Annotated in this window: 54 protein-coding genes (1 of these 54 running past the window's edge); 27 read left to right on the forward strand and 27 right to left on the reverse strand. The window is 69.2% G+C overall.

What is annotated here, in order from left to right; translation table 11 throughout:
• Window positions 1-42: 42 nt before the first annotated feature.
• Genes LQ566_RS14960 through sdhC form a run of 4 tightly spaced genes read right to left on the reverse strand, consistent with a single transcriptional unit; the run spans window position 43 to window position 3,510 of the window.
• A complete protein-coding gene (locus LQ566_RS14960; protein ID WP_231092575.1) occupies window positions 43-801 on the reverse strand; it encodes a succinate dehydrogenase iron-sulfur subunit in 759 nt (252 codons plus the stop codon).
• Window positions 801-2,603 carry a succinate dehydrogenase flavoprotein subunit gene (gene sdhA, locus LQ566_RS14965; RefSeq protein WP_231092576.1) on the reverse strand — a complete coding sequence of 601 codons (1,803 nt, stop codon included), beginning with the start codon at window positions 2,601-2,603 and terminating at the stop codon, window positions 801-803. The genes LQ566_RS14960 and sdhA overlap by 1 nt, the downstream gene beginning before the upstream one ends.
• A gap of 26 nt (window positions 2,604-2,629) precedes the next feature.
• On the reverse strand, window positions 2,630-3,076 hold the full coding sequence (locus LQ566_RS14970) for a succinate dehydrogenase hydrophobic membrane anchor subunit (protein WP_231092577.1): 447 nt from the start codon (window positions 3,074-3,076) through the stop codon (window positions 2,630-2,632).
• On the reverse strand, window positions 3,076-3,510 hold the full coding sequence (sdhC, locus tag LQ566_RS14975; protein ID WP_231092578.1) for a succinate dehydrogenase, cytochrome b556 subunit: 435 nt from the start codon (window positions 3,508-3,510) through the stop codon (window positions 3,076-3,078). Before sdhC ends, LQ566_RS14970 begins: the two co-directional genes overlap by 1 nt.
• A gap of 215 nt (window positions 3,511-3,725) precedes the next feature.
• Between sdhC and LQ566_RS14980 the strand changes: the two genes are divergently transcribed.
• The 8 genes from LQ566_RS14980 (at window position 3,726) to LQ566_RS15015 (ending at window position 13,566) form a co-directional block, all read left to right on the forward strand.
• Window positions 3,726-4,844: a mannose-1-phosphate guanylyltransferase gene (locus LQ566_RS14980; protein WP_231092579.1), complete on the forward strand. Its 1,119-nt coding sequence runs from the start codon at window positions 3,726-3,728 to the stop codon at window positions 4,842-4,844.
• 206 nt (window positions 4,845-5,050) lie between these two features.
• Complete coding sequence (locus tag LQ566_RS14985; protein ID WP_231092580.1) at window positions 5,051-6,184, forward strand: BMP family lipoprotein; 1,134 nt, start codon at window positions 5,051-5,053, stop codon at window positions 6,182-6,184.
• Window positions 6,185-6,325: 141 nt separating this feature from the next.
• Window positions 6,326-7,828, forward strand: coding sequence for an ABC transporter ATP-binding protein (locus LQ566_RS14990; protein ID WP_231092581.1), 1,503 nt, complete (start codon window positions 6,326-6,328; stop codon window positions 7,826-7,828).
• Complete coding sequence (locus tag LQ566_RS14995; RefSeq protein WP_231092582.1) at window positions 7,825-9,213, forward strand: ABC transporter permease; 1,389 nt, start codon at window positions 7,825-7,827, stop codon at window positions 9,211-9,213. The genes LQ566_RS14990 and LQ566_RS14995 overlap by 4 nt, the downstream gene beginning before the upstream one ends.
• A complete protein-coding gene (locus LQ566_RS15000; RefSeq protein WP_231092583.1) occupies window positions 9,210-10,508 on the forward strand; it encodes an ABC transporter permease in 1,299 nt (432 codons plus the stop codon). The genes LQ566_RS14995 and LQ566_RS15000 overlap by 4 nt, the downstream gene beginning before the upstream one ends.
• A 102-nt stretch (window positions 10,509-10,610) precedes the next feature.
• On the forward strand, window positions 10,611-11,009 hold the full coding sequence (locus tag LQ566_RS15005; RefSeq protein WP_231092584.1) for a cytidine deaminase: 399 nt from the start codon (window positions 10,611-10,613) through the stop codon (window positions 11,007-11,009).
• A complete protein-coding gene (locus LQ566_RS15010) occupies window positions 11,006-12,298 on the forward strand; it encodes a thymidine phosphorylase (RefSeq protein WP_231092585.1) in 1,293 nt (430 codons plus the stop codon). Before LQ566_RS15005 ends, LQ566_RS15010 begins: the two co-directional genes overlap by 4 nt.
• Before the next feature lie 152 nt (window positions 12,299-12,450).
• Window positions 12,451-13,566 (forward strand): adenosine deaminase, encoded by a 1,116-nt coding sequence (locus LQ566_RS15015; RefSeq protein ID WP_231092586.1) that lies wholly within the window; start codon window positions 12,451-12,453, stop codon window positions 13,564-13,566.
• A 63-nt stretch (window positions 13,567-13,629) separates the two neighbouring features.
• Here LQ566_RS15015 and LQ566_RS15020 read toward each other — a convergent pair whose 3' ends face one another.
• From LQ566_RS15020 to LQ566_RS15065, 10 genes are all read right to left on the reverse strand, one after another.
• Window positions 13,630-14,586 carry an SDR family oxidoreductase gene (locus LQ566_RS15020; protein ID WP_231092587.1) on the reverse strand — a complete coding sequence of 319 codons (957 nt, stop codon included), beginning with the start codon at window positions 14,584-14,586 and terminating at the stop codon, window positions 13,630-13,632.
• On the reverse strand, window positions 14,583-15,539 hold the full coding sequence (locus LQ566_RS15025) for a bile acid:sodium symporter family protein (RefSeq protein ID WP_231092588.1): 957 nt from the start codon (window positions 15,537-15,539) through the stop codon (window positions 14,583-14,585). Before LQ566_RS15025 ends, LQ566_RS15020 begins: the two co-directional genes overlap by 4 nt.
• A 33-nt stretch (window positions 15,540-15,572) precedes the next feature.
• Window positions 15,573-16,922, reverse strand: a complete 1,350-nt coding sequence (locus LQ566_RS15030) for a flavin-containing monooxygenase (protein WP_231092589.1) — start codon at window positions 16,920-16,922, stop codon at window positions 15,573-15,575.
• Between the two features lie 66 nt (window positions 16,923-16,988).
• Complete coding sequence (locus tag LQ566_RS15035) at window positions 16,989-17,714, reverse strand: TSUP family transporter (protein ID WP_231092590.1); 726 nt, start codon at window positions 17,712-17,714, stop codon at window positions 16,989-16,991.
• 97 nt (window positions 17,715-17,811) lie between these two features.
• A complete protein-coding gene (locus LQ566_RS15040) occupies window positions 17,812-18,975 on the reverse strand; it encodes a mannitol-1-phosphate 5-dehydrogenase (protein ID WP_231092591.1) in 1,164 nt (387 codons plus the stop codon).
• On the reverse strand, window positions 18,972-19,412 hold the full coding sequence (locus tag LQ566_RS15045) for a PTS mannitol transporter subunit IIA (RefSeq protein WP_231092592.1): 441 nt from the start codon (window positions 19,410-19,412) through the stop codon (window positions 18,972-18,974). The genes LQ566_RS15040 and LQ566_RS15045 overlap by 4 nt, the downstream gene beginning before the upstream one ends.
• Before the next feature lie 107 nt (window positions 19,413-19,519).
• Window positions 19,520-21,130 carry a PTS mannitol transporter subunit IIBC gene (locus tag LQ566_RS15050; protein ID WP_231092593.1) on the reverse strand — a complete coding sequence of 537 codons (1,611 nt, stop codon included), beginning with the start codon at window positions 21,128-21,130 and terminating at the stop codon, window positions 19,520-19,522.
• Window positions 21,127-22,794, reverse strand: coding sequence for a phosphoenolpyruvate--protein phosphotransferase (gene ptsP, locus LQ566_RS15055; protein WP_231092594.1), 1,668 nt, complete (start codon window positions 22,792-22,794; stop codon window positions 21,127-21,129). Before ptsP ends, LQ566_RS15050 begins: the two co-directional genes overlap by 4 nt.
• A gap of 3 nt (window positions 22,795-22,797) precedes the next feature.
• Window positions 22,798-23,079 carry an HPr family phosphocarrier protein gene (locus LQ566_RS15060; protein WP_231092595.1) on the reverse strand — a complete coding sequence of 94 codons (282 nt, stop codon included), beginning with the start codon at window positions 23,077-23,079 and terminating at the stop codon, window positions 22,798-22,800.
• Window positions 23,080-23,111: 32 nt separating this feature from the next.
• Window positions 23,112-23,417: a PTS sugar transporter subunit IIB gene (locus tag LQ566_RS15065; RefSeq protein WP_231092596.1), complete on the reverse strand. Its 306-nt coding sequence runs from the start codon at window positions 23,415-23,417 to the stop codon at window positions 23,112-23,114.
• A 188-nt stretch (window positions 23,418-23,605) separates the two neighbouring features.
• Between LQ566_RS15065 and LQ566_RS15070 the strand changes: the two genes are divergently transcribed.
• Window positions 23,606-25,501: a BglG family transcription antiterminator gene (locus tag LQ566_RS15070; protein ID WP_231092597.1), complete on the forward strand. Its 1,896-nt coding sequence runs from the start codon at window positions 23,606-23,608 to the stop codon at window positions 25,499-25,501.
• Between the two features lie 3 nt (window positions 25,502-25,504).
• Here the strand turns inward: LQ566_RS15070 and LQ566_RS15075 are convergent, their stop codons facing one another.
• From LQ566_RS15075 to LQ566_RS15095, 5 genes are all read right to left on the reverse strand, one after another.
• Window positions 25,505-25,771: an HPr family phosphocarrier protein gene (locus LQ566_RS15075; RefSeq protein WP_231092598.1), complete on the reverse strand. Its 267-nt coding sequence runs from the start codon at window positions 25,769-25,771 to the stop codon at window positions 25,505-25,507.
• Window positions 25,768-26,352 carry a GNAT family N-acetyltransferase gene (locus LQ566_RS15080; protein ID WP_231092599.1) on the reverse strand — a complete coding sequence of 195 codons (585 nt, stop codon included), beginning with the start codon at window positions 26,350-26,352 and terminating at the stop codon, window positions 25,768-25,770. Before LQ566_RS15080 ends, LQ566_RS15075 begins: the two co-directional genes overlap by 4 nt.
• Before the next feature lie 9 nt (window positions 26,353-26,361).
• Window positions 26,362-27,699 (reverse strand): MFS transporter, encoded by a 1,338-nt coding sequence (locus LQ566_RS15085; protein WP_231092600.1) that lies wholly within the window; start codon window positions 27,697-27,699, stop codon window positions 26,362-26,364.
• A 116-nt stretch (window positions 27,700-27,815) separates the two neighbouring features.
• Window positions 27,816-29,483, reverse strand: a complete 1,668-nt coding sequence (locus LQ566_RS15090; RefSeq protein WP_231092601.1) for a phospho-sugar mutase — start codon at window positions 29,481-29,483, stop codon at window positions 27,816-27,818.
• The gene (locus LQ566_RS15095) at window positions 29,483-30,316 is read right to left on the reverse strand and encodes a purine-nucleoside phosphorylase (RefSeq protein WP_231092602.1); all 834 of its coding nucleotides are present in this window, start codon (window positions 30,314-30,316) and stop codon (window positions 29,483-29,485) included. The genes LQ566_RS15090 and LQ566_RS15095 overlap by 1 nt, the downstream gene beginning before the upstream one ends.
• A 159-nt stretch (window positions 30,317-30,475) precedes the next feature.
• Between LQ566_RS15095 and LQ566_RS15100 the strand changes: the two genes are divergently transcribed.
• The 3 genes from LQ566_RS15100 (at window position 30,476) to LQ566_RS15110 (ending at window position 33,013) form a co-directional block, all read left to right on the forward strand.
• On the forward strand, window positions 30,476-31,927 hold the full coding sequence (locus LQ566_RS15100; RefSeq protein WP_231092603.1) for an NAD(P)H-quinone dehydrogenase: 1,452 nt from the start codon (window positions 30,476-30,478) through the stop codon (window positions 31,925-31,927).
• Window positions 31,928-32,006: 79 nt separating this feature from the next.
• A complete protein-coding gene (locus tag LQ566_RS15105; RefSeq protein ID WP_231092604.1) occupies window positions 32,007-32,444 on the forward strand; it encodes a hypothetical protein in 438 nt (145 codons plus the stop codon).
• Window positions 32,402-33,013, forward strand: coding sequence for a hypothetical protein (locus LQ566_RS15110; protein ID WP_231092605.1), 612 nt, complete (start codon window positions 32,402-32,404; stop codon window positions 33,011-33,013). The genes LQ566_RS15105 and LQ566_RS15110 overlap by 43 nt, the downstream gene beginning before the upstream one ends.
• 62 nt (window positions 33,014-33,075) lie before the next feature.
• Here LQ566_RS15110 and LQ566_RS15115 read toward each other — a convergent pair whose 3' ends face one another.
• Window positions 33,076-34,842 carry an acetyl/propionyl/methylcrotonyl-CoA carboxylase subunit alpha gene (locus LQ566_RS15115; RefSeq protein ID WP_231092606.1) on the reverse strand — a complete coding sequence of 589 codons (1,767 nt, stop codon included), beginning with the start codon at window positions 34,840-34,842 and terminating at the stop codon, window positions 33,076-33,078.
• Window positions 34,843-34,967: 125 nt separating this feature from the next.
• Window positions 34,968-35,612: a Maf family protein gene (locus tag LQ566_RS15120; protein WP_231092742.1), complete on the reverse strand. Its 645-nt coding sequence runs from the start codon at window positions 35,610-35,612 to the stop codon at window positions 34,968-34,970.
• A 50-nt stretch (window positions 35,613-35,662) separates the two neighbouring features.
• Between LQ566_RS15120 and LQ566_RS15125 the strand changes: the two genes are divergently transcribed.
• The 4 genes from LQ566_RS15125 to LQ566_RS15140 all read left to right on the forward strand — a co-directional run bounded on the left by LQ566_RS15125 (window position 35,663) and on the right by LQ566_RS15140 (window position 39,966).
• A complete protein-coding gene (locus tag LQ566_RS15125; RefSeq protein WP_231092607.1) occupies window positions 35,663-36,904 on the forward strand; it encodes a class I SAM-dependent RNA methyltransferase in 1,242 nt (413 codons plus the stop codon).
• A 62-nt stretch (window positions 36,905-36,966) separates the two neighbouring features.
• Window positions 36,967-37,632, forward strand: a complete 666-nt coding sequence (locus LQ566_RS15130; RefSeq protein WP_231092608.1) for a response regulator transcription factor — start codon at window positions 36,967-36,969, stop codon at window positions 37,630-37,632.
• The gene (locus LQ566_RS15135; protein ID WP_231092609.1) at window positions 37,622-38,893 is read left to right on the forward strand and encodes a sensor histidine kinase; all 1,272 of its coding nucleotides are present in this window, start codon (window positions 37,622-37,624) and stop codon (window positions 38,891-38,893) included. Before LQ566_RS15130 ends, LQ566_RS15135 begins: the two co-directional genes overlap by 11 nt.
• Window positions 38,890-39,966 carry a DUF8320 family protein gene (locus LQ566_RS15140; RefSeq protein WP_231092610.1) on the forward strand — a complete coding sequence of 359 codons (1,077 nt, stop codon included), beginning with the start codon at window positions 38,890-38,892 and terminating at the stop codon, window positions 39,964-39,966. Before LQ566_RS15135 ends, LQ566_RS15140 begins: the two co-directional genes overlap by 4 nt.
• A gap of 306 nt (window positions 39,967-40,272) precedes the next feature.
• Here LQ566_RS15140 and LQ566_RS15145 read toward each other — a convergent pair whose 3' ends face one another.
• Window positions 40,273-40,497 (reverse strand): acyl-CoA carboxylase epsilon subunit, encoded by a 225-nt coding sequence (locus LQ566_RS15145; protein ID WP_231092611.1) that lies wholly within the window; start codon window positions 40,495-40,497, stop codon window positions 40,273-40,275.
• On the reverse strand, window positions 40,494-42,095 hold the full coding sequence (locus LQ566_RS15150) for an acyl-CoA carboxylase subunit beta (protein ID WP_372459813.1): 1,602 nt from the start codon (window positions 42,093-42,095) through the stop codon (window positions 40,494-40,496). The genes LQ566_RS15145 and LQ566_RS15150 overlap by 4 nt, the downstream gene beginning before the upstream one ends.
• A gap of 104 nt (window positions 42,096-42,199) precedes the next feature.
• On the opposite strand from LQ566_RS15150, the gene LQ566_RS15155 reads away from it, so the two are divergent.
• The 9 genes from LQ566_RS15155 (at window position 42,200) to LQ566_RS15195 (ending at window position 51,137) form a co-directional block, all read left to right on the forward strand.
• Window positions 42,200-42,988 (forward strand): biotin--[acetyl-CoA-carboxylase] ligase, encoded by a 789-nt coding sequence (locus LQ566_RS15155; RefSeq protein WP_231092613.1) that lies wholly within the window; start codon window positions 42,200-42,202, stop codon window positions 42,986-42,988.
• Between the two features lie 64 nt (window positions 42,989-43,052).
• Entirely contained in the window at window positions 43,053-43,610 is a 558-nt protein-coding gene (locus LQ566_RS15160; RefSeq protein WP_372459814.1) for a PH domain-containing protein, read from the forward strand.
• Between the two features lie 154 nt (window positions 43,611-43,764).
• Window positions 43,765-44,889, forward strand: a complete 1,125-nt coding sequence (locus LQ566_RS15165) for a 5-(carboxyamino)imidazole ribonucleotide synthase (protein WP_231092614.1) — start codon at window positions 43,765-43,767, stop codon at window positions 44,887-44,889.
• Window positions 44,890-45,018: 129 nt separating this feature from the next.
• Window positions 45,019-45,486 carry a 5-(carboxyamino)imidazole ribonucleotide mutase gene (gene purE, locus LQ566_RS15170; protein ID WP_231092744.1) on the forward strand — a complete coding sequence of 156 codons (468 nt, stop codon included), beginning with the start codon at window positions 45,019-45,021 and terminating at the stop codon, window positions 45,484-45,486.
• Window positions 45,483-46,946, forward strand: coding sequence for an LCP family glycopolymer transferase (locus LQ566_RS15175; RefSeq protein WP_308071082.1), 1,464 nt, complete (start codon window positions 45,483-45,485; stop codon window positions 46,944-46,946). Before purE ends, LQ566_RS15175 begins: the two co-directional genes overlap by 4 nt.
• Before the next feature lie 74 nt (window positions 46,947-47,020).
• On the forward strand, window positions 47,021-48,118 hold the full coding sequence (locus tag LQ566_RS15180; protein ID WP_231092615.1) for a glycosyltransferase: 1,098 nt from the start codon (window positions 47,021-47,023) through the stop codon (window positions 48,116-48,118).
• A 40-nt stretch (window positions 48,119-48,158) separates the two neighbouring features.
• Window positions 48,159-49,208, forward strand: a complete 1,050-nt coding sequence (locus tag LQ566_RS15185) for a substrate-binding domain-containing protein (protein WP_231092616.1) — start codon at window positions 48,159-48,161, stop codon at window positions 49,206-49,208.
• 124 nt (window positions 49,209-49,332) lie between these two features.
• Window positions 49,333-50,871: a class I SAM-dependent methyltransferase gene (locus LQ566_RS15190; RefSeq protein WP_231092617.1), complete on the forward strand. Its 1,539-nt coding sequence runs from the start codon at window positions 49,333-49,335 to the stop codon at window positions 50,869-50,871.
• Window positions 50,868-51,137: a hypothetical protein gene (locus tag LQ566_RS15195; protein ID WP_231092618.1), complete on the forward strand. Its 270-nt coding sequence runs from the start codon at window positions 50,868-50,870 to the stop codon at window positions 51,135-51,137. Before LQ566_RS15190 ends, LQ566_RS15195 begins: the two co-directional genes overlap by 4 nt.
• A 13-nt stretch (window positions 51,138-51,150) precedes the next feature.
• On the opposite strand, the gene LQ566_RS15200 is transcribed toward LQ566_RS15195, so the two are convergent.
• From LQ566_RS15200 to LQ566_RS15215, 4 genes are all read right to left on the reverse strand, one after another.
• Window positions 51,151-51,846 carry an IspD/TarI family cytidylyltransferase gene (locus tag LQ566_RS15200; RefSeq protein ID WP_231092619.1) on the reverse strand — a complete coding sequence of 232 codons (696 nt, stop codon included), beginning with the start codon at window positions 51,844-51,846 and terminating at the stop codon, window positions 51,151-51,153.
• Entirely contained in the window at window positions 51,839-52,627 is a 789-nt protein-coding gene (locus LQ566_RS15205; protein WP_231092620.1) for an NAD-dependent epimerase/dehydratase family protein, read from the reverse strand. The genes LQ566_RS15200 and LQ566_RS15205 overlap by 8 nt, the downstream gene beginning before the upstream one ends.
• A 76-nt stretch (window positions 52,628-52,703) precedes the next feature.
• Window positions 52,704-53,444, reverse strand: coding sequence for an ABC transporter ATP-binding protein (locus tag LQ566_RS15210; protein ID WP_231092621.1), 741 nt, complete (start codon window positions 53,442-53,444; stop codon window positions 52,704-52,706).
• Window positions 53,428-54,294 carry an ABC transporter permease gene (locus LQ566_RS15215; protein WP_231092622.1) on the reverse strand — a complete coding sequence of 289 codons (867 nt, stop codon included), beginning with the start codon at window positions 54,292-54,294 and terminating at the stop codon, window positions 53,428-53,430. Before LQ566_RS15215 ends, LQ566_RS15210 begins: the two co-directional genes overlap by 17 nt.
• A 190-nt stretch (window positions 54,295-54,484) precedes the next feature.
• Between LQ566_RS15215 and LQ566_RS17720 the strand changes: the two genes are divergently transcribed.
• Both LQ566_RS17720 and LQ566_RS15225 read left to right on the forward strand, forming a co-directional pair.
• Window positions 54,485-56,179 carry a glycosyltransferase gene (locus LQ566_RS17720; RefSeq protein ID WP_231092623.1) on the forward strand — a complete coding sequence of 565 codons (1,695 nt, stop codon included), beginning with the start codon at window positions 54,485-54,487 and terminating at the stop codon, window positions 56,177-56,179.
• A protein-coding gene (locus LQ566_RS15225; protein WP_231092624.1) for a glycosyltransferase family 2 protein crosses the window boundary here: on the forward strand, window positions 56,173-56,762 show its 5' portion. The gene runs 319 nt beyond the window's last position; only the first 590 of its 909 coding nucleotides appear in the window; it begins with the start codon at window positions 56,173-56,175; the stop codon falls past the right edge of the window. Before LQ566_RS17720 ends, LQ566_RS15225 begins: the two co-directional genes overlap by 7 nt.

Here is a 56,762-nt window from a genome sequence, read left to right on the forward strand (position 1 = left end):
GGGGCGCCGTCATCGACGGCGCCCCTCTGGTCTGCGGTGAGTTCAGCGACGGCCGGACAGGACCGCCTGCTTGACCTCGGCGATGGCCTTGGTGACCTCGATGCCACGGGGGCACGCCTCGGTGCAGTTGAAGGTGGTGCGGCAGCGCCACACGCCTTCCTTGTCGTTGAGGATGTCCAGGCGCACGTCAGCGGCGTCATCTCGGGAGTCGAAGATGAAGCGGTGCGCGTTGACGATGGCGGCGGGGCCGAAGTACTGCCCATCCGTCCAGAAGACCGGGCAGGACGACGTGCACGCAGCGCACAGGATGCACTTGGTGGTGTCATCGAAGCGCTCGCGCTCGACGATCGACTGCGTGCGCTCCTTGCCCGGCTCGGCCGCCTTGGCCGGCTGCAGGAAGGGCTGCACCTCGCGGTAGGAGGCGAAGAACGGCTCCATGTCGACGATCAGGTCCTTCTCCAGCGGCAGACCCTTGATCGCCTCGACGTAGATCGGCTTGGAGATGTCCAGGTCCTTGATCAGCGTCTTGCAGGCGAGCCGGTTGCGGCCGTTGATGCGCATGGCGTCCGAACCGCAGATGCCGTGCGCGCACGAGCGGCGGAACGACAGCGAACCGTCGACCTCCCACTTGATCTTGTGCAGCGCGTCCAGCACGCGGTCGGTGGCGTAAAGCTCCACGTCGTAGTCCACCCAGCGCGGCTCGGCGTCCTGCTCCGGGTCGAAACGACGGATGATGAACGTGACCGTGTAGGCCTGCACACCGGAGTCGTTGGTGGGTGCCTCGGCGAGATCAGTCGACATCAGTACTTCCTCTCCATCGGCTGGTAGCGGGTGACGACGACGGGCTTCCAGTCCAGCTTGATGTGGTCGGTGGCGTCATCGGAGTGGGGGTCACCGGTGAGGTAGGCCATCGTGTGCTTCATGTAGTTCTCGTCGTCGCGCTTCGGGAAGTCGTCGCGCATGTGACCGCCACGGCTCTCCTCGCGGTTGCGGGCCGCATACACGACCACCTCGGCGAGATCGAGCAGGAAGCCCAGCTCGATCGCCTCCAGCAGGTCCGTGTTGAAGCGGCGACCCTTGTCGTCGACGTAGATGTTCTTGTAGCGCTCGCGCAGTTCCTCGATGGTACCCAGCACGCTGGTCAGCGACTCCTCGGTGCGGAACACCTGAGCCTTCATGTCCATCTCGTCCTGCAGACGCTTGCGCAGCGTGGCGATGCGCTCCGTGCCCTTGGCGTTGCGGATGCCCTCGACCATGTCGATGACGGCCTGCGCGGGGTTCTCCGGAAGCGGCACGAACTCGGCCGCGTTGGCGTACTTCACGGCGTTGCGACCGGCGCGCTTGCCGAACACGTTGATGTCCAGCAGGGAGTTGGTACCGAGGCGGTTGGAACCGTGCACTGACACGCACGCGCACTCACCGGCGGCGTAGAGTCCCGGAACCACGGTGTTGTTGTCCGCGAGGACCTCGGCGTCGTTGTTGGTGGGGATGCCGCCCATGGCGTAGTGCGCGGTGGGCATCACCGGAACCGGCTCGACCACCGGGTCCACGCCCAGATAGGTGCGCGCGAACTCGGTGATGTCGGGGAGCTTGGTCTCCAGGACCTCGGCGCCCAGGTGCGTGCAGTCCAGCAGCACGTAGTCCTTGTGGGGGCCGGCGCCGCGCCCGTCCAGGACCTCCTGGACCATCGAGCGCGCCACGATGTCGCGCGGTGCGAGGTCCTTGATGGTGGGGGCGTAGCGCTCCATGAAGCGCTCACCGGAGGCGTTGCGGAGGATGGCGCCCTCACCGCGCGCACCCTCGGTGAGGAGGATGCCCAGGCCCGCGAGGCCGGTGGGGTGGAACTGGAAGAACTCCATGTCCTCCAGCGGCAGCTTCTTGCGCCAGATGATGCCGACGCCGTCACCGGTGAGGGTGTGGGCGTTGGAGGTGGTCTTGAACATCTTCCCGAATCCGCCGGTGGCGAAGACGACCGCCTTGGAGTGGAACACGTGGATCTCGCCCGTGGCCAGCTCGTAGGCGACGACGCCCGCGATCTTCGTGTCCGCGCCCTCGCCGACCGTGATGAGGTCGAGAGCGTAGAACTCGTTGAAGAAGTTGATGCCCAGCCGCACGCAGTTCTGGAACAGCGTCTGCAGGATCATGTGACCGGTGCGGTCAGCCGCGTAGCAGGCACGGCGCACCGGCGCCTTGCCGTGATCGCGGGTGTGGCCGCCGAAGCGGCGCTGGTCGATCTTGCCCTCGGGGGTGCGGTTGAAGGGAAGACCCATGTTCTCGAGGTCGATGACCGCGTCGATGGCCTCCTTCGCGAGGATCTCCGCCGCGTCCTGGTCGACGAGGTAGTCACCGCCCTTGACGGTGTCGAAGGTGTGCCATTCCCAGCTGTCCTCTTCGACGTTGCCGAGTGCGGCTGCCATGCCGCCCTGCGCCGCTCCCGTGTGGGAGCGCGTCGGGTAGAGCTTGGAGATGACCGCGGTCTTCGCGCCGGGGCCCGCCTCGATCGCCGCGCGCATGCCGGCGCCGCCGGCACCGACGATGACGACGTCGAACTGGTGGTAGTGCACGCCGTCCTTGACGTACGAGTCTGCTGTCTCAGTAGCCACGCTGTGATGCCTCTCCGGATTCCCGCTCAACTGCACGTCACACCGGCGACCACGTCACCGGCGGTGGCGCCGATGCAGGGGTCGAAGGCGATCACGACGTAGGTGCCGAGGATGATGAGGACCGCCGCGGCGATCCAGATCAGGCTGACGAGCACCGTGCGAACGGTCTTGTGGGTCACGTAGTCGTTGGTGACGGTGGTCATGCCGTTGGCGCCGTGGATCAGAGCGAGCCAGAGCATGAGCCCGTCCCAGACCTGCCAGAAGCCGCCGGCGTACTTGCCCGCCACGAACCCGAACGTGATCTGGTGGATCCCCTCGCCCGTCAGTAGGTTGACGAACAGGTGCCCGAAGATCAGGACGATCAGCAGCACGCCGCTGATGCGCATGTAGAGCCAGCCCCACTTCTGGAGGTTGAAGCCGCCGTTGCGCTTGACGTGCGGCGTGCGCGGCATCGCGAGCATCTCCGCGGTCATCAGTGACCACCTCCCACAGAGCTGAACACGCGCACGAGGTGCGCGGGGGCGAAGCCGGCCATCACCACGACCCAGACCGCGATGACGCCCCAGAAGAGCTGGCGCTGGTACTTGGCGCCCTTCGACCAGAAGTCGACGAGGATGATGCGCAGGCCGTTGAACGCGTGGAAGGCGATCGCCGCGACCAGCACCGTCTCTCCCAGACCCATGACCGGGTTCTTGTACGTGCCGATGACGGCGTCGTACGCCTCCGGCGACACAGTCAGCAATGCCGAGTCCAGCACGTGGACCAGCAGGAAGAAGAAGATCGCGACACCGGTGATGCGGTGCAGAACCCAGGACCACATGCCTTCGTTACCCCGGTACAGGGTGCCGCGCGGCGTCTTCGATGTGGTCTCGGATACCGACGGTGTCAAGCGAGCGCTTGTGGACACGTCGTCCTCCCTGATCGATGAGAAGCGCAGGCGTGAACGGCACGCGGGCGCATCCACATCCTATGCCCGCCGTGCAGAAGGGTCGAGAAAGGACACCCTTACTCTGGGGGTACCGTCGCTCCGCCCGGGCGTGCCGCCGCCGCGGACGCCGGTGAACTCGCTCGCCTGTGCGAGCCGCCAGGAACGGGCAGAGCGGTGCCGGTACGGTGAGGGGCATGACTGTGCCCTTGGACGACTTCTACGCTGTGATCCCGGCGGGAGGCATCGGCAGCCGCCTGTGGCCGCTGTCCCGCGCCGACGCGCCGAAGTTCCTGCACGATCTGACGGGTTCCGGACATTCCCTGCTGCGCGACACCTGGGACCGTCTGCTGCCCCTGGCCGGACCCGAGCGCATCGCCGTGGTCACCGGGCGGGCGCATCGAGCGGCAGTGGAGGAGCACCTCCCCGACCTGGCGGACATGAACGTCTTCCTGGAGTCCGAGCCCCGGGAGTCATCGGCTGCCATCGGCCTCGCCGCCGCGATCCTGCATCGGCGCAACCCCGACGTGATCATCGGATCCTTCGCCGCCGATCACGTGATCCGCGGGGAGCGGGTGTTCGAGTGGGCGGTGCAGCAGGCGGTCGCCGTCGCGCGCGCGGGCTACATCTGCACGATCGGCATCACCCCGACCGAGCCGTCCGTCGGCTTCGGCTACATCAAACGCGCCGACGACGAGCTCGCGGTGGAGGGCGCTCCCGAGGCGGCGCTGGTCGAGCGCTTCGTCGAGAAGCCGGACCTCGCCACGGCCAAGCAGTATCTGGAGGAGCGCACCTACCTCTGGAACGCGGGGATGTTCATCTCCCGCGCCGATGTGCTTCTCGAGGAGCTGCGCCGGACGAAGCCCGCGTTGCACGCGGGTCTCATCGAGCTGGCGGAGGCATGGGATGACAAGGAGCTGCGCGGTCCGGCGGTCGATCGGATCTGGCCGCGGCTGGAGAAGATCGCCATCGACTACTCGGTCGCCGAGCCCGCCGCCGATGCGGGTCGTCTCGCCGTCATCCCGGGGCACTTCGACTGGGACGACGTCGGCGACTTCGCCAGCCTCGCAAAGCTGCAGAACCGCGGCCGCCCGAGTGATCTGGCCATCATCGGCGCAGAGGCCCGCGTGCTCGCCGACGCCTCCAGCGGCATCGTGGTCAGCCAGACCAAACGCGTGATCTCCCTCATCGGCGTGCGCGACATCGTGGTGGTCGACACTCCGGACGCGCTGCTGGTCACCACCAGCGAGCACGCCCAGCGCGTGAAGGGTGTCGTAGACGCGCTGAAGCTCACGGGCCGCGGCGACGTTCTGTAGTCGCGCACGCTTCCGCGTGATCATCTGCGCAGGTCAGCGCGCAGAATCGCGGGCGAAAATCCGGCTTCGTGCTCATATGAGCACGACGTTGAGGATCTGTTGCATCTCGATAACCATTGGATCTGCACCCGTCGAAGCGCGCATGTTTCCGGGTAGTTTTCGATTGCTCCCGTGAAGTCCGCGGGGCCTATCCCGTGGAGGCCTGAGTGACCATCTCAACCACCAAGAAGATCGTGGGCGTCGCAGCAGCAGCCGGCCTGCTCTTCGCGCTCGCCGGCTGTGGTGCCGCACCCGAAGACACCACGTCGACGTCGGGCGCAGGCGCCACCGGCGGTGCCGAGAAGCCCGCTGACAGCAACTTCAAGCCCTGCATCGTCTCCGACGACGGCGGATGGAACGACAAGTCGTTCAACCAGTCCGCCAAGGAGGGCCTCGACAAGATCGCCGCCGAGCTCGGCGTCAAGACGGTCGAGCTGCAGTCCGACGGCGACAGCGACTACGCGCCCAACCTGGAGCAGCTGGTCAGCCAGAACTGCACCTACATCGTGACCGTCGGCTTCAAGCTGGCCGCCGCCACGGTGGACTCGGCCAAGGCCAACCCCGACATCAACTACGCGATCATCGACGATTCCGCCGATGTCGACCAGGACGGCAAGACCGACGCGCCGAACATTAAGCCGCTGCTGTTCGACACCGTGCAGGCTGCCTACCTCGGCGGTTACGCCGCTGCCGCGTGGTCTGACGCCAGCGGCGTCAACAAGGTCGGCACCTTCGGTGGCATCCCGATCCCGCCGGTCACCATCTTCATGGACGGCTTCGTCGACGGTGTGAAGAAGTTCAACGAGGACAACAGCAAGAACGTCGAGGCCATCGGCTGGGACGTCGCTGCGCAGAACGGTCAGATGACGGGTGGCTTCGCAGCCAACGACACCGCCAAGCAGACCGCTCAGTCGCTGCTGGACCAGGGTGCTGACGTGCTGCTGCCCGTCGGTGGCCCGATCTACCAGTCGGCTGCTGCCGCCATGGCAGAGGGCGACGTCATGCTCGGCGTCGACTCCGACGTGGCCGTGTCCGACCCCTCGGTCGCCGACAAGGTGCTCGTCTCGATCATGAAGCGCATCGACGAGGCCGTGTACACCTCGGTCAAGGAAGCCGCTGCTGGCAACGTGGACGTGACCCCCTACCTGGGCACGCTCGCCAACGACGGTGTCGGCCTCTCCAGCTTCCACGACTTCGAGTCGAAGCTGCCCGCCGGTCTCACCGACAAGCTGGATGCCCTGAAGAAGGACATCATCGACGGCAAGATCACGGTCACCTCGGTCTCCTCGCCGAAGGCCTGACCCACTCCCGGATGCGGCCGGGCGGAATCCTCCGCCCGGCCGCATCTGCTGTCATCACCCCGGATCGAGCACCAGCGGCGCGCACATCGCGGCCTGTTGACGCTCTGTCCTCTGAACACGTGTCCTCGATAAGGTGCACCCATGAAGCTTGAGCTCCGCGGAATCACGAAGCGGTTCGGCAACCTCGTCGCCAACGACCACATCTCCCTGACTGTCCAGCCCGGTGAGATCCACGCGCTGCTCGGGGAGAACGGCGCCGGAAAGTCCACCCTGATGAACGTCCTGTACGGCCTCTACCAGGCCGACGAGGGCGAGATCCTGCTGGATGACGTCGTCCAGAACTTCGCCGGCCCCGGCGACGCGATGTCCGCCGGCATCGGCATGGTGCACCAGCACTTCATGCTGATCCCGGTCTTCACCGTGGCCGAGAACGTGATGCTCGGCCACGAGCAGACCCATGGTCCCGGCATCCTCGACATCGACGCCGCCCGCGAGCACGTGCGCACCGTGGCGGCGCGCTTCGGGTTCGAGATCGACCCCGACGCGATCGTGGAGGACCTTCCGGTCGGCGTCCAGCAGCGCGTCGAGATCATCAAGGCTCTGGCACGCGATGCCCGCGTGCTGGTGTTCGATGAGCCCACCGCCGTGCTCACCCCGCAGGAGACCGATGAGCTGATGGCCATCATGCGTCAGCTGCGCGAAGAGGGCACCGCCATCGTCTTCATCACCCACAAGCTGCGCGAGGTGCGTGAGGTGGCCGATCGGATCACCATCATCCGTCTCGGACGCGTCGTGGGGGAGGCTTCGCCCACCGCGAGCAACACCGAGCTGGCGTCCCTCATGGTGGGCCGGGCGGTCGAGCTCACGGTGCACAAGAATGCACCCGACATCCGCCCGGGCGGCCTGGTCGTCAGCGACCTGAGCGTGCAGCTGCCGTCGGGTCAGCTCGCCGTGGATCACATCAGCTTCGAGGTGCGCCCCGGTGAGGTGCTCGCCATCGCCGGTGTGCAGGGCAACGGTCAGACGGAGCTGGTCGAAGCGCTCGTCGGCATGCAGAACCGGGTCACCGGCTCCGCCCGGCTGGGGGATGTCGAGCTGGTGGGCAAGAACGTGCGAGCGGTGCTCGACGCCGGTGTCGGCTTCGTGCCCGAGGACCGCAACGAGGATGGCCTGGTCGGCTCGTTCTCGGTGGCGGAGAACCTCATCCTCGATCGTTCCTCCGATGCGCAATTCGCGGTCGCGGGCACGATCCGCCGCGGTGCGCTTGACACCTTCGCGCGTGACCGCATCGCGGAGTACGACATCCGGACGCAGGGCCCGCAGACCCCGGCGGCTGCGCTCTCGGGCGGCAACCAGCAGAAGGTGGTGATCGCCCGCGAGCTGAGCCGCGACCTGACGCTCTTCATCGCGTCCCAGCCCACGCGCGGCGTCGATGTCGGCTCGATCGAGTTCATCCACAAGCGCGTCGTCGAGACGCGCGATTCGGGCGTGCCCGTCATCGTCGTCTCCACGGAGCTCGACGAGGTCACCGCGCTCGCCGACAAGATCGCGGTGATGTACCGCGGACAGATCATGGGCATCGTCCCCGCGGACACCCCGCGCGACGTGCTCGGCCTCCTGATGGCGGGAGAGAAGGCAGCATGAACGAGAAGAACAGCGGATCGGACGACCCGCTCGCGGCAGCAGGACCAACGGCTGCTGCCGAGGCGGTCGCGGCCGAGAAGACCATCACCACCGAGGTGGCCAGCACCGCCGGAGCGCTCGCCGCCCAGGGCGAGCCGAGTCGCAACATCCAGAACATCCCGGTTCCCCGCGGCAACGCGGTGATGCGGGAGATCCTCCGCGGCAGTGTCGTCACGACGCTGTTCGCGATCCTCGCGGCCTTCATCATCGGCGGCATCCTCATCGCCGCCACCGACCCCGCCGTGCAGAAGGCGTCCGGCTACTTCTTCAGCCGCCCGATGGACACCATCTCCGCCATCTGGCACGCGGTGTCCAACGGCTACTGGGCCCTCTTCCGCGGCTCCATCTTCGATCCCGAAGCGGCGAACTTCGTGCGGATGATCCGCCCGCTGACGAACACGCTCGGCTTCGCGGTGCCGCTCATCCTCGCCGGTCTCGGTGTCGGCCTCGCCTTCCGTGTGGGCCTGTTCAACATCGGTGCTCAGGGGCAGATGCTCATCGCGGGCGTGTTCGCCGGCTTCCTGTCGTTCCAGATGTCGATGCCGATGTGGCTGCACATCCCGTTCACCATCCTGGTCGCCGCCCTCGGTGGCGCGGCATGGGCCGGAATCGCGGGCTTCCTCAAGGCGCGCACGGGTGCGCACGAGGTGATCCTCACGATCATGCTGAACTGGATCGCCCTCAACCTCGTCGGCTTCCTGGTGCGCACTCCCGGGCTGCAGAAGCCCGGATCGAACCAGTCGCAGTCGGTTGCGACGCCCGAAACCGCACAGCTGCCGGCACTGGCCGGCCCGCAGTTCCCGGGACTGAATCTCGGCCTCATCGTGGTGATCATCCTCACGGTGGTGGTCTGGTGGCTGATGGAGCGCTCCAGCCTCGGCTTCCGCATGCGCGCCGTGGGCGAGAACCCCCACGCAGCCCGTGCCGCGGGCATCAGCGTCGACCGGATGTACATCTACGCGATGATGTTCGCCGGAGCCCTCGCCGGCATCGCCGGTGCGTACCAGGTGACCGCCGTCACCACCTCCGGCTTCGACAACCGCTTCGATGCGGGCGTCGGCTTCGACGCGATCACCGTGGCGCTGCTCGGACGCAGCCGCGCCGGCGGCGTGTTCGCGGCCGGTCTGCTCTTCGGCGCTCTCAAGGCCGGATCCTTCGCGATGAGTGGCCAGGGCATCCCGTCCGAGATCGTCGTGGTGGTCCAGTCGATCATCGTTCTCTTCATCGCGGCACCCCCGCTGGTGCGGACGATCTTCTTCCTCCCCAAGAGCGACGCGGAGATCGCGGCGAAGCTCAAGGCCAAGGCAGCCAAGAAGGCGGCCAAGACGAAGGCGGTGGCGGCATGACCGTGACTGACATCCAGACTCCCGCCCCGGCGGCGACGGCGGACATCAAACCGCCGCTGAAGCTGAAGGTGCCGGTGTCGCTGACCGTCGCGTTCGCGCTGCTCGGCCTGCTGCTGCTGCTCGCGCCCCGCCACGGGGACGCCATCTTCAACCTGGACCCGAACTCGTCCCAGAAGATTCCGGTCGTGCTCGGGGATCTGCCTGTGCCCGCCGACGTGACCATCGCGTTCTGCATGGTGGTGCTCGCTCTCCTCACTGCCTGGACCTGGTTCGCCACGGCGACCCGGCGCAAGGCGGGGGCCTGGGCACCGGTGATCTTCGGCGCGCTGGCCGTGTTCGTCTTCGTGACGTGGGCCGCGGCCGGCGCCAGCGGCAAGGTCCCGGTCGTGGGCCTGCTCTCGGGCGCGCTCTCGCTCGCCGTGCCGCTCGTGTTCGGCGCGCTCGGCGGCATCATCGGCGAGCGCGTGGGTGTTGTCAACGTGGCGATCGAGGCGCAGTTCCTCCTCGGCGCGTTCATGGCGGCGATCACGTCGTCCATCACGCACAACCCGTACGTCGGACTGATCGGCGCGATGATCGGCGGCATGCTGGTCGCCTTCGTCCTCGCCGCGTTCGCGATCAAGTACCTGGTGGAGCAGGTGATCATCGGTGTCGTGCTCAACGGCCTCGTGCTCGGTCTCACGAGCTTCCTGTACCAGATCGTGCTGGTGCCGAACGCTCCCGCTCTGAACACCCCCGCGCAGTTCGGCAACCTGAAGATCCCACTGCTCGGAGACATCCCGGTGATCGGCCCGGTGCTGTTCAACCAGCCGTTCATCGTGTACCTGATGTACATCGTGGTGCCGCTGGTGGCATTCAGCCTGTACCGCACCCGCTGGGGTCTGCGCGTTCGTGCCGTGGGCGAGTACCCGCGCGCCGCCGACACCGTGGGTATCAACGTGAACCGTGTGCGCTTCACCAACGTCGTGCTCGCCGGCGCGATCGCCGGTGTGGGCGGTGCGTACTTCACGCTCGCCTCGGTGCCGCTGTTCACGCAGAACATGACCAACGGCCTCGGCTTCATCGCCCTCGCCGCGGTCATCTTCGGCCGCTGGGACCCGATGCGCGCGACCTTTGCCGCGCTGCTGTTCGGCTTCGCGCAGAACCTGCAGAACACCTTCAGCGCCCTGCAGTCGCCGGTGCCGAAGGAGTTCCTGCTCATGCTGCCGTACGTCGTCACCCTGATCGCCGTGGCCGGCTTCGTCGGCCGCATCAAGGGTCCGGCGGCGTCGGGCAAGCCCTACATCAAGGGCTGACACATTTCATAGCGCGCGAATGGGCCCAATTCGACCCGGATTGGGCCCATTCGCGCACAACGGAGATCGTCGACGCGGCCACGAGCCGCAGGAGAGGAAGACATGGACATCGCCTGGGACGAGCTGCGAACGGCGGCCGTGGAAGCCATGCAGAAGGCCTACGTGCCGTACTCGAGATTCAAGGTGGGCGCTGCTGCACTCGTCACCGACGGACGCATCGTGTCGGGCTGCAACGTGGAGAACGCCTCGTACGGTGTGACCCTCTGCGCTGAATGCGGCCTGGTGTCGGCGCTGCACATGTCCGGGGGCGGCCAGCTGGTGGCCTTCGTCTGTGTGGACGGTGAGGGGCGCACGCTGATGCCGTGCGGTCGCTGCCGGCAGCTGCTGTTCGAGCACGCGGTGCCGGGCATGCTGCTGGAGACCGTCTCCGGCATCCGCACCATCGACGAGGTCCTGCCGGACGCGTTCGGTCCCCGCAACCTCGAGGAGGCGGCACGATGACCCTGGAGCCGTTCGCCGCCGTCGACGTCATCGCCGCCAAGCGCGATCGTCACCCCGTCGCCGAGGACGCCCTCCGATGGATGATTGACGCCTACACGCGCGGCTACGTGTCGGATGCGCAGATGTCGGCGTTCGCGATGGCGATCTTCCTCAACGGCATGAGCCGCGACGAGATCCGCGTGATGACCGAGGCCATGATCGCCTCCGGGGAGCGGATGAGCTTCGACGGGCTCGGCAAGACGACGGTGGACAAGCACTCCACCGGCGGCGTCGGAGACAAGATCACGCTTCCGCTCGCGCCGCTGGTCGCCGCATTCGGCGTCGCGGTGCCGCAGCTGTCCGGTCGCGGTCTCGGGCACACCGGTGGGACGCTCGACAAGCTCGAATCGATCCCGGGGTGGCGTGCGGCGCTGTCGAACGAGGAGATCTTCGCGCAGCTGCGAGGCGATGCCGGAGCGGTCATCTGCGCCGCCGGCACCGGGCTCGCCCCCGCCGACAAGAAGCTGTACGCCCTGCGTGATGTCACCGGCACCGTTCAGGCCATTCCGCTGATCGCCTCGTCGATCATGTCGAAGAAGATCGCCGAGGGCACCAGCGCGCTGGTGCTGGACGTGAAGTTCGGCTCGGGTGCCTTCATGCAGGACATCGACCGTGCCCGCGAACTGGCCGAGACCATGGTCGCGCTGGGAACGGACTCCGGCGTCTCGACCACGGCCCTGCTCACCGACATGAACGTGCCGCTCGGACTCGCGATCGGTAACGCGAACGAGGTGCGCGAATCGGTGGAGGTGCTCGCCGGCGGCGGCCCGGCCGATGTCGTGGAGCTCACCCTCGCGCTGGCACGCGAGATGCTGGCACTGGCCGGGCAGCCCGATGCGGATGTCGAGGCGGCTCTCGCCGATGGGCGCGCGATGGACCACTGGCGCAGCATGATCATCGCGCAGGGCGGCGATCCGGATGCTGCGCTTCCCGTGGCCCGCGAGACGCACACCGTGACCGCGCCGCGTGACGGATTCGTCACGCGGCTGGAGGCCCTTCCCTTCGGCGTGGGGGCATGGCGACTGGGCGCTGGTCGTGCTCGCGCCGAGGACGCCGTCGTTCATGCGGCCGGCATCGATCTGCACGTGAAGCCCGGCGACGCCGTGCGTGCGGGAGATCCGGTCTTCACCCTCTCTGCGGAGGACGAGGCCCGCTTCGCCGGTGCTCTCGCCTCGGTGGAGGGCGCGTGGGAGATCGGCGACACCGCCCCCGAGCGCACGCCGATCGTGCGCGAGCGCATCACCGCGTGAATTCCTGCTGCCGTGGACTCGACCGAGTCGGGTCCACGGCAGCGCTTCGTCCGCTCGGCGGCGCGCCCGCGATGACACACGCGCTCGTATCCCGCGGCCTCACCGCGTAGTCTGCGAGTGCCTCTCTTTCGCCACGTCCCTCCGGAGGAAACATGTCCATCGACGCCCACGGCGATGTCCGCATCGACGGTGTCTCGCTGCGCAGCCTGCCCAAGGTCTCGCTCCACGATCACCTGGATGGCGCCGTCCGCCCCGAGACGGTGGTGGAACTGGCGGCGGAGGCCGGTATCGAACTGCCGGCCGCCGACGCCGACGGTCTCGTGGCGTGGATGCTGCAGCGCACGCAATCCGGATCTCTGGAGGAGTACCTCACGGCGTTCGAGCCGGTGCTGGCCGTGCTGCAGACCCGGGAGGCGCTGACCCGGGTGGCGCGGGAGTACGTGGAGGACCTTGTTGCGGACGGCGTGGTGTACGGCGAGGTCCGCTGGGCACCGGAACTGCACATCGCGGGCGGCCTGTCGATGGCGGAAGCCGTGGACGCGGTACAGGACGGCTTGGAGCAGGGCGAGGACGACGCCGACGACAACGACGCGGAGATCCGCGTTTCCCAGATCCTGTCGGCGATCCGTGGGGGCGCGTACGTGCGTGAGGTCGCCGAGCTGGCTGTCGCGTCGCGCGACGCCGGCGTGGTCGCATTCGACATCGCGGGTGCCGAAGACGGCAACCCGGCATCGGAGTACGCCGATGTCTTCACCTATCTGGCGAACGAGTTCCTCCCGGTGACGGTGCACGCGGGCGAGGGCGCCGGAGTGGACTCGATCCGTTCGGCGCTGATCGACGGGCGTGCCCTCCGTCTCGGGCACGGCACGCGCATCGCCGAGGACCTCAGCATCGTGGGCCGCGCCGACGACGAGGTGCGCGTGCAGTTCGGCGACGTCGCTCGCTGGGTGCGCGACCGGGAGATCCCGCTCGAGCTGTCGCCGTCCTCCAACCTGCAGACCGGCGCCATTGAGGCGTGGGGCGACCAGATCGCCGACCACCCCTTCGATCTGCTGTTCCAGCTCGGCTTCGCGGTCACCGTGAACGCCGACAATCGCACCATGAGCCGCACCTCGCTCACCCGGGAGCTGGCGCTGCTGGCCGAAGCGTTCGGCTACGGGCTGGAGGACATCGAGTCGTTCCAGCTCAATGCCGCCGCTGCCGCGTTCCTGTCGGTGGAGGAACGCGAGGAGCTGATCGAGCTCATCGGCGAGGGCTTCGCCCGCTGAGCCGAGGTGCCGGGCGGCCACTTCGCAGGGTGGCTGCTCGGCTCGGGGCACCCGGCCCCGGGGTCACTCGTTCGCGAGGCCGGGATGCGTGGCGAGGTAGGCGTCGAAGGCCTCCGCAGATGTCTTCGACGGCGTGTAGCCGAAGTCCTGTTTCAGCGCGTCGTTCGCGAGCACAGGGCGGTACCGGAGGAAGCGGACCTGTTCCGGACCCCAGGGCACCAGCTTCAGCGCCCGGCCGATCCGCAGGCCGGCCGCGAGGGCCGGGGCGGGAATGGTGAGCAGCGGCTTGCCGAGCCGCCGCGCCAGTTCGGGCACGGTGAGGGCGCCGTCGCCGGCGACGTTGTAGATGCCCGCGGGTCCGTCGGTGGCCGCCCGGGCCATCGCCGCCGCGACGTCGTCGACCCACACGAAAACGAAGGGGGAGTCGGCGCCGGCGATGCGCAGGATGCGCTTGCCATCCCACATCGCCGTGATCTGGTTGCGAACGGTGGGTCCGAGGATCGTGCCAATGCGGAAGACCACCTGCTCCAGCTCCGGGTGATCCCTCCGCGCGTCCGCAAGCATCTCCTCGACCAGCCGCTTGTGGCGTGAGTAGCTGAACTCGTCGTTGCCGCGCACCGGGTCGCTCTCGCGCAGCCAGGGCGGATTGTCGGCGTGATACCCGTATGCGGCACCGGAGCTGGAAACGACGAGGCGGCGCACACCGGCGCACATGCAGGCCTCCAGCACGTTGCGGGAGCCATCGACGTCCACCCGGTACTCGACGGCGACATCTCCGCCGGGATTGACGATCGCCGCCAGGTGGACCACCACGTCGATGCGGTGCTCGCGCAGGAGGGGTCCGAGGGCGTGCGGGTCGGTGACGTCGCAGACCGCCTCGATGACCCCGTGCCGTGCCGTGCGCCCGGCGATATCCGCGGACACCACGACGGAGACGTCATCCCGTTCCTGCAGAGCCGTCACCACGTGGGAGCCGAGGAACCCGCTTCCCCCGGTGACGAGAACGCGCCTCCCCGTCATCCTTCCCGCCCGCCGATGCTGCGGCCGGATGCGTCTCCCCGCGACGACCCCGTGCGAACGCGAGTGCGCCAGGCCCAGAGCGATGACACGATGAGGCCGGCGATGATGTCCCAGATGCCCCACCAGCCGGCCACGATCGCCATTCCGCCGAGGCCGCCGAAGAACGTGAACACGAGCCCGAGCCCGAGTCCCGCATTGCGGATGCCCACCTCGAATGTCATCGCCTTGCGCTCGCGCGTGCCGAGTCCGCCCAGTACGGCGGTGCCGTAGCCGAGCCCGAGCGCCACGGCGTCGTGCACCGTCACGACGATCACCAGCAGTCCGAGCACGGAGACGAAGATCGCCCAGTTGCCCACGAGCGCCACCGCGATGAACGCGACGAGAGCGATGAGGCTGAACCAGTGCACGATCGGGTGTGCCCGCCGGGCGAATCCGGGAAGCTTGGCCCGCAGCAGCAGACCGAGGCCGAACGGCAGCCCGACGATGAGGAGGACCTCCAGCAGCATCTGCCCGGGGTTCAGAGTGACGGCCTCGAGGATGTCGCGCGTACGCGGGTTCAGTGAGCCCCAGAAGGCGATCGAGAGCGGCATCGCGAAGATGTACATCACGTTGCCGACGGCGGTCATCGACACGGACAGGGCCACGTTGCCGCCGGAGCGATGCGTCAGCACCTGGGAGATGTTGCCCGGTGGGCAGCAGGCCACCAGGATCATGCCGAGCGCCATGGAGTCGGTCACCGGGAGCACGAAGGTGAGGCCGAAGGTCACCAGCGGCAGCAGCAGGAGCTGCGCCAGGATCGCGATGATGAACGGCTTCGGGTGCGTGAGGACCACCCGGAAATCGCTCGGGGCGGTGTCGAGGGCGATGCCGAGCATGATGAGGCTCAGCACCACGTTGAGGGCGAGCAGCGAGCCGGGCGCGACCTGGATCGCGTCGATGACATCAGGATTCATGCGGGACCTGGCCTCGGCGACGGGAGCGGGGGTTCATCGCGCCAGCGCCTTCGGCCGGCGACGGCGTCTTTTCAGGGTGCCCGGCGCATCCGCCACCACGAGCGAGCCGAGCGCATCGCGCACGGCGGCGCGGTAGGCGTCCTTGTTCACGTAGTACGACATGCGATCCAGCCCCAGGTACCGGTAACCGCCCGTGGTGTCCGGCCATCGGTCTTCCGTCACGCGACGGCGGAACTCGGCGGCCCGTGACGGATGCAGCTGCGCAGCGCGCAGGTAGGCGGCGATGAGCTCCGCCTGCTCGTAGCGCCCCTGCCAGCCGATGCCGGATGCCTCGATCATTCCCATCACGTACAGGCCGGAGAAGTCGGGCGGGAAGATGTTCAGGAACAGATCGGGGGAGGCGCCGCGCCAGTGCAGTGCCTCCCGCTCGACGAAGGGGTAGTCCAGCGTGTATCCCGTTGCCAGCAGCACGAGGTCGTAGTCGTCCGACGAGCCGTCGCGGAAGTGCACCGTGCTGCCGTCGAAGCGGTCGATGTCGGGACGGATGCGGAGATCCCCCTGACCGAGGTGGTTCAGGATCAACGTGTTGACGATGGGGTGCGACTCGTAGATCTTGTAGTCCGGCTTCGGGAAACCGAACCGGACCGGGTCGCCGGTGAAGACCTGCAGCACCCGCTTGTCGATGAACTGCTTCACGGGAGCCGGGAGCGGGCGTCCCTGGTTGAGCGTGTCCGACGGGCGCCCGAACAGGTAGCGGGGTACGAAGTAGTACCCCCGGCGCACGCTCATGTCGACGGCCGCGGCGTGGTGGACCGCGTCCACGGCGATGTCGCACCCGGAGTTCCCGGCGCCGATGATGAGCACGCGCTTGCCGTCGAGCTGGGCGGCGCTCTTGTAGCGGCTGGTGTGCATCAGCTCGCCGCTGAACTCACCGCTGAACTCGGGGATGTTGGGGTGGGCGAGGGTGCCGTTGGCGAGGATCACGCCCGCATGGCGTCGCTCGATCGTGCCCTCCGGTCCCTCCGCAACCACCAGCCAGCCGGAGACGTCCTGCCGTACCGACACCACCGTGGTGTCGAACCGGAACTGCGCGGTGAGGCCGAACGTGTCCGCGTAGTCGCGGAAGTACTGCCGCATCACGCGGTGCCCGGGGTAGTCCGCGGTGTCGGGCAGCGGGAACTCGCGGAACTGCGTCGTGGTGCGCGAGGAGATCAGGTGTGCCGACTCGTACATCGTCGATCGGGGATTGTCGATGTCCCAGAGGCCGCCCACACCGGAGGAGGACTCGTAGCCCTCGAACGGGAGGCCGCCGGCCTGGAGGGCCCGTGCCGCGGCCAGACCGCTGGGGCCGGCGCCGATGATGGCATACGTGGATCGTTCCACGGGTACTCCGTACGTCTTCGTTGCGGATGGGACCGGGGTGGTCAGTTTCGGGTGTGACGCGCTCGCTCAGCCGGCGAGGGCGACGATGCCCCGCACGAACACGACGATCGTGCCGAGCCAGGCGAAGCCGAGCATACCCTGTCGCGCGATCGGCGCAGGGACGAATCGCACCAGCAGCGACCCCACCACGATTCCGGTCGCCGTGGCCACGCCACCCCACACCAGATCGCTCGCTGGGACCGGCGGCAGACCGCGAAACAGCACGGCGAGCAGACTCAGTCCCACGAACACCGCCTGCACACTCGCGGCGAAGGAGCGCTGCTCCCACTCGGTGGCGACGGCATATGCCCCCAGCACCGGACCGGACATCCCGCTCGCGACGTTCAGTGCTCCGGCCGAGGCCCCCGCGGTGAGCGTGCCGGATCGGCCGTGATACAGACGGGAGAAGCCCGGGATGCGGCTGGCGGTGAGGGCGAAAGCGGCGAGCGCGGCGATGAGCAGCAGCATCGCGGGCTCCGGCAGCAGCCGGACCGCCCACGCCGCCAGCGGCGCGACGACTGCGGCGGGCAGGAGCAGCCACAGCACCCGGCGCCACACGATCTGCTTCCACACGAGCGGGAGAGCGGCGAGGGAGGCGATGAGGGCGAGGAAGACGCTCATCGCTGTGCCCGTGTACGCCCCGTAGAGCAGGATCACTGGTGCCGTGAGAACCAGCACGAAACCGAGTCCGGTGATCCGCTGGATGACGCCGGCGACGAGGGCGGCGCAGGCGAGCAGGAGCGGGGTCAGCACGCCCGCTACTCTATGCGACCTCCACGGGTCGCTTCGGTCTGTGGGCGAGAACCGCCGCAATGCGCCGATTCTCGCCCACAGGCGGAAGTCTCGCCTGTCAGCGGAGGGAGGTGAGGCGCTCCGAGATGACGGCGACCACGTCGTCGAACAGCGGGTGCTCCGGATCCAGACCCGTGATCTCGCGGGCGAGGGCGGGGGCATCGGCGGAGCCGCGCAGCAGCTCCTGCAACTGCACCGACTGCTCGTCGGCGGGGTCGGAGAACTCCAGCGCCGCACCCACCGCGTGCAACAGCGCCTCCGTAGCGAGACCGCGCTCGGCCGCCTCCGCGGAGGGGCCGATGAAGCGCTCGTGACGGCTGAGCTTGCGCAGCGGCTGACGCCCGACGCGCCAGACCGTGTCGGGCAGCTCGGGATTGCGGAATCGGTTCAGGATCGTCGCCCGGTACTCCGCGAGGCTTTCGGCGGACAAACCGTGCTTCGCCTCCAGCACCGCGGAGGTCTCCTCGAGCGCACGCGCCACGCCGTCCTCGACGGCCGCGATCGCGAGGGCGTCCGAGATGCTCTCCGCCCCGGCTGCGGCACCGAGGTACGCGGTGGCGGCGTGGCCGGTGTTCACGGTGAAGAGCTTGCGCTCGATGTACGGCGCGAGGTCGTCGACGAAGTGCGCACCCGGGATGTTCGGCGGGTTGTCGCCGAACGGGCGGCGCTCGATGGCCCACTCGAAGAACGGCTCCACGGTCACGTCGATTCCCTCGCCGGGCGCCTGTGCGGGCACGATCCGATCCACGGCGGTGTTGGCAAAGACGGCGCGGTGCGACAACTCGCGCCAGTCCGCTCCGGCGCGCTCGACGATGGCCTCACGCAGCGTGTCCGTCGCCCCGATCGCGTTCTCGCACGCCATGACCTGCAGCGGCGCGGCATTCTCGTCGCGGCGGCGGAGGCCGTCCAGGATGTTGGCCGCGACGAACTTCAGCACCGTGGGGCCCACGGCCGTGGTCACCACGCTCGCCGCGGCGATCTCCCGCGCGAGGGCCTCCGGGTCCGCCGCACTGTCGATAGCGCGGAAACCGGTGACCACGTGATCCACCCCGCCGGGTCCCGCCTCGTGCACGGTGTACTCATCGGCGGCGTTGATGGCGTCGACGAGGGCGGTCGCCACGTCGCTGAACACCAGCTCGTAGCCGCCGTCGTGCAGCAGCCACCCGACGAAGCCGCGCCCGATGTTGCCCGCGCCGAAGTGCACGGCTGTGGGCGCGCTCATGCTTCGTTCACCGTGGCGACCAGCTCGAACAGCTCCTGCGGCGTGGCAGCAGCCTTGAGGCGGGCGAGGTCGTCCTCATCGGAGAACAGGATGGCGATGCGCCCGAGGATCTCCAGGTGCTCATCGCCCTTGCCCGCGATGCCCACCACGAAGCTCACCGGCTCGCCGCCCCAGTCCACGCCGCCGTCGTAGCGCACCAGCGACAGACCGGACTCCAGGATGGTGTCCTTGGTCTCGTTCGTGCCGTGCGGGATGGCCAGCTCGTTGCCCATGTAGGTGGACACCGTGGCCTCGCGCAGCTGCATGGCGGCGAAGTAGCCGTCGGTGACGGCGCCGGCGGCGACGAGGATGTCGGCGGCCTCCTTCATCGCGGCTTCCTGCGTGGTGCCGTTCGGGTGGATGCGGACGGAATCGGGACGGAGGATCGAGTGGGACATTGTGTTCCCTTCCACGGGGTGTTCGGCCTATCGGTGTCCGGCGCGGTCGGACCGTCGCCGAGGGCGGGAGCGGCCCGGATTTCCCGGACCGCTCCCGGAGATGATGCTCAGGAAGCATCCTCCTGCTGTTTGCGCACGCGGTCCACGACCTCGTCGTACTTCGGAGAGTTCATGAAGTTATCGACCGACACGTGCACGGCGGAGGGGTTGCGCTCCGTGGCGCGCTGGGTGAGCTGCGCCTGCGTGACGATGAGGTCCTCGGTGCCGTCCAGGTTCGCGATGGCCTTGTTGGTGACCGTCACCCCCTCGATGCCCGCCTTCTTGAACTTGTTGCGCAGCACGCTCGCGCCCATGGCGGAGGAGCCCATGCCGGCGTCGCACGCGAACACGATGTTCTTCAGCTCACGCTCGTCGGCGGCTCCGGTGATGGTGCCCGCCTGCGTCTGGGCGACCTCGCCGGCCGCGCTGGAAGCCGCGAGACCCCCGAGCACGGACGAGCCCTTGCCCTTGTTCGCCTGGGTCTGCGCGACCGCGGCGGACAGGTCGCCGGCGTTCTCCGCCGCCAGGTCCTTCTTGCGGCTGGCCCGCAGGATGATCGCCGCGATGACGAACGAGACCGTCGCAGCCAGCAGCACGGAGAGGATCACTCCGAGGTAGCTGTCCTTCGACGTGGCCGCGAGGACCGCGAAGATCGAGCCGGGAGCGGCGGGGGCCACCAGGCCCGAGTTGAACAGCACGTTGGTGGCCACACCCGTGGCACCACCGGCGATCGCGGCGAGGATCACCATCGGCTTCATGAGCACGTACGGGAAGTAGATCTCGTGGATGCCGCCGAAGAACTGGATGATGATCGCACCGGGGGCGGAGGCCTTCGCCGCGCCGATGCCGAAGAACGTGAACGCCAGCAGGATGCCGAGGCCGGGACCGGGGTTGGCCTCGATGAGGTACAGGAAGGACTTGCCCTGCTCGATGACCTGCTGGGTGGCCAGCGGCGTGAACACGCCGTGGTTGATGGCGTTGTTGAGGAACAGCACCTTGGCCGGCTCGACGATGATCGACAGCAGGGGGAGGATGCCCAGCTCCACCATCCACTTGACCACAGCACCCAGCGTGTTGCTGATGAGCTGCATCGCCGGACCGAAGCCGAAGAAGCCGAGGATCGCGAGCAGGAATCCGAGGATGCCGGCCGAGTAGTTGTTGACGAGCATTTCGAAGCCCGGCTTGATCTTGCCGTCCCACAGCCGGTCCATCTGCTTGGTGAGCCAGCCCGCGAACGGGCCCATCACCATCGCACCGAGGAACATGGGGATGTCGGTTCCCACGATGACGCCCATGGTGGCGATGGTGGCCACGACGCCGCCGCGCTCGCCGTACACCATGCGGCCCGCGGTGTTCGCGATGAGCAGCGGCAGCAGGTAGGTGATCATCGGCCCGACGAGACCGACGTACTGCTGGAAGGTGTTGCCGTCCTCGCCCACCGCCAGCTGCGTGCGCGAGCCCATCCAGCCGATCAGCGACTGATCGCCGAAACCGCCGAAGATGTCGGCGACGGGATGCCAGCCGCCGAGCCAGCCGGTGGCGATGAACAGGGTGGTGATCAGACCCCACGCGATGAACGCCGCGATGTTGGGCATGATCATGCCGGAGAGGAACGTGCCGAATCGCTGTACGGCGACGCGGGCTCCTCCTCGGGTCTGGGTCGGTGACGCCGTCGTCATGACTGGTTCTCCTTTTCTGCTGCGGCTCGCGCCGCTGCTCGTGCACCGGCCGCATCGGATGCGGCCAGTGCTGCCGCGGCGATGCGGCGGGCATCGTCCAGCGTGTATCGGGTGAGGGAAGCGCGCACGTCGGCGAGAGCCGACGGCGCCATCGAGAGACTGGTGGCGCCGAGGCCGACGAGCACCACGGCCAGCAGCGGGTCGGCGGCAGCCTCGCCGCAGATGCCCACGGGCTTCGCGAGCTCGGCACCGGCGGAGCCCACCGAGCCGATGAGGCTCAGCACCGCCGGGTGCCACGGACTCTGCAGATCGGCGACGGATCCGAGCAACCGGTCTGCCGCCATCGTGTACTGCGTGAGGTCGTTGGTGCCGATCGAGGCGAACTCGGTGCGCGCGAGCACGCGGTCGGCGATGAGCGCGGCCGCCGGGGTCTCGATCATCACGCCCGCGGTCTTCAGACCGTGCTCGTGGACGATCGCGGTGAAGTACTCCGTCTCCTCCACGGTGGCCACCATCGGTGCCATGACCCAGAGATCGGCGTCGGTCACCGCATCCGCCGCCGCGAGTGCGGTCAGCTGATCGCGGAGGATCTGCTCGCTCGCGCGGAGTGCCCGGATGCCACGGACTCCGAGGGCGGGGTTCTCCTCCTCGCTGTCGTTGAGGAAGGACAGCGGCTTGTCCGCGCCGGCGTCCAGCGCGCGCACCACGACCTTGCGGCCGGGGAAAGCCTCCAGCAACTGCGTGTAGGCGGCCTGCTGCTCGGCGACGGACGGTGCGGTGTCCGCGGAGAGGAACAGGAACTCGGTGCGGAACAGGCCGACGCCTTCTGCTCCCTTCGCCACGGCCTCGGCAGCACCTGCGGGCGAGCCGAGATTGGCGAGCAGGGGCACCGCTGTGCCGTCGGCGAGGGCGCCGGCACTGAGCGGTGCGGCGGCTGCGGCCCGACGGGCTCGCGCCTTCGCGGCTGCCTTCTCGAGTTCGGTCTCGCTCGGCGATGTGATGACCGTGCCGGTCTCGGCGTCGACGATCACCGTCTCGCCGTCGACCAGCGATGCGGCACCGGACACGCCGACGATGGCGGTGATGCCCTTCTCGCGAGCCAGGATGGCGGTGTGCGAGGTGGGCCCGCCGTCGCTGGTGACGACGGCGAGGACCAGGTCCAGATCCAGGAGCGCGGTGTCGGCGGGGGCCAGATCGCGCGCGACGAGCACGTACGGATGGCCGGGTTCCGGCAATCCGGGCGCGGCGACGCCTCGCAGCTGCGCGAGGACGCGCTGGGCGACGTCGTCGAGGTCCGCCGCACGCTCGCCCAGGTACCCGCCGGCCTCGGTGAGCAGATCCCGGAACGCCGCGAACGCGTCCACGACCGACCACTCGGCGGTGTATCCGGCGTCGATGCGCTCATCCACCTGGTCGGCGAGCTCGGGGTCCTCGGCCATCATGGCCTGGGCTTCGAGCACGTCCTGCGCGGTGCCGCCTGCGCGGGCGCCGCGGCTTTCCAGCTCACGTGCGACGGCGTCGACGGCCGTGCGGAAACGCGCCTTCTCCGCATCGGGAGCCTGTGCGGACGCGGTCTTGTCGGGTGCCGGCAGCGGGTCGGCGATGCGGGCGACCGGCCCCTGGGCGACGCCCAGGCCGATGCCCACTCCGGTCAGCTCAGCCACGGTTCACTCCGCGTCGATGTCGCTGGCGAGGAGGGCCGCGAGGGAGTCGATCGCGGCGGCCGCCCCGGGAGCGTCCGCGTCGGTGGCGAGCACGACCTCGTCGCCGTGCTCCGCACCGAGCGAGATGACGCCCAGGATGCTGGCCGCGTTGGTGGGCTTGCCCTCACCCTTCTGGATGGTGATCGGCAGGCCGAGCTCCTTCGCCGCCTGCGCGAACAGCTTCGCCGGGCGGGCGTGGAGGCCGTGCGAGGAGCCGACGGTGACGGTGCGCGTGATGGTGGTCATGTGATCCTCCGGATGAGTGGGTTGAAAGGAAATCAGGTCAGCTGGTTCACGAGCGCGAGGGTCTTCGCACCGGTGAGATCTCGGAGGCACTGCTCCGGAAGCACCTCGACGCGGGCCGGTGCGAGCTGCTCTCTGGCCTCGCCGAGAACGTGCGAGAGGTGGGGGCCGATGAGGACCAGATCCGCCTCCGCGGCACGATCGGAATCGCTCGCGAGGGAAGCCCCCCAGCTCCCGGCCCGAGCGGACAGCGGGAACCCGCCCTCCCGGGCTGCTCTTTCCAAGCGCTGGGCGACGAAGGTGCTGGAAGCACCCGCGCCGCACACGATCAGGATCTTCATCGACCCACCTCCTGATCTCATGGTCGTCCTCGCGTGCACAGGCCACAACCAGGGTGGTTTCCGCCCCCGAGGAAAATACTTTCCGCCCGACACCGGCCACGCGGCCGATGTCGCGGGCTAGCATCGGGCAGGAGCGAGGACGCCCCGCGGACGTCCGCTCGCCCCCGACGCGGAGCTCAGGAGGTGCGATGACCAGGCAGCGACAGGATCGGCTCGTCGACCTCCTGGTGCGCTCCGGCACCTGGCGCACGGCAGCCGACCTGGCTGACCGGCTCGGGGTCACCACCCGCAGTATCCGCTCCTACGTGGCCGCGGTGAACGAGCGCGTCGGTGGTGCCGATGCCATCGAGTCCGGCGCGATGGGCTACCGGGTGCGACCCGATCGGCTCGCAGCCATCCGCGACACGGCCGACGAGAACGTCCCGGACGTCCGGCGGCATGCCATTGGACGCACGATCGTGCTGGCCGACGACGGCGTCGACGTCTATGCGCTGGCGGACGAGCACTTCGTCAGTGAGGGAACGATCGAATCCGACCTCGCGTGGGTGCGGGCACGCGGCGTGGAGCGGGGACTGCGCTGGGAGCGGCGCGGTCCGCTCGTGGGCTTCGTGGGCGAGGAGGGTGCACGCCGGGCGACGCTGCGCTCGCTGCTGCTCGCCGACACCCCCGGCGGCTTCGATGAGACCGTGGTGGAGGGTCTGCTCGGCACGGGCAGCGTCGACCGCAGCCGTGTGCTGCGCGCCCGGCTGAGCGCACAGCTGACCGCAGGCGGGTACTTCGTGAACGAGTTCGCCCTCGGCGGGGTCGCCTTCGCGGTGCTGCTGGCGGCCTGGCGATCCTCCGCGGGCGCCGTGATCGAGCCTGTCGGCGACGCTGTGGTGGACCCTGCGGCGCGCCAGGTCGTGGACGACGTCATCCGTGAGGTCCTCGGAGCAGCGCTTCCCGCCGCGGAGGTGGACGCGCTCACCGTGCTGCTGCGCGTGCGCGGAGCCGTCGCCTCGGGATCTCCCTCGGACGACACCGATGACGATGCGGCGATCGCGGGGGAGCTGCGGCGGATCGTCGACGCGGTGACCGAGCGGTTCGCGGTTCCGGCTCTCGAAGACGACGTGCTGACCCGCCTCGTGGCGCACGTGCAGAATCTGCGGCGTCGCTCCAGCGGCGGCGAGTGGAGCCGCAACCCGCTCACCCGTACGCTGAAGGCGTCGTATCCGCTGCTGTTCGACGTCGCCGTGGCGCTGGCCAGCGCGCTCTACGAGCGCTTCGGGATCCCGGTCCACGACGACGAGGTGGCGTATCTCGCGATGCACATCGGAGGCCAGTGGGAACGGCGGCGCTCGCTGGAGAACCGGCTGACCGCCACCCTGGTGTGCCCCGGGTACTACGAGATGCACGAACTGCTGCGCACCGGCATCGAGCAGTCGCTCGGCTCCGTGCTGATGATCACCGACGTGCACACGGACGCCGAGCCGTCCGGCGGTTTCGACACGGACCTCGTGCTGACCACGCTGGAGTCGGGGCAGAACGCCGACAACGTGGTGCAGATCTCGCCGTTCTTCACCGACGTGGATGCGGAGCGCGTGATGGCGGCGGTGGCACGGATCCGTCGTTCGCGCCGGCTCTCGCAGTTCCGGGCCGAGCTGTCACGCTACTTCGTGCCCACGGCGTTCGTGCGGGGGATCGAGGCCGGTGCCGACGAGGAGAGCGTCATCCGCCGCCTCGGGGCGCTCCTGGTGGCAGAGGGGGTGATCGACGAGGAGTACGTCGAAAGCACCGTGGTGCGGGAGCGGACCTCCTCCACCGCCTTCACGGAGACCCTGGCGGTGCCGCACGCGATCGGGATGACCGCCACGCGCACCGCCATCGCCATCGGGATCGCCGAATCGACCCTGTCCTGGGGAGATGCCCGGGTGCAGGTGGTGGCCATGGTCGCCTTCAGCGAGACCGATCGCGAGGCGTTCCAGACGGTGTTCGAACAGTTCGTGGAGGTCTTCTCCGACGCCGCCTCGGTGCAGCGTCTCGTGCGCCGCGGTACCGATTTCCCCGCCTTCCTGGAGCAGCTGGCCGCCCTCATCGACGGCTGAGACTCACTCGGTCGCGCGGAGGATCGCGGCGATTGCGGCCACCACCCCCGACGCGCCGGCCCCGCGCGCTCCCACTCCCACCGTCGTGCCGGCGCGAAGGTCCGCCGCCATCAGCGACAGGACGCTGGCGGCGTTGAGCTCTGAGCCGGACCCGGCTCGCAGCATCACCGTTCCGGCGAAACCTCCCGCGCGGGCCGCGACCGCAGCGGCCGGGCGCGCGTGCAGATCCTGCCCCAGCACCACCTCGGCGGTGGCGTCGAGATCGCTCACAGCTCGCCGAGACGGGCGCGCAGCCCGGTACGCACCGTGGGCCACTCGTGCGGGAGGATCGAGTACACGACGGTGTCGCGCAGCGTCCCGTCCGGTCCGAAGCGGTGGTTGCGGAACACGCCGTCCTGCTTCGCCCCCAGGCGCTCGATCGCCCGCCGTGAGGCGAAGTTGTGGAAGTGCGTGCGCAACTCCACGGCGATCACCCCGCACGTGTCGAAGGCGTGCGCGAGCAGCAGCAGCTTCGTCTCGGCGTTCACTCCCGTCCCGCGGGCGTCGAGCGCGAGCCAGGTGTAGCCGATCTCGGTGCGCGGAAGCTCCGGCTGCACGTTGCAGAACGTCGTCTCCCCGACGATCGCGTCATCCTCCAGGCGCCGGATCGCGAACGGGTTCATCGTCCCGCGATCACGCTGCGCGAGCCGGTCGGCGATGTCCTCGTCGATGCCGTCCGGACGGGGTGCCACCGTGTACCAGAGCGCATCGGTGTTCCCCGCTGCGGCGGCGCGCAACCCCTCGGCGTGCGCCTCGCTCAGCGGCTCGAGGCGGACGCGGCTTCCAGTGAGCGTGACGGGGGCGTCGATCATCCGCCCAGTCTAAGCACCGGCGTCGGCGTCCCCGCTTCCGGCGGCGGCTCTGCTCATCGCCCGCGCCGAGGCGACCGCGCGGCGTCCCGCCGGGATTAGCAGGGCGATCGCCACCACGACGATGGTGGCGATTCCCGCGGCCACCAGCAGCACCTCGACCGGCATGACGTCCGCGAGCGGTCCGAAGCCGAGCATGCCCACGGGCATGGCGAGGGCCATCACGATGCCGACGAACCCGAACACACGCCCCTGCCGCTCCGGTTCCACGGTCTCCTGCAGGAGGGTCATGGCGGTGGTGCCGAAGAACGGCACCACGAGGCCGGTCAGGAACATCGCGCCGAAGAAGATCCAGACGTTCGGGGACAGGCCCAGCACGATGGACAGCACCGCGAAGGCGAGGGATGCCGCGGTGATCAGGGTGATGCGGTCGCGCTGGGCGGCCCACAGCGCCACGAGGATGCCGCCCAGCGCCATGCCGATGCTGAAGGCGAGCTCCAGGATGGTGAGGTTGACCACGTCTCCGGCCTCGTCGCCAGCGGGGAAGGTGCGCACCACCATCAACGGGGTGAGGTTGGAGGGTGCGACCGTGAAGAGGAACACCACCGCGTAGAGCACCAGGAGCCAGCGAACGAACGCGTGGCCGAACACATACCGGATCCCGGCGGCCAGGTCTGCGAAGTACCCGACGGGCTCCTCCGCGGAGCGATCGACCTTGCTCACCCGCACCAGTGCGAGCAGAGCGATGCCGATCACGGCCGTGACCACGTCGATCGCGAAGATCGGCAGCAGCGCCTGCAGCCCGGAGCCGGTTCGCAGCGTCGCCCACGCGAAGATGGCGCCGGCGGCGGCCGGGGCGATGAGCATCATGATCGAGTTGATCGTCTGCATGATGCCGTTGACGCGCATCAGGTGTCGTTGCGGGCTGATCTGGGGGATCATCGCGGAGACCGCGGGGGTCTGGATGCCTGCGCCCGCCGATCGGATTGCGAGGGTGAGGAAGATCAGCCAGAGCGGCGCGTACCCCGCCAGCAGAAGGACCGCGAGGATCGCCGTCGTGAGCGCGATGGACCCGTCCGCGGCGATGATCAGGAGCTTGCGATTGTGACGATCCGCCCACACGCCACCGAAGATCGACACGATCGCCTGCGGGAGGAAACCGAACAGCGCCGCCAGCATCATCACCGAACCGGAGCGGAACTCCATCGTCAGGTACCAGAAGATCGCGTACTGGACCAGCATCGAGCCCAGCAGGCTCACGGTCTGGCCGCTGAAGAACAGCAGCAGGCCGCGCATCCAGTGAGGCGGATCTGCGGGCGGTGGGGAGGCGTCGTCTCTGGCGTCTGTCATCATTCTCTTCTTCGCGATATATCGCGAGAATTCTCCGGGAGTCAGAGAAGTGTGTCAAGACGGCGCAGACACGAGAACGGGTGGGACGGCCCTGCCGCCCCACCCGTTCTCGTGGTTCAGGAGAAGGCGCCGAGCAGGTCCCGAACGGCGGCGTCCATGGCCGCGATCCGTGCCTGCGATGCCTCGGCGGACTCCGCCTTCGCGTCCAGGTACACCTTGAGCTTCGGCTCGGTGCCGCTGGGGCGCACCACGATGCGGGAGCCGGAGGCGAGCCGGTAGCGCAGCACATCGCCGGACGGCGTGCCCTGCGGCGCTTCCAGCAAGTCCTCGGCCGTGCTCACGGCGTCATCGCCGAACGCGACCGGCGGCTGCGCGCGCAGACCCGCCATGATGCGTCCGATCAGCGACAGGTCCTCCACGCGGATCGAGACCTGACCGCTGGCGAAGTGCCCGAACGTCTCGCCGAACTCGTCCAGCAGGTCCGCGACGGTGCGCCCCTCGGCGCGGGCGTCGCAGGCGAGCTTCAGGAAGGCGATGGCTGCCGAGATGCCGTCCTTGTCGCGCACCGTCGTCGGGTTGACGAGATAGCCCAGGGCCTCCTCGAAACCGAACACCATCCCGGGCGCCCGAGAGATCCACTTGAAGCCGGTGAGCGTCTCGTGGAAGTCGAGCCCATAGTGGGCGGCGACCGCGCCCAGACCGGGGGAGGAGACCAGTGAGCAGGCGAGCGATGCGCCGGGGGTGCCGGCAGCCGCCCGTGCGTTCTGCCAGCCCAGGAGCAGCCCCACCTCGTTGCCGCTCAGCCGGCGCCAGCCGCCGTCGACATCCGCCGGAATGGCCACGGCCAGTCGGTCCGCATCGGGGTCGTTCGCGATGATGAGATCGGCGCCGGCCTCCCGAGCCGCGGCGAAGGACAGGTCCATCGCGCCCGGCTCCTCGGGGTTGGGGAAGGCCACCGTGGGGAACCGGCCGTCGGGCTGGATCTGCTCGGTCACCAGAATCGGTGCGGCGTATCCGGCCTCGGTGATGATGCGCGAGATGGTCTCGTACCCCACGCCGTGCATGGCGGTGTACACCCAGCGAAGGTCGGCGCCCGTTGCCGGAGCGGGGCCGACGGCGGCGGTGGCCGTGACGTACGCGTCCAGCACAGACTCGTCGGCGACCGTGTAGTCGGTCGACCGCGGCAGCGCGGGAACGGTGAGCGTATCGGCGACGCGCTGGATGTGCGCTGCGATCTGCTTGTCGGCGGGCGAGACGATCTGCGAGCCGTCGTCGCTCCCGCCGAGGTAGACCTTGTAGCCGTTGTCGTCGGGCGGGTTGTGGCTGGCGGTGACCATGACACCCGCGTCGGCCTTCAGCAGACGCACGGCGAACGCCAGCACCGGGGTCGGAAGCAGGCGCGGCAGGAGGATGGCCCGCAGTCCCGCTCCGGCGAAGATCTCGGCGGAATCGGTGGCGAAGACCTGCGAGTTGCGCCGGCCGTCGTAGCCGATGACCACGGTCGGCACGCCGTCGACGTGCTCCCGGAGATAGGCGGCGAAGCCCGCGGCGGCCTGTGACACGAGCACTCGGTTCATCCGGTTCGATCCCGCTTCCAGCCGGCCGCGGAGGCCGGCGGTCCCGAACTCCAGACGGGTGGCGAAGCGATCGACGAGGTCGGCGGAGGCAGCCTCGTCGCCGTCGGCGACCCGCGTCAGCAGCTGTGCGAGCTCGTCGCGGGTCGTCTGATCCGGATCCTGCGCGAGCCAGGCCTCCGCTCGGGTGACGGCATCTGCGACGCTCATCAGAGTCGTCCGATCACGCGTGCGAGCAGGTCGGAGATCACCGGCTCCGCGTCGCGGCCGGCTTCGATGACCTCCGCGTGGCTGAGCGGGGTCTTCTGGATGCCGGCGGCGAGGTTGGTGATCAGCGAGAAGCCGAGCACCTCCATGCCGGACTGGCGGGCGGCGATCGCCTCGAGAGCGGTGGACATCCCGCAGATGTGGCCGCCGATGGCCTTGGCCATCTGGACCTCGGCGGGCGTCTCGTAGTGCGGACCACGGAACTGGCAGTACACGCCGTCGTCGAGGGTCGCATCCACCTCGCGTGCGATGCCGCGCAGACGTGCGCTGTACAGATCGGTCAGGTCCACGAAGTTGGCGCCCTCGATGGGGGAATCCGCGGTGAGGTTGATGTGGTCGCTGATCAGCACGGGCTGACCCGGCTTCCAGCTCTCCTTGATGCCGCCGGCGCCGTTGGTGAGCACCATGATCTCCGCGCCGGTGGCGGCCGCGGTGCGCACGCTGTGCACCACGCGGCGGACGCCGTGACCCTCGTAGTAGTGGGTGCGTGCGCCGATGATGAGCACGTTCTTCCCGCTGTCCGTGCGCAGACTGCGGATCGTGCCGACGTGGCCCTCCAGCGCGGGCTTCGAGAACCCGGTGACCTCGGTGGCCGGAATCGTGGCGACGGTCTCGCCGATCAGATCCGCAGCCTTGCCCCAGCCGCTTCCGAGCGTGAGCGCGATGTCATGGCGCTCCACACCCGTCAGGCGTGCGATGTCGGCGGCAGCGGTGCGTGCGACGTCGAACGGATCGGTGTTCGCGTCGTCCAGCGGATTGTCGTGGTTCTCAGGCATCCTCCCACTCTAGGAACCCCACACGCCCCTCACCAGAGCACTCCACTGCTCATTCGCGCATGCCGTGCTCGCTTCATCGCGCGCGACTGGTCCCCATCCGCACCGGATGCGAGCCAGGTGCGCGCAATGAAGGGGATGTCGTTAGGGGAGAATGGGAGCATGGCATCCCTCTCTTTTGAGCGCACGCAGTCCGTCGCGATCATCGGCGGCGGTCCCGGCGGCTACGAGGCGGCGATTGCGGCAGCTCAGCTGGGTGCCGAGGTCACCCTGGTGGAGCGCGCGGGCGTCGGCGGTTCCGCGGTGATCACCGACGTCGTCCCCTCCAAATCCCTGATCGCCACGGCCGATGCCGCGGTCGCGATCAGCGAGGCCAGTGACCTCGGCGTGCAGTTCTTCGCGAAGGGAGCCGACGGCAAGCCGCTCAAGCCCCAGGTGGCCATCAACCTCGCCGCCGTCAACAAGCGACTGCTGACGCTGGCGCGTCAGCAGTCCGACGACATGCGAAGCGCGCTGCTGGAGGCCGGCGTCCGCATCATCAACGGCCACGGGCGCCTGGAGGGGGACCGCGCGGTGGTGGTCTCCACCGGCCCCGGCGGCACCGACTTCGACCGGGTGGAGGCCGACACGCTGGTGGTCTCGGTGGGCGCCTCCCCGCGCCGGCTGCCGTCCGCGATGCCCGACGGCGAGCGCATCCTCACCTGGACCCAGCTGTACGACATGAAGGAGCTGCCGAAGCACCTCATCGTGGTGGGCTCCGGTGTCACCGGTGCCGAGTTCGCCTCGGCCTACATGAACCTCGGCGCTCAGGTCACCCTCATCTCCAGCCGTGATCAGATCCTGCCCTCCGAGGATGCCGACGCCGCTGCGGTGCTGGAGAAGGTCTTCAAGCGCGGTGGCATGAAGGTGCTCAACAAGTCTCGTGCCGAAAAGGTGGAGCGAAGCGGCGACGGTGTCGTCGTCACGCTCGCCGACGGTCGCACGGTCGAGGGCAGCCACTGCCTCCTGGCCGTGGGATCGATCCCGAACACGGCCGGCATCGGCCTGGAGGAGGCGGGCGTGCAGCTGGCCGACTCCGGCCACATCGTGGTCAACCGCGTGGCGCGCACCTCCGTGCCCAACATCTACGCCGCGGGCGACTGCACCGACTTCATGCCGCTGGCGTCGGTGGCCTCCATGCAGGGGCGCACAGCCGTGTTCCACGCGCTCGGTGACATCGTCATCCCGCTGGAGAAGGGCCGGATCACCGCCAACATCTTCACCGCCCCCGAGGTCGCCTCGGTCGGCTTCACCGAGCAGGACGTCCTGGACGGCAAGGCTGACGGCGTCGTGCACAAGCTGCCGCTGGCCGCGAACCCGCGCGCCAAGATGATCGGCATGAAGGACGGCTTCGTGAAGATCATCGCGCGGAAGGGATCGGGAACCGTCATCGGCGGTGTCATCGTCGCCCCGCGCGCCTCTGAGCTGATCTACCCGATCGCCATCGCCGTCGAGCGACGCCTCACGGTGGACCAGGTGTCGCGCGTGTTCGCCGTGTACCCGTCGCTGACCGGGTCCATCACGGATGCCATGCGGGCGATGCACCTCGTCAACCGGCAGGAATCCGGCGCCTGACCCGTTTCATCGTGCGCACTTGGCTCCTTTCGGGCAGCCGAAGGAGCCAAGTGCGCACGATGAAACTAAGTTGGGTCCCGTGGTGACCCCAGACCTGCCGTCGGCACCGACGCTGCCGCCCATCCCGTGGCCACGCGCCTGGGCGCCCCCGCGGCGATCCCGCTTCCCGCTGGCCGCCGGGTGGGTGATCGTCGCGCTCGCGGTGGCTGCCCTGCTCAACCCGGCGGCGCTGACGGCGGCAGCGAGCGAACCCGCCGGAGTCCTCGGGCGGGTGCTCGGCTCTGCCGTGGTCGCCGGCTTCGGTGCAGCGGTCATCCTGATCTTCGCGGGGCAGCGTCCGCCCGTCGCACCACCGCGATTGATCAACGCCGTCACTCTGACGCGCGCACAGCGCGATCTTCCCGATGACTGGGTGCACTTCTTCCCCGAACGGCGTCGCGGGGCGAGCATGGTGGCCGGCTTCGCGGCGCTGGCGTGTTGCTGCTGCTGGGCGCGGCGACAGCAGCGGCGGTCGTGATCGTGCCGGATCCGGCACGCGATGCCGGGACACGCGTGACGGCGGCCGTGATCGGCACCGTGGTGGGGCTCGCGGGCCTGCTTTTCGCCGGGGCCGCGATCCGCACGGGGATCGGCCGGATGCGCGGCGGATCGTTCGGCAGACGGGCGATGGGGCTCGCGATCGGGCGTAGGGCGGTGCTCGTCACCGGTGTGGAGCTGGTCGCCGTGATCCCCTGGAGCGCGATTCGCCGCGTCGAGGCGGATGCCATGCGATTCGCGCCGAGCGAACGCACGATTGTCGGAGGCCGTCGGCGTGACGATGCGGAGGTCCCCACCATCGTGCTGCATCTCGACCCGGCAGGGATCTCCGCGGAGCTGAGGGCCGTGACGTTCGAGGCGGCGCCCGGGGATCCGGTGTTCACGCTCACCGCAGACTCGAGCGATGTCCATCCCTGGGTGCTGTGGGCTGCGCTGTCGTATTTCTCGGACTCGGCGCGCCGCGAATCGCTGGGAACCACGTTCGCGCAGCGCGCCCTGTCGTCGTGGGCAGCGGGCGTCGCTGCGGCGGATCGATCGCGTCGCTCCTGACAGGTGGCCGCCACGGACAGCAGAAGGGCCCCGAGGTGATCGGGGCCCTTCTCACATCGGTCTCAGCTGATGGTGAGCAGCTGGTGACCGGCGGACACGGTCTCGCCCGCGCTGGCGTTGATCGCGCCGATCACGCCGTCCTTGTGCGCCTGCAGCGGCTGTTCCATCTTCATCGCTTCGAGCACTACGACCAGATCGCCCTTGACGACCTGCTGGCCCTCTTCGACCGCGACCTTCACGACGGTGGCCTGCATCGGCGACTTCACAGCGTCGCCCGAGGCTCCGGCGGAGGCGGTGGACTTGTGCGAGCGGCGCGACGGCGGGGCCACGGCGGGACGGCCCGCACCGACGGCGGGGCCGACGATGCGGTCGGGCAGGCTCACCTCGAGGCGCTTGCCGGCGACCTCGACGACGACGGTGTGGCGGCCGGCGGCGTCGGCGGCGGGCTCCAGCTCACCGTCCCATGCGGGGATCTCGTTCACGAACTCGGTCTCGATCCAGCGCGTGTGCACGGCGAAGACGCCGTCCTCCGCAGTGAACGCGGGCTCACGCACGACCTGGCGGTCGAACGGCAGGACCGTGGGCAGCCCCGCGACCTCGAACTCGTCGAGGACGCGGCGCGAGCGCTCCAGCGCCTCCGCGCGGTCCTTGCCCGTGACGATGATCTTCGCGAGCAGCGAGTCGAATGCACCCGAGACAGTGTCTCCGGCGGTCACACCGGAATCGAGACGGATGCCGGGGCCGCCGAAGGTCTTGAACACCTTGATGGGCCCGGGCTGGGGGAGGAAGCCGCGACCCGGGTCCTCGCCGTTGATGCGGAACTCGATCGAGTGGCCCACCGGCTTCGGGTCGTCGTAATCGAGCAGACCGCCTTCGGCGAGGCGGAACTGCTCACGCACGAGGTCGAGTCCGGTGACCTCTTCGGAGACCGGATGCTCGACCTGCAGGCGGGTGTTCACCTCGAGGAACGACACCGTGCCGTCCGCGCCGATGAGGAACTCGCAGGTTCCCGCACCGACATAGCCGACCTCCTTGAGGATGGCCTTGGAGGCCGAGTACAGCAGCTCGTTCTGCTCGTCCGTGAGGAACGGCGCAGGGGCCTCCTCGACCAGCTTCTGGTTGCGGCGCTGCAGCGAGCAGTCACGTGTGGAGACGACAACCACGTTGCCCGCAGCGTCCGCGAGGCACTGGGTTTCGACGTGACGGGGCTTGTCGAGGAACTTCTCGACGAAGCACTCGCCGCGACCGAAGGCGGCGACCGCCTCACGAGTGGCGGAGTCGAACAGGTCGGGGATCTCCTCGACCGTGCGGGCGACCTTCAGGCCGCGGCCGCCACCGCCGTAGGCCGCCTTGATGGCGACGGGGAGACCGAACTCCTCGGCGAAGGCGACGACCTCCGCGGCGGATTCGATGGTGCCCTGGGTGCCGGGGGCGAGCGGAGCGCCCACCTTCTCGGCCACGTGGCGTGCGGTGACCTTGTCGCCCAGCGCCTCGATGGCCTCCGGGGACGGGCCGATCCAGGTGATGCCCGCGCCGATCACCGCACGGGCGAAGTCGGCGTTCTCAGCGAGGAAGCCGTAGCCGGGGTGGATGGCGTCCGCTCCCGCGCGGCGGGCGACGGAGAGGATCTTGTCGATGACCAGGTAGGTCGAGGCTGAGGTCGAGCCCTCGAGAGCATAGGCCTCGTCGGCCAGGCGAGCGTGCATCGCGTCACGATCCTGGTCGGCGTATACGGCGACGGACGCGATCCCCGCGTCTCGTGCTGCGCGAATGATGCGGACGGCGATCTCGCCGCGGTTAGCGATCAAGACCTTCGAGATTGCAGGCATGAGTGCCAGACTACCGCGACGAATGCGCGATCTTTTGAGCACTCTCGACAAGAATCTGCGGAATACGTTTCAGACGACCTACCAACACCGCGCAGGAGTGTGATCACACCGCCGCGGGGAGGCGATCACCGGTTCCAGAGCGTCGGCCACGCCACGCCGAGCTGAGCCGCCAGCCGCCGAAGCGTTGACAGCGACATCCCGATCACCGTGGACGGCTCGCCCTCGATCCGCTCGATGAACGGCCCTCCCAGACTGTCCAGGGTGAACGCGCCCGCCACCTGCAGCGGCTCCCCGCTGGCGATGTAGGCGTCCAGTTCGGCATCTGTCATGTCGTCGACGAACGAGACCGACGCCTCCGCGACGGCGTCGGCCTGCCCCTGCACCGCGCCACCCTCCACGCGCAGCACGCTGTGACCGGAGTGCAGCACCCCGGTGCGACCGCGCATGAGGTGCCACCGTTCGCGGGCGACGGCCGCCTCATGGGGCTTGCCGTAGACCGTGCCGTCGAGCTCGAACATCGAGTCGCCGCCGATCACGATGCCGTCGAAACCGGGAGCGAGATCATCGATGCGCTCCGCCACGGCGGCGGCCTTGAGCGAGGCGAGAACCTGGACGTGCTCGGCGGGGGAGAGCGTGCGGCCGAGCTCCGATTCGAGAGAAGCCACCGCCGCGTCCTCATCGACTCCCGGCGAGTGCAGCAATGGCTCGATCCCTGCCTGGCGCAGCAGCATGAGACGGGCGGGGGACGTGGACGCGAGCAGCACCTGCATGAGTGACAGGCTATCCAGTCCGACGGCGGCGGGCATGGGAGAATCGACCAGTGCCCACTCCTGCTGAAGACACCCTCGACCTGACCATCACCGGCGTCGCCCACGGCGGCGTGTTCGTCGCCCGTCACGAGGGGCGCGTGGTGTTCGTGTCCGACGCGATCCCCGGTGAGAGAGTGCGCGCGCGACTCACCGACACCAACAAGAAGTCGTTCTGGCGCGCAGAGACGGTGGAGGTGCTGGAGGCCTCCGAGCACCGACGCCCGCACGTCTGGGCGCCGGCGGACATCAGCCACGCTCCCGAGGACCGCCCGGGCGGCGCGGACTTCGGACACGTCGACCTCGCGCACCAGCGAACCCTCAAATCGGACGTGCTCACCGACGCGCTGCGCCGATTCGGGGGCATCGAGCGCTCCGTCGACGTGCGCGCGGTCGACGGCGAGACCGACGGACTGCGCTGGCGCACCCGGGTGAGCCTGCACGTGGACGACGCCGGGAATGTCGGACCGTACGCCGCGCGCAGCCATCGCGTGATCCCGGTGGAGGAGCTCCCGCTGGCCACGCTGCCGATCGAGCGCGCCGCCGACAAGCTGTTCGCCGGACGCGGTGACCGCATCGACCTGGTCCAGCCCGCCGACGGTCGCGTGCGTGTGATCAACCGCCGCGCCGAGCAGAACGCACGCGAGCAGCACGAGGTGGTCGTCGAGACCGTGGGCCAGCGCGAGTTCCAGGTGGATGCCGATGGTTTCTGGCAGGTGCACCGCGGCGCCGCTGCCACGCTCGACGCCGCGATCCGCCGGCTCCTCGGCGATGAGCACGTCGATCCGGACGCCTGGCACCTCGACCTCTACGGCGGTGTGGGCCTGTTCGGTGCCACGGTCGCGGACCTCGGCGGCTCTCGCATCACGAGCGTGGAGGCGGATGCCCGGGCCACGGAGCACGCCGGGGAGAACCTCTCCGAGTGGGTGGGTGCGCGGGCCGAGACGGCGCGGGTGGACCGCTACCTGCGCTCACTGGTGCAGGGGGCCTCCGCGCGGGAGAAGGAGCGACTCGCCCAGGGCGTCGTCGTGCTGGATCCACCGCGCACCGGGGCCGGTCGCGGTGTGGTCACCGACCTCGCGGCGCTGTCACCGCGCACGATCGTCTATGTGGCGTGCGATCCCGTGGCCCTCGCACGCGATCTCGGCACCTTCCGGGAGCTGGGCTATGCGGCCGACGCGATCGAGGCGTTCGACCTGTTCCCGCACTCCCACCATCTGGAGACGGTGGCGCTGCTGCATCGGGCCGACGGATAAGCGCAGCGCAGCGGCGCGATCGCCGAGATGTCGGGGTTCGTCCGCGCCGCTAGGCTGACCCTATGATCCGCGTGTGCCTCATCGACGACCACGAGTCGGTTCGTCTGGGACTGGAAGCAGCCCTGCTGCGCGAGGGCGCCGACGTCATCTTCAGCGGTGAGAACGTCACCTCCTACCTGCGGTGGCGCCGCGCGGGCAACGAGGCACCGGCGGACGTGGCGGTGCTCGACCTCGGTCTCGGCGACGGCAGCGCCATCACCGACAATGTTCGTCGCATCGTGCTGGACGGCTCGGCCGTGATCATCCACAGCGTCGCCGACCGGCCCGCGGCCGTGCGCGAGTCCCTCGCCGCCGGAGCGATCGGCGTGGTGAGCAAGTCGGCCCCGATCGGCGAAGTGATCGCCGCAGTGCGCACCGTGGCCGCGGGGCGCCCGCTGGACAACGTGGAGTGGGCGAGCGCCGTGGACGGTGATGCCGACTTCGCGCTCGCGCAGCTGTCCCAGCGCGAACGCGAGGTGCTGGCCCTGTACGCCACGGGGCTGCCGCTGAAAGTCGTGGCCGATCGCCTCGGCATCGCCTTCAGCACCGCGAAGGAGAACATCGCGCGCGTGCGGGCGAAGTACACCGACGTCGGACGTCCGGCACCCACCAAGGTCGACCTCCTCATGCGTGCGATGGAAGACGGGATCATCGACGATGCGGACAAGAACGCACCGCGTGTCGGCTGAGTCCCGGCGCCGCCGCACCGCCGACGTCGACGCGGAGCCGCTGTTCTGGGGATCGATCCCGGAATCCGGCGGCTTCACCCGCGCGCGCATCGAGCGCATCTTCGCCCTGGTGATCGGTCTGGTCTGCATCGTTTTCGGGGCACAGGCCGCGGTGGCGGCCCTCGGCAGCACGGAGACCGGATCGTGGCACACGCCTATGATCGTCGTGGTCTTCGGCGCCCTCGCCGTCATGATCGTCACGGGGATCATCGGCCGTGGGGCACGCAGCGGCGCCGGACTGTTCTGCGTGGTGTTCATCGCCCTGCTGGTGGTGTGGCCGTTCGCCTCCGAGGGCAGCGTCGTCTCGGCCACCGAGCAGCCCTGGATCTGGTTCCTCATCAACGTCGCCACGGTCGGCGCCGCCCTCGCCTTCCCGCTCCCGCTCGCCGTGGTTCTCACGGTGCTGATCCCTCTCGGGTTCGCGGCCGTGCGCATCATCCAGGGCGGCGGGACCGCTGAGTTCTGGCGGGCGAATCTCGCCGACGTGTCGTTCTCGCTCATCTTCGGCTTCGTGCTGCTGATCATCGTGTGGATGACCCGCTCGGTGGGTATCTCCGTGGACCGTGCCCGCGCGCAGGCGCTGGACAGTTACGCCGAGGCCGCGGCGATCGACGCCGCCGAGCAGGAGCGGATGGAACTGGCCGCTCTCATCCACGACAGCGTGCTCTCCGCGCTCATCGCCGCCGAACGGGCCGACTCGCCGCGGGAGCGCGAACTCGCCACCTCGATGGCCCAAGCCGCGCTGTCGGGTCTCGCGGGTGCCGAGGACCCCGAGGACGACGATGACACCACGCCGGTCACCACCCGCGTGATCGCGCAGGACATCGCGGCGGCGGCGCACGGTTTCGGCTTCACCCTGCCCGTGCGGTGCCCGACCGAGACCTCCATCCCCCGTGATGTGGCACGTGCGCTCACTCTCGCGGCCATCCAGGCGGTGGCCAACGCCATCCAGCACGCCGACGCGGTCGGACTGACCACCGACGTGGAGTCGATTCGGGGAGGCTGCCAGATCACCGTGTCGGATCTCGGCGGCGGCATGGATCTGACCGCGGTCCCCGAGGACCGGCTCGGCATCCGCGGCTCGATCATCGCGCGGGTCGAGGCGGTGGGCGGGACCGTGAGCCTGCAGTCCTCGGTCGCCGGCACGCGCGTGACCATGCGGTGGCTGCCGGAGGGCGCCGTCTCCGCGGGTGCCGCGACCGAGCGGATGGAGTTCCAGTGACCGTGCTCCCGGTACGCAGGCTCCTCGTCGGGCTCGGCCTGGTCTTCGCCGTCTACCTGGCTTCGCGCGGTCTGATGTGGACGGCGACACCGTCGGCGCCGGTGGTCTACGTGAGCGCCCTCGCGCTGGGTGTGATCTCGACCGCGATCTGCCTCTTCGCCGACTCCCGCATCCCGGCGGCCTACCCGGACGCGCCGCTCACCGCAGGAAATCGTGGCCCCAGCAAGCTGCCGGTCTGGGCCGCGGTGCTGGCGGTGGCGACCGCCGCCCTGGTGCCCACGGCAGTGTCGCTCAGCGTGGGGGCGGATCATCGGGCCGAGTCCTGGGCCACCAGCTACGTCGGCCTGATCGGAGCCCTGCTGACCGTTGCGACCGTGCGGCGCCGTCCCGGATTCGCGTGGGCCGGCACGGCGGCGCTCGCCGTGAGCACCACCGCCTGGCTGGGGCCGATCGTGGCCCTGGGGCAGGGCCTCACCGGATCGGTGATGTGGATCGTGGGGGCGCAGCTGCTCCTCGGCTTCCTCGACCGGGCTGCGCGGGACACCGTTCGTCTCGTGGAACTGCAGCGTGCCGCCGTGGCCTGGCAGGCCGTTCAGGAGACGCGCCGGCGTGAACGGCGGGTGCGTGTGCGCTTCGCCCTCCAGGTGGCAGCCCCGATCCTGGTACGGGTGATCCAGTCCGGGGGCGAGCTGACCCCCGACGAGCGAGCGCAGGCCCGTCTGGCCGAGGGCAGCCTGCGTGACGAACTGCGCGGAGCCCGCCTGCTCGATGACCGCGTGCGGGCCGAACTGGACAGCGCGCGTCGCCGGGGCAGCACCATCACGGTCTTCGACGAGGGCGGCCTGGACGGTCTCGACCAGCAGTCGCTGGATCGCATCCGCGGCGAGCTGGCCGACATCGTCTCCGGCACTGTCGCGTCGCGCCTGATCATCCGCACCGCTCGCGATCCGCGCGTCGCCGTCACGGTGGTCGGGCGCATGGACGAGTCGGACGACGAGGACTCCGTGGTGCTGTGGGAGGAGATCCCGCGTCAGCGGGTGGCCGCTGACGATCCGCGGCGGGCGCGCGACTGATCCGCGGGGGAGCCCCTCTCGTCACCCGTGGATCTGTCGCCCCATGAGTTCCGGGCCGGACGCCGACGAGGGGGAGTCAGTTCCTCACCCCTCGTCCTGGCGTCCGAGCCACCCGAAGACTCAGACTGCACCGGCGCGGACCGTACCCTGAAAACGGCCGGACCGGTGAACGCAGAGCGTCGTCCCCTCAGTATGTGCGAGATACATGCCGCTGTCTGTCGGTCGTTTGGGGGACAGATGGGGGACAGGAGGACGGGGCTCACATGACTGTGGGCCACCGCAGGGCGGTGGCCCACAGCCGAGACTTCAGCGGCTGAAGCGGCCCCAGCCGACCTCTCGATTCAGCGGGCGCCGCAGGCTCCGGCGCGTCTGCATCCAGGCGGACGGTCGCGGACCGTCGTCGGCCTCCAGGCTCGCTACCTCGGCGGCGTACGCGTCACTGACCACCGCGACCACGGCCGCCAGCTCCTCGGGGGTGGGGTGTCCCCGGCGGATCTCCAGCGTGACCGGGGCGTCGTCGTGCTCGCTCACAGCGGGATGTTCCCGTGCTTCTTGGCGGGCAGCTCGGCGCGCTTGCCGCGCAGCGAGCGCAGGGCCTTCGCGATGGCCACGCGGGTCGCGGCGGGCTCGATGATCCCGTCGATCTCACCGCGCTCGGCGGCCAGGAACGGGCTCGTGACGTTGTACGTGTACTCGTTGGCGAGCTTCGTGCGCACCGCGTTCACGTCTTCACCGGCCTCCTCGGCCGCGCGGATCTCGCTGCGGTAGAGGATGTTGACGGCGCCCTGGCCGCCCATGACGGCGATCTCCGCCGTCGGCCAGGCGAGGTTGACGTCGGCGCCCAGCTGCTTGGAGCCCATCACGATGTACGCGCCGCCGTAGGCCTTGCGCAGGATGACGGTGACCAGCGGCACGGTGGCCTCGGCGTAGGCGTAGATGAGCTTCGCGCCGCGGCGGATGACACCGGTCCATTCCTGGTCGGTGCCGGGCAGGTAGCCGGGCACGTCCACGAGCGTGACGATCGGGATCGAGAACGCATCGCAGAACCGCACGAATCGGCTGGCCTTCTCGCCCGCCTCGATGTTGAGGGTGCCGGCCATCTGCGAAGGCTGGTTGGCGATGATGCCGACGCTGCGACCCTCCACGCGGCCGAAGCCGATGAGGATGTTGGGCGCGTACAGCGGCTGGACTTCAAGGAACTCGCCGTCGTCGACGATCTTCTCGATGACGCCCTTCATGTCGTAGGGCTGGGTGGGAAGATCGGGGATGACGGTGTTCAGCTGACGATCGAGGTCCGTGGTCTCGAATTCGAAGTGCGAGTCGTACCCGGGGGCATCGGTCATGTTGTTGTCCGGCAGGAACGACAGGAGGGTGCGCGCGTAGTCGATCGCGTCCTCCTCATCGCTGGCCAGGTAGTGCGCCACACCAGAGCGGGTGTTGTGGGTGTACGCACCGCCCAGCTCCTCCATGCCGACGTCCTCGCCGGTGACGGTCTTGATCACGTCGGGGCCGGTGACGAACATCTGGCTGGTCTTGTCGACCATGATCACGAAGTCGGTGAGCGCCGGGCCGTACACGGCACCGCCGGCCGCCGGGCCCATGATGATCGAGATCTGCGGGATGACGCCGGAGGACGCCGTGTTCATCCGGAAGATCTCGCCGTACTTGCTGAGGGCGAGCACACCCTCCTGGATGCGCGCCCCACCCGAGTCCAGGATGCCGATGATCGGCATACCGCCGCGCAGCGCGTACTCCATGATCTTGATGATCTTGTTCCCGGAGACCTCGCCCAGCGAGCCGCCGAATGTCGTGAAGTCCTGCGAGTAGAGCGCCACGGTGCGGCCGTTGATGGTGCCGATGCCGGTGACGACCGAATCGCCGTAGGGGCGGGAGCGATCCATGCCGAATGCCGTGGTGCGGTGGCGCACGTACTCGTCGAACTCCACGAAGCTGCCCTGATCCACGAGCATCTCGATGCGCTCGCGCGCGGTCAGCTTGCCCTTCGCGTGCTGCTTGTCCTGGGCCAGCTTCTCGGGCTGTACGACGGCCTCTGTGAAACGGGCACGGAGGTCGGCGATCTTGCCAGCGGTCGTCGCGAAGTCGTAGGTCTCGTCGGTCACGGATTCCACCCTAGTAGCGGTGCCTCGCCGAACGCCTGTGGCGAATCCACAATCCCGCACCTCGGGTTCTGTGCCCGTCGCAGCCCGTGGGCGCATCGTCGTAGGGTGCCGGTATGACGATTCCCGCGAACGGATACCCGCTGACTGCAGCCGTGAGCCCCCGCGTCCAGGTGGCCGAGCACACCGGGTCGACGAACGCCGACCTCGTGGTCGCGGCCTCGGCGGAGGAGTACCCCCACCTGTCGGTGCTGCTGACCACCGATCAGCGCTCGGGGCGCGGGCGCCTCGACCGGCGCTGGGAGACCCCGCCGGGTTCCGCGCTCGCCGTCAGTGTGCTGCTGCGGGTCGGGGAGCTGCCGCTCGATGCACGCGGCTGGATTCCGCTGGCTGCCGGATGGGCGATGACCGAGGCGATCCGCGCCCAGCTGACGGACCAGGACGTGGCCCTCAAATGGCCCAACGACGTCCTGGTGGGAGGGCGGAAGATCTGCGGCATCCTCGCCGAGGCGACGCTGGATTTCGCCGCCGTCGTGGTGGGCTCCGGGATCAATACGGCCATGGCTCCGGAGCAGCTCCCGGTCGAGACGGCCACGTCGTTCGCCGTGGAGGGTGAGGTCTGCGACGAGGATCGCCTCATGGCCGACTACCTGGTGCGCCTGGACCGCGCCCTGACCGCCCTGATCGCTGCGGGGGGCGATGCCGTGGCCAGCGGGCTGCACGCGGATGTGGTCGGCGTGTGCGGGACTCTCGGGCGGGCGGTTCGCGTGTCCCTTCCCGATGGGTCTGTGCTGGAGGGAACCGCCACGGGGATCGACGCCGAGGGGCGCCTGCAGGTGACCCGCGCCGGTGCCGCTGAGCCCGCGGCGGTCTCGGCGGGTGACATCGTCCACCTCCGTTTCTGACGCGGACGCTCGCGGGGGCGCGCCGCTGCCCGGCTCCGGCGGGGGAGCAGGGGACAATGGGCTCATGATGAGCGAACCGGGATCGATCGGGGGGCGCCCGCTGATGCCGGCACCCGGATCTCCCGTGCCCGAGCTGCTCATCGCTCGATTGCACCCCCACGCGCGACGACTGTTCTGGTCGGCTCTGGTTCTCATTGCCACGGCTGGAGCGGTCGGCTGGTTCACCGGCAACGCGCCGGTGCCCTGGCTCACCGACCTCATGCTCTGGCTCGCCGGCGGCATCGTCGTGGTTCTGCTGGTGCTGGTGCCGTACGTGGTCTGGTCCACGCGCCGGGTGACGATCACCACCCGCCGGGTGATCGTGGCGGACGGGCTGTTCTCGCGTCGTCGCCGTGAGCTCTCCCACGCCCGCGGGTACACGGTGTCGCTGCGGCGCGGTCCGCTGCAGCGTCTGTGGGGGAGTGGCACGCTCGTCCTCTCGAACGGCGTGGAGCCGCCGCTGCGGCTCGCGGACGTGCCGCACGCCCGCCTGGTGCACGAGGTCCTGGTCGATCAGGTGGAGGTCAACCAGATCCTCGCCCATCGCGATCAGCAGGCCGGCACCACCGGCTCCCTCGTCTGACCCACCCTCGCCCTCCCGCCGCGTGGACCCACTCCTGCGCGGGCCGTCTCCGCGGAGGCGGAGGCAGAGGCGGAGGCAGGCGGGGCGAGGAAGCCCGCGCGATGGGGGAGGATGGATGCGGTGCGTACGGGCACCGCGAAGCGAGGGAGAGAGCATGCGCGTCGGAGTGATCGGTGGCGGACAGCTGGCACGGATGATGATCGCGCCGGCGGAGGAGCTGGGGCTGGAGATCCGCGTTCTCGCTGAGGAGCCCGGCATGTCCGCGGCCCTGGCCGCCACGGCGACCGGCGACTACCGCGATCTCGACACCGTCCTCGCGTTCGCGCGTGACGTCGACGTCATCACGTTCGACCACGAGCACGTCCCGCAGGACGTGCTGGCGGGGCTCGTCTCGGCGGGCATCGCGGTGCACCCCGGGCCAGAGGCTCTCGCCATCGCCCAGGACAAGCTCGTGATGCGCGAGACCATGGCACGCATCGGGGCACCGCAGCCCGACTGGGCCGCCGTGCGCGACGCCGACGAGCTGGCAGCCTTCCTCGAAGCGCACGGCGGACGTGCCGTGGTGAAGACGGCTCGGGGCGGGTACGACGGCAAAGGGGTCCGCGTGGTCAACGCCGCGCACGAGGCCGACGACTGGTTCACCGCACTCGCAGAGGATGCCAACGGCGGTGCGCTGCTGGCCGAGGAGATGGTCGACTTCACCCGTGAGCTCGCCCAGCAGGTGGCCCGCCGTCCGTCGGGCCAGGCTCTGGCGTACCCGGTCGTCCAGACCGTGCAGCGTGACGGCGTCTGTGCCGAGGTGACCGCTCCCGCGCCCGGCATCGGCGGGCTCGCCGAGGAGGCCGCCGACCTCGGGCTGCGCATCGCGGAGGAACTCGGTGTCACCGGCATGCTCGCGGTGGAGCTGTTCGAGACCGCCGATGGGCGCATCCTGGTCAACGAACTGGCCATGCGTCCGCACAACAGCGGCCACTGGACGCAGGACGGCGCGGTGACGAGTCAGTTCGAGCAGCACCTGCGCGCCGTGCTGGATCTGCCCCTCGGGGACCCCTCACCGCGTGCGGCGCACGCGGTGATGATCAACATCCTCGGCGGGCCGGAGGGCGCGACGATGGCGGAGCGCTTCGCGGCGGCGCTGGCGGCGGCCCCCGACGCGAAGGTCCACACCTACGGCAAGGCCCCGCGCCCCGGTCGCAAGGTGGGCCACGTCAACGCCGCGGGGCCGGAGCTGGACGCCGTGCTGGCCTCTGCCCGTGCGGCTGCTGCGGCGTTCGACTGAGGCGCCAGCTCCCAGCGGATTCGGGGCGATCGTCCGCGTGCCGTGCACCGGGCGTTCGGCCGGGCCCCCTAGCCTGTTCTGGTGACCTCTGCGCTGCATTCATCCGAGAACCCGCTCGTCGGCGTCGTCATGGGCTCCGATTCGGACTGGCGCGTGATGGCGGACGCCTCCGCGGCACTGACCGAGTTCGGGATGCCGCATGAGGTCGAGGTCGTCTCGGCGCACCGTACGGTGGACAAGCTCGTCCGCTACGGCCGGGAGGCACGCGGACGCGGCCTGCGCGTGATCATCGCCGGCGCCGGGGGTGCAGCGCACCTGCCGGGCATGCTGGCCTCCATCACGGCGTTGCCCGTGATCGGCGTCCCGGTGCCGCTGGCGACACTGGACGGCATGGATTCGCTGCTGTCGATCGTGCAGATGCCCGCGGGAATCCCGGTGGCCACCGTCTCGATCGGCGGCGCGAAGAACGCCGGACTGCTGGCGGCGCGTATCCTCGGCACCTCCGACCCCGCGGTCGCCGACGCGGTCGAGGCTTACGCGCGCGACCTGGAGGCTCAGGTGGAGCAGAAGAACATCCGGCTCAAGGGATCGTTGTGACCGCGCTCGTCGCCGATCGGACGGGGGCGGGGTCCGCGATCCGCACCCAGCCCATGCGTCACCCTGACGCGGCAGATCGTGCGGTGATGACCCGCCGCGGCTGGTGGCTGGTGATCCTCGGCTTCCTGATCCCCGGCTCCCCGCAGGTTCTGGCGGGCAACCGGAAGCTCGGGCGCTTCGGCCTCGGAGCCACGATCCTCATGTGGACGCTCCTCGTCATCGCCGTGCTCATCGCCGTGCTGCTGCGTGACTTCTACTTCTGGCTCATCGGTGTCGGCTGGCTGTTCGCGGCGATCACCGTGCTCGCCCAGGGGCTTCTCATCGGTTATGCGGTGCTGTGGATCATCCTCGGGCTGAACACCCTGATGCTGGTGAAGCTCGTTCGCATCCGGACGGCATCGCGGTTCGGCATCGCCGCCCTCGCAGCGGGCCTGCTCGTCGTCTCCAGCGGCACGGCGACCTATGCCGCGGGGATCGTCGGCACGACCCGGGACACGCTCGGCAGCGTGTTCGCCTCCAGCGCCCCGCCCGTGGCGCCCTCCGACGGGTACTACAACATCCTGCTGCTCGGCGCGGACTCCGGCGATGGCCGGGACTCCATGCGCTTCGACAGCATCTCCGTGGTGTCCATCAACGCCGACACCGGCGCGGTCACCATCACCGGCATCCCGCGCGATATGCCGGATGTCCCCTTCGCCCCCGGCCCCATGCAGGACCTCTATCCCGACGGCCACTACGGCGTCGCAGACGAGGAGTGCGGCTGGACCAGCGCCATCAACCAGCTCAACACCGAGCTGGAGATCTGCCGCGCCGACGAGGGCCTGTATCCCGATGCGGTCGCCAACGGCTCCACCCCCGGAATCGAGGCGACGAAGGACGCCGCCGAGGGCGTTCTCGGCATCACCATCCCGTACTACGTCTTCATCGACATGGACCACTTCGCGGCGCTGATCGATGCGCTCGGCGGGGTGCAGATCACGGTGACCGAGCGGCTTCCCGAGGGCGGTGGCCCCGCGTACGAGGGGCAGCCGGCGGAGGACTGGGCGATCGGGTGGATCGAGCAGGGCGAACAGCACATGGACGGGAACACCGCCCAGTGGTATGCGCGCTCGCGCTACACCACGAGCGACTGGGATCGGATGCGTCGCCAGCGTGAGCTGCAGGAGGCGATGCTCAAGCAGTTCACCCCGGAGAACGTGCTCTCGCGGTTCCAGGAGATCGCGAAGGCCGGAACGGCTGTCATGGAGACGGACGTGCCGCAGTCGATGATGCAGCCCTTCCTCAACCTCGCTCTGAAGGCGAAGTCGCAGGAGGTGCAGAAGATCGAGCTCACCCCGGAAGGCACCCCGCTCCTGGACGGCAGCACGATCGATGACACGAGCCCGGACTTCACCGCGATCCAGCAGCTCATCCAGGAGAGGCTGCATCCGCCGGCCGCGGAGGACACTCCCGCGCCCTGACGACAACCTGAGCGTCCCCCGACCTCCGGGGTGCCGAAGGGGCGGTGTCGGCGGCGAGCACTAGGGTCGGAGACATGACGGCGACCCTTCGTGTGGTGATCGATCAGGCCTCGGCACAGTCTTTCTCGGACCAGGCGACGGCCGGGCTTGAGACCGCGCGCGCTCTGATCCGCATGGCCCCGGACGGGTGCGATGTGGCGGCCATCGTCCCCGGCGGCGAGGCGGATCTCACCACGCTCGTGCCGGGCCTCTCCGGGGTCCGGGTGGCATCTCTCGCCCGCCGGGAGCTCCTTGCCGCCTGGCAGCTCGGGGTCGCTCCCTCGATCGGGGGCGGCTTCATCCACTCGACCACCCTGGCCGCCCCGCTGGTGCGTCATGACCGGGTGAACGACGGCGACCAGAGCGTCGTCACGCTGTGGGATCTGCGGGCCTGGGAGGCGGCGTCGGAGGTGGCCCGCACCGCCGTCACCTGGAATCGCGGCATGCTCAAGCGCGCCGTCAAACACGCGGACGCGATCGTCGTGCCCACCTTTGCCCACGCCGCCCGCCTCGACGAGGAGTGGTCCTTCGGTGACCGGGTGCGGGTGGTGGCGGGTGCAGCACCGTCCGGGTTCCGCGAGCCCACCGACGCCGATGCGCGCGCCCGGGATCTGGTGCTTCCCGAACGCTACGTCGTGACGGACGCGACGACGGCGCCGTCCGACGGCCTCGGGAAGGCGCTCGCCGCTGTCTCGGGACAGGCGGGTGACGACCTCGCCGTGCTGATCATCGGAGTGCCGGCGGACCAGGAGGCCGCGGTGAGGGAGCTCGCCTCCGCTGCGGGCGTGCCGGAGCGGCACCTTCAGGTGCGTCCGGAGCTGGATGCGGCCGATCGCGCTGTGGTGCTGGCCCGCTCGGAGCTGCTGATCTCCACGCTCACGCGCACTGCCTGGCCGTGGCGGGTCGTGGAGGCGCTCGCGCTCGGGGTGCCGGTGGTGGCCCTCGACACACCCGCTCACCGCGAGGTCATCGCCGACGGCGGTGTGCTTGCGGAGGAGCGCGACCTCGCCGACGCGGTCGCAGAGGTGCTCGCCGACACCGAGCGCTACGGCGTGCTGAGCGACGACCGCGGGCGCGCCTACTCCTGGGACAGCTCCGCCGAGCGCATCTGGCAGTTGCACGCCGAGCTCTGAGTCTGCGCACCTCTGAGCGTTCATGGGCGAAGATGTTCATATGCTTGCCGATGAGCGTCGTGAACGGATCCTGTCCGAGCTGGGGGTGCGCGGCGCCCTGCAGGTGGCGGACTTCGCCGCGCGCATCGGCGTCTCGGGAATGACGCTGCGGCGAGACCTCGCGCAGCTGGAGGCGGACGGGCTCCTGGTACGGGTGCATGGCGGCGCGGTTTCTCCCCGTGAGTCGGGTGTACGGGCATCGACGCCGCTCGCCACGATCGGCGTCATCGTGCCGAGCGCGACCTACTACTACCACGGTGTGGTCGACGGCATCCGTCGTGCCGCTTCGCGCAGTCGGTGTCGACTGGCCCTGGCCGTATCGGATTACCGCAGCGACCGCGAGAGCGCACAGGTCCGCCAGCTCGTGGCGCGCGGTGTGGACGGCCTGATCATCACCCCGGCGAACGCGGACTGGGAGGACACCGCGCTGCGGGATCTGCTGGGCGCGCAGAACATTCCCGTGACCATCGCCGAGCGCAGCATCGATCCGATGCGGCCCCTCGGCCAGGTGGAATCCGTGCGCACCGACCACGAGGCAGGCGTCGCGCTGGCCGTCCAGCGCCTGCGTGACGCCGGCCACTCGGGTATCGCCCTCGCGCTGCGGGCCGGCACCGCCACCTCCGTGTGGCTGCGGCGGGGGTTCGCCGCAGCCGTGCGGTCGCACGAGCGCTCGTTCGTGACCGAGCTGCCGCGTGACGCCAGCGGTCAGGCTACCGAGCGCTCACACCTCGTGGACCTGATCCGCCGGTGCGAGGCCGAGCACATCCGGGCACTCATCGTCCTCACCGACGTGGACGCCATCGCACTCGAGGAGGTGGCGCTGGAGGAGGGGGTGCGCATCCCCGAGGATCTGTCGGTGATCTCCTACGACGACGAGGTCGCCGGACTCGCACCCGTCCCTCTCACCGCCATCTCGCCCCCGAAGCAGGAACTGGGCGATCGGGCGTTCGAGATGTGCCTGGCGCGGATCCACGGATCGCGCTCGACGGCACTGACGCGGAGCCTGTTGCTGCCCACGCTCGTGGAGCGGGATTCCGTCGGGTCGGCATAGGCGCGCGATCAGGTCGGACGCGCCCGGGGGAACACGCCCGGATCCCGAGGAGTCCTCGTGCGGCTGCCGCCTCACCGATAGGGTGAGGGAGCGTGCGAACCCGAGCACGCCGGAGGTGTTGCCAGTGGAGGCCGTACCCGATCTCGTCATCGCCGAGGTCGCCGTGCGCGAGGTGACGCGCGTAGACGTGCGATTCGACGGGCACCGGGTGTGGACGACCACGGTCCCGGCTGCGCGCGACGGACACGTGCACTTCGAGTGGCCCGCTGCGCTGCGTGCGCGGCTCGTGGGTTCCACGCGTGTCAGCGTTCACGACGTCGTGAGCGGTGCGGAGCTGGCGGCTCGTGAGATGCGGTTCGCCGGTGTGGACGAGCGTCTCGAACTCGTGGACGGACGCGGGCGCCTGCTCGCGATGAACAAGTGGGATACGCTCGGCGCCGTCAACGACGGACGCGGCGACGGGGTTCGCCAGCGCATGCTGGTCAGCGCCCGGCGCGTGGTGGACCTGCTCCGGCGCGGCGGGTGGGATCCGTTCGTGGTCGGCGGAGCACTCCTGGGCGTCGTCCGGGAGGGGCGGATGCTCGCGCACGACGACGACATCGACCTGGCCTTTCTCTCCGCGCACAGCGATCCCTCCGATCTCGCCCTGGAGAGCACGCGGATGGAACGCCTGCTCAGGGGCGAGGGCCTCACCGTGGTACGGCACAGCCTCGCGCACATCGCCGTGCACTTCACGGACGATGCCGGTCTCCCGGAGCACTACATCGACGTGTTCACCGGGTTCTTCCGCGGCCGTACCTATCATCAGCCGTTTGCGCTGCGCGGTGAGGGAATCGCCGCGGCTGATCTCGTCCCGCCGGTCGCACTGGACATCGAGGGCACCTCCCTCCCTGCCCCTGCGGTGCCGGAAGCCTGGCTCGCGTTCGCGTACGGGCCATCGTGGCGGGTGCCGGACGCGTCGTTCCATTTCCCCGACCCGCCCTCGACCGTGCTGCGCTTCGACGGCTGGTTCGGCAGCTTCAACCACGGCCGCGACGCCTGGGAGGAGCACTACCTCGCCGCATCCGGCCCGCAGGGCGAAGGCAGTGCGGAAGAGGTGGACGCCTTCATCGCGGCGTTGCCGCCGGGAGCGTGTGTGCTGGATGTGGGGTGCGGAGACGGAACGTGGGCGCGCAGGATCGCCGCCGCGGGGCACACCGTGCTGGGCGTGGACTACAGTCTGGAGGCGCTGGCGCTCGCCGGGCGTTTCGACGACGACGCCGTCCGCTACCGCTTCCTGAACCTCAACGACCGTTCTGCCGTTCTGGCGCTGGGGGCCGAGCTCCTCGCCGAGGGGCGGGAATGGGTGGTGTTCGGCAGCCACCTGCTGCAGAGCATGACCGCCGACGGCCGGCACAACCTGCTGATGATGCTCGAGCTCATGCTGCGCGGAAACGGGTTCGCGCACTTCATCGACGACACCGACATCGCCCACGACTACGACGCCACCCTTCCGCGCACCTGGCACATGCCCACGGCCTGGCTGGAGCAGGAGGCGCGTGGGCGGCGTCTCGCGATACGCGTGCTCCGGCGCGGAACGCGCCCGGACGGTACGGGCACACGCGGCACCGCAGCCGTGCGCGTGGATCGCACCGATGCCCCCCTGTTCCTGGAGGAGACATGATCAACCGGATCCGCCGTACCGTGCGCTCGCTCGCGCGCCGCATCGCGCCGAGCGCCTATGGCAAGCTCGAGCGTCTCGGCGATGCGGACTTCGCCGCGATGGAGGCGGTGGCTCCCCTCAGCGAGCGGGTCGCGGCTCTCGAAGCCGAGAACGCCGACCTGCGCCAGCAGCTCTGGGAGATCCGCACCGACGCCCGACGGGTGAACGAGCTCTACGACCTCGTCATCGAGCGGCTGCGCTCGGACAATCCGCTGCGCGGCTCCTGAGGGGCCAGACGCCTCAGCGCTCGTCCGCCGTGCGCCGTTCGGCGATGAGGCGCGCGGTCGCGAGGTCCTGCGGCGTCGTGATCTTGATGTTCTCCGCGCTTCCGGTGAGCATGCGGGCCGCTGTGCCGGTGAACTCGTGGACCAGATCCGCGTCGTCGCTCACTCGTGAGTAGCCCGATGCTACGGCGCGGTCGTAGGCGGTCGCCAGCAGATCGCGGTCGAAGGCCTGGGGCGTCTGGCCCATCCAGCTGTGCTGGCGCTCCAGGGAGCCCTGCACGAAGCCGTCCTCGCCCACGAGCTTGATCTGCACCGTGCTGGGGGTCCCGAGCATGGCCGCCCCGTGCTGCATCGCCGCATCGACCACGGCGGAGACGGCGGTGGGCTGCACGAATGGCCGGACACCATCGTGCACCACGACGATCTCGCCGCGGGTGCTCTGCAGTCCGTGCCGCGCGCTCAGGTGCCGTTCAGCACCGCCGATCACGACCGTGACGTCCAGCCCGGCGTCTCGGAGGATGCGGCGGTAGAGGTCGGCATTCTCGGCGCTCGCGGTCACGATGACCTCATCGACCGGATCCACCGAGAGCGCACGGACGGTGCGCTCGAGCACGGTCCTCCCACCCAGGTTCACGAGCAGCTTGTTCGATCCGAACCGCGTGCCCTGGCCCGCGCAGGTGATGACTGCCGAGACGATCCGACCGTCACGCACCGGCGCGCTCCCGGTCGACGAAGGCACGAAGGCCCGCCAGCACGCCGGCGGCGTCGGTCATGTATCCCTCCGTACCGGCGAAGAGGGCGCTGTGCCGGGTGCGCATGTCGCGCGTGTACATGGCGGCGAACGGGCTGGGCGGCTCGGGCGGCTCCTGGCCCCGGATGTCGATTCCGAACACCCGCTCGGCCAGCTGGTCGTTGCGGATCGGCGCCGTGGCGATGTTCAGGGTGGTGATCCCCGCCGCCATCGCTGTGGCGGCATCCGCCGCGAGCCGACGAACGTCGTAGTGCTGCAGATGATCGTCGGGCCGGATGTGCGCGACGCGGTGGTTGCGCAGGAGGTCGTGCACCACGCCCTTGCGCAGGTGGTCGCCGTACAGCTGGGGCAGTCGCAGCACGACGGTGTCGAAGCGCTCGGACAGCACGCGCTCCATGTGCAGGCGATTACGCCCGTACGGGGTGAGGCCGTTCTCGTCGGGCATCGTCTCCTCATCCGGCGTCGTCCCGGCGGGAAAGACGCAAACGGTGGAGATCAGCACAAGCCGCTCGATACGAGCGCGTGAGACGCGCTCGATGAGGGTGTCGATCTCCGCGCGATCAGCGCCGCCATCGGCATTGATCCGGTGCGAGTCGGCGCGCGTCGCAGCCGAGAACACCACATCGTAGGTGCGTCCCGCGATGTCGCCGATGTTCCGGGAGTCGTAGAGGTCGTCGAACGTTCGCGCCGCGCGGAGGTTGCGGCCCACGAATCCTGTGGCGCCGAGCAGGGCACTCCTCACGGGCGGCACCTCCATGCACGTCGTCGGGTATCGGACCAGCCTAGCCCCGCACATGCCGACGGGCGAATGCGCGTGATCAGGCGCGCATCAGCTCCACGGCGCGCTTGCTGTCCCCGTCGAACTCCACGGTGCCACCGCGCAGCAGGATTCCGCGCTCGCACAGATCGGAGACCATGTCGAGGTCGTGGGAGACCACGACGAGCGTCTTGCCCGCCGCGTGCAGTTCACGGATGCGCGCGAGGCACTTCTTCTGGAACGGCTCGTCACCCACGGAGAGGATCTCATCGATCAGCAGGATGTCCACCTCGGTGTGGATCGCCACCGAGAACGCGAGGCGCAGGAACATGCCGGAGGAGTAGTGCTTGACCTCGGTGTCGATGAACTGCTCGATCTCGCTGAACTCCACGATCGAGTCGAATCGCTCGTCGGTCTCCTTGCGCGTCATCCCGAGGATCGCCGCGTTGAGGTAGATGTTCTCGCGGCCCGACAGGTCCGGGTGGAATCCGGCGCCGACCTCGATGAGCCCGGCCACGCGCCCCCGGGTGAGAACTTCACCCGAGTCGGGGGTGAGCACACCGGAGATCATCTTCAGCATCGTGGACTTTCCGGAGCCGTTGAAGCCCAGCAGCGCCACGGCCTCGCCCTCGCCGATCTGGAAGGAGACGCCATCCAGAGCACGGAAGTCCGTCGTGATGGGTTTGCGTCGCACGGCGGCGAGCGCCGTCTCCTTGATGGAGTGTGTGTGCCGCAGCCGGAACGCCTTGCGGACGTCGTCCGCGATGATGCGGGGCACGGTGTTCTCAGAGGTCCTGGGCAAAGCGACCCTCCAGGCGCCGGAAGACGAGCTGGCCCACGAAGACCAGGATGAGGCTGGTGATGAACGCGATGCCGACATAGGTCCACAGGCCGTCGATCACCTGAGCGTTCTTGGGGTGCAGTCCGCCCCAGATGCCGAAGTGGAACAGCTCCACGGCCATGGTGATCGGATTGAGGCGGTAGATCACCCACAGCCAGTGCGGGATCTCCGCCTGCACCATCGTCCACTGGTACATCACCGGCGACGCCCACACGGCGCACATCGTGATGATCTCCACGAAGCTCTGCGCGTCGCGGAAGGTGACGTTGATCGATCCGAACAGCAGGCCGAGCCCGGTGGCCAGCAGTGCCACCAGCACGAGCCCGAGCAGGATCGCGGCCACCTGCAGCAGCGAGGGAGCCCAGCCGAAGAACAGCGAGATCACGATGACCACCACCACCTGGGGCAGGGTGTTCACCGCCGCGATGAGCATGCTCGCCACCGGGAACATCTCGCGGGGCAGGTAGATCTTCTTGATCAGCGCCGCATTGTCCACGAGAGATCGGGTCGCGTTGGAGAACGCCTCGTTGAAGAAGGTCACCACGGTGATGCCCGACAGCAGATAGATCGGGAAGAACTCGACGTTCTTGTTCTGGCCGAGGAACACGCCGATCGCCAGCCAGAACACGACGAACTGCACGAGAGGCTTCACATACGACCACAGCCAGCCCAGGATCGAACCGCGGTAGCGGATCTGGATCTCCTTGCGGACGATGAGCGAGAGCAGGTAGCGGTGATCGAAGACATCGAGCAGGCCGTGGCTGCGCCCCGGACGCTCGAGCGTCGCGGCGTCCGTGGACGATCGCGTCATTCTGCTCCTCAGTGGTCGGGCTGCCGGACCAGGAGGATCCGGCCGAGCGGGCGCTGACCATCCTAATGGCGCTGAGTGTCGCGACGTTGAGAGAGCCCTGATCCGCGAGTCCCGGTCACCTGAGCGCGCCCTGACAGGGCGGAAAAACGCCGCTGGTAGGCTTCTCCGGTACCTGCGAGAGTGGAGATCTGTGCCCGTGTCGATCGAGCGCCAGTTCGGCGAGCCCGCCCTGTTCGAGATCCTCCGAGGCGATGAGATCCCCGCCGATCTCAGCGTGCGCGAGCAGCGGATCCTGGCGGGGGCGTGCGCGTTTCACGCCCTGATGGCGCCGGGACGGACGCTTCGCCTCATCGCCTATGACGGCGGGCCCACCGACCTTCCGCGCACCACGGATGACAGCTCGTTCAGCGGAGCGTCCCGGGCGTTCCAGCGCCGGCTGTGGACCGCCGAGATCCGCAGCCTCGTCGCCGACGAGCCGCGGGAGCACACAGCCGTCGAGGCGCCGGCGGACGAGCTGATCGACGGCGACATCCGCCACATCCACATTCCCCGCGACAGCGTGCTCGACTTCGACCCGCCGCGCGACATCTCACCCGACCCGGTGCGCCGCGCGCTCCGGGCGATCCGCTCACGCACGCCGCTGCTGTACGACCAGGTGCGCGATCTGGAGCTGCTGCGCCACCGGCGCCCGCTGCACTCGCCGGTGCCGCGCCGGGACTACGCCGCCGACTTCCTCCCGGGCGGAATCCATGAGGACGCTCGCCTCGTCCCTGCGGTGGAAGCCCCCGCCGGCGCGCCGCGGGCCGTCCTGGTCGGGATGCACTGGTTCGAGATGGGCGGCGCCGAGCGCTGGGCGTTCGAGACGGTACGCATGATCCGCGACGCGGGCTTCGTGCCGATCGTGCTGGCCAACCGCGACTCGCACCAGCCGTGGATCGATCGCGCCGAGCTCGACGGTGCCGTCACCATCCCGTTCTCGGAGGCGACGGCGCTCTCGCAGACTCCGGGGGTGGAGGAACTGCTGCGCGCGATCCTTCGCACCTGGGACGTGCGCGGTGTGTTCGTGCACCACAACCAATGGCTCTACGATCGACTGCCGTGGATCCGCGCCTCGCGTCCGCAGATCCCGATCATCGACACCACCCACATCGTGGAGTACCGCGGCGGCGGCTACCCCGCCTCCGCCGTCATGGCCGATGCGCCGATCACCACGCACCACGTGATCTCGCCTGCTCTGGAGCGCTGGATGCGTGATGTGCAGGGCATCGATGCGGACAAGATCGTCATGGCTCCGCTGGTGGGCCTCACCGTGGCGGAAGGAGTCGAGCCGGTCTTCCGCCCCCGCAGTGACGGCCCCTTCACCGTGTCCTTCGTCGGCCGGATCGCCCGGCAGAAGGCCCCCGAGGTCTTCGTCGAGGCCGTGGGGCGCATCCACGCGGCCGACCCGTCGATCCGTTTCATCATGCACGGCGACGGCGACATGGCCGGGGCGATCGAGGACTTCATCGCCGGCAAGGGGCTCACGGACGTGATCATCCGGCGCGACTCGTCGGTGCCCGTGGCGGAGACGTATGCCGAGACCGACCTGCTCATGATCACGGCGCACAACGAGGGACTGACCCTCACCACGCTCGAGGCGATCGCGGCCGGCGTGCCGGTGATCTCCACGGACGTGGGTGCCCAGTCCGATATCGTGCCTGCGCGGGCGCTCACCTCGCGCAACGCGTTCCTCGCGGCACGCGCCCAGGCGGATCTCGCGCTGCGGCTGGCGGGGGATGAAGCCGCCCGCCGACAGCTCTGGCACGATGAACGCGAAGCGGAGAAGACCTTGATGAACACGCAATCGGCGGGCGAGTGGTTCGCACAGGAGGTGGCGACATGGTAGCCGTCGCAGCAGTGGTGGTCACGTTCAACCGCCTGGAGAAGCTCAAGACCGTCATCGCCTCGATCGAGGCGCAGACCCTCCCCGTCGAGACGTTGCTGATCATCGACAACGCGTCGACGGACGGCACCGCCGAGTACCTGGCCTCCCTGACCACGACGGTGCCGCACGAGGTCATCACGATGGCGACCAACTCCGGTGGCGCCGGAGGGTTCTCCGAGGGCATGCGTCGCGGCTACGAGACCGGGGCCGATCACGTGTGGATCATGGACGATGACTGCTACCCGAAGCCGGAAGCGCTCGCCAACATGGTCCGCGGCTTCGACGAGGCCGTGGACGAGCTCGGCGGCGACGTTCCCTTCGCGTGCTCGGTGGTGGAGTACACCGACGGCAACATCTGCGAGATGAACAACCCCATCCCGACGTGGGACTGGGGGCGGCTGCTCGTCAAGGGGCAGAACAGCGTGATGGTGACCACCTGCTCGTTCGTGTCGGTGCTCATCCCGCGGTGGGCGATAGCGCGCTACGGACTGCCGTACAAGGAGTACTTCATCTGGTTCGACGACCGGGAGTACACGCAGCGGAT

The sequence above is a fragment of the Microbacterium nymphoidis genome, from assembly GCF_021044885.1.
Taxonomy (GTDB): domain Bacteria; phylum Actinomycetota; class Actinomycetes; order Actinomycetales; family Microbacteriaceae; genus Microbacterium; species Microbacterium nymphoidis.

Excerpts from the sequence above, each read along its gene's own strand:
- LQ566_RS14960 (WP_231092575.1), bottom strand. The coding sequence starts at position 801 with ATGTCGACTGATCTCGCCGAGGCACCCACCAACGACTCCGGTGTGCAG.
- LQ566_RS15005 (WP_231092584.1), top strand. The coding sequence starts at position 10,611 with ATGGACATCGCCTGGGACGAGCTGCGAACGGCGGCCGTGGAAGCCATG.
- LQ566_RS15045 (WP_231092592.1), bottom strand. The coding sequence starts at position 19,412 with ATGTCCCACTCGATCCTCCGTCCCGATTCCGTCCGCATCCACCCGAAC.
- LQ566_RS15185 (WP_231092616.1), top strand. The coding sequence starts at position 48,159 with ATGCTTGCCGATGAGCGTCGTGAACGGATCCTGTCCGAGCTGGGGGTG.
- LQ566_RS15070 (WP_231092597.1), top strand. The coding sequence starts at position 23,606 with ATGACCAGGCAGCGACAGGATCGGCTCGTCGACCTCCTGGTGCGCTCC.
- LQ566_RS15100 (WP_231092603.1), top strand. The coding sequence starts at position 30,476 with ATGGCATCCCTCTCTTTTGAGCGCACGCAGTCCGTCGCGATCATCGGC.
- LQ566_RS14980 (WP_231092579.1), top strand. The coding sequence starts at position 3,726 with ATGACTGTGCCCTTGGACGACTTCTACGCTGTGATCCCGGCGGGAGGC.
- LQ566_RS15095 (WP_231092602.1), bottom strand. The coding sequence starts at position 30,316 with ATGCCTGAGAACCACGACAATCCGCTGGACGACGCGAACACCGATCCG.
- LQ566_RS14990 (WP_231092581.1), top strand. The coding sequence starts at position 6,326 with ATGAAGCTTGAGCTCCGCGGAATCACGAAGCGGTTCGGCAACCTCGTC.
- LQ566_RS15025 (WP_231092588.1), bottom strand. The coding sequence starts at position 15,539 with ATGAATCCTGATGTCATCGACGCGATCCAGGTCGCGCCCGGCTCGCTG.
- LQ566_RS15215 (WP_231092622.1), bottom strand. The coding sequence starts at position 54,294 with ATGACGCGATCGTCCACGGACGCCGCGACGCTCGAGCGTCCGGGGCGC.
- LQ566_RS15165 (WP_231092614.1), top strand. The coding sequence starts at position 43,765 with ATGCGCGTCGGAGTGATCGGTGGCGGACAGCTGGCACGGATGATGATC.
- LQ566_RS15120 (WP_231092742.1), bottom strand. The coding sequence starts at position 35,612 with ATGCAGGTGCTGCTCGCGTCCACGTCCCCCGCCCGTCTCATGCTGCTG.
- purE (WP_231092744.1), top strand. The coding sequence starts at position 45,019 with ATGGGCTCCGATTCGGACTGGCGCGTGATGGCGGACGCCTCCGCGGCA.
- LQ566_RS15195 (WP_231092618.1), top strand. The coding sequence starts at position 50,868 with ATGATCAACCGGATCCGCCGTACCGTGCGCTCGCTCGCGCGCCGCATC.
- LQ566_RS14970 (WP_231092577.1), bottom strand. The coding sequence starts at position 3,076 with ATGACCGCGGAGATGCTCGCGATGCCGCGCACGCCGCACGTCAAGCGC.
- LQ566_RS15155 (WP_231092613.1), top strand. The coding sequence starts at position 42,200 with ATGACGATTCCCGCGAACGGATACCCGCTGACTGCAGCCGTGAGCCCC.
- LQ566_RS15065 (WP_231092596.1), bottom strand. The coding sequence starts at position 23,417 with ATGAAGATCCTGATCGTGTGCGGCGCGGGTGCTTCCAGCACCTTCGTC.
- LQ566_RS15085 (WP_231092600.1), bottom strand. The coding sequence starts at position 27,699 with ATGACAGACGCCAGAGACGACGCCTCCCCACCGCCCGCAGATCCGCCT.
- LQ566_RS15090 (WP_231092601.1), bottom strand. The coding sequence starts at position 29,483 with ATGAGCGTCGCAGATGCCGTCACCCGAGCGGAGGCCTGGCTCGCGCAG.
- LQ566_RS15115 (WP_231092606.1), bottom strand. The coding sequence starts at position 34,842 with ATGCCTGCAATCTCGAAGGTCTTGATCGCTAACCGCGGCGAGATCGCC.
- LQ566_RS15040 (WP_231092591.1), bottom strand. The coding sequence starts at position 18,975 with ATGAGCGCGCCCACAGCCGTGCACTTCGGCGCGGGCAACATCGGGCGC.
- LQ566_RS15160 (WP_372459814.1), top strand. The coding sequence starts at position 43,053 with ATGATGAGCGAACCGGGATCGATCGGGGGGCGCCCGCTGATGCCGGCA.
- LQ566_RS15060 (WP_231092595.1), bottom strand. The coding sequence starts at position 23,079 with ATGACCACCATCACGCGCACCGTCACCGTCGGCTCCTCGCACGGCCTC.
- LQ566_RS15130 (WP_231092608.1), top strand. The coding sequence starts at position 36,967 with ATGATCCGCGTGTGCCTCATCGACGACCACGAGTCGGTTCGTCTGGGA.
- LQ566_RS15015 (WP_231092586.1), top strand. The coding sequence starts at position 12,451 with ATGTCCATCGACGCCCACGGCGATGTCCGCATCGACGGTGTCTCGCTG.
- LQ566_RS14995 (WP_231092582.1), top strand. The coding sequence starts at position 7,825 with ATGAACGAGAAGAACAGCGGATCGGACGACCCGCTCGCGGCAGCAGGA.
- LQ566_RS15010 (WP_231092585.1), top strand. The coding sequence starts at position 11,006 with ATGACCCTGGAGCCGTTCGCCGCCGTCGACGTCATCGCCGCCAAGCGC.
- LQ566_RS15050 (WP_231092593.1), bottom strand. The coding sequence starts at position 21,130 with ATGACGACGGCGTCACCGACCCAGACCCGAGGAGGAGCCCGCGTCGCC.
- LQ566_RS15080 (WP_231092599.1), bottom strand. The coding sequence starts at position 26,352 with ATGATCGACGCCCCCGTCACGCTCACTGGAAGCCGCGTCCGCCTCGAG.
- LQ566_RS15020 (WP_231092587.1), bottom strand. The coding sequence starts at position 14,586 with ATGACGGGGAGGCGCGTTCTCGTCACCGGGGGAAGCGGGTTCCTCGGC.
- LQ566_RS15000 (WP_231092583.1), top strand. The coding sequence starts at position 9,210 with ATGACCGTGACTGACATCCAGACTCCCGCCCCGGCGGCGACGGCGGAC.
- LQ566_RS15180 (WP_231092615.1), top strand. The coding sequence starts at position 47,021 with ATGACGGCGACCCTTCGTGTGGTGATCGATCAGGCCTCGGCACAGTCT.